Source organism: Arthrobacter sp. 10N43 (assembly GCF_056394525.1).
The window spans coordinates 172779-228669 of the sequence record NZ_JBFTIA010000003.1 but is presented as its reverse complement, the minus strand read 5'-3'; the positions used below and the strand labels follow the sequence as shown (position 1 = coordinate 228669).

55 protein-coding genes (2 of these 55 only partly in view) are annotated in these 55891 nt (G+C 67.4%); 20 read left to right on the top strand and 35 right to left on the bottom strand.

Going from position 1 to position 55891, the window contains the following annotated elements:
- Positions 1-294, bottom strand: the beginning of a protein-coding gene (locus AC1DDO_RS05880) for a hypothetical protein (RefSeq protein ID WP_476869598.1). Its footprint begins 621 nt before the window's first position; the window shows 294 of its 915 coding nt (coding positions 1-294); its start codon is at positions 292-294; its stop codon lies beyond the left edge, outside the window.
- A 175-nt stretch (positions 295-469) separates the two neighbouring features.
- Here AC1DDO_RS05880 and AC1DDO_RS05875 point away from each other — a divergent pair, with 175 nt between their 5' ends.
- Positions 470-769 (top strand): type II toxin-antitoxin system VapB family antitoxin, encoded by a 300-nt coding sequence (locus AC1DDO_RS05875; protein WP_476869612.1) that lies wholly within the window; start codon positions 470-472, stop codon positions 767-769.
- Positions 762-1439 (top strand): LytR C-terminal domain-containing protein, encoded by a 678-nt coding sequence (locus AC1DDO_RS05870; protein ID WP_476971615.1) that lies wholly within the window; start codon positions 762-764, stop codon positions 1437-1439. The genes AC1DDO_RS05875 and AC1DDO_RS05870 overlap by 8 nt, the downstream gene beginning before the upstream one ends.
- Positions 1440-1501: 62 nt before the next feature.
- Here the strand turns inward: AC1DDO_RS05870 and AC1DDO_RS05865 are convergent, their stop codons facing one another.
- Both AC1DDO_RS05865 and AC1DDO_RS05860 read right to left on the bottom strand, forming a co-directional pair.
- Positions 1502-2146, bottom strand: coding sequence for a TetR/AcrR family transcriptional regulator (locus AC1DDO_RS05865; RefSeq protein WP_441408033.1), 645 nt, complete (start codon positions 2144-2146; stop codon positions 1502-1504).
- Between the two features lie 72 nt (positions 2147-2218).
- Positions 2219-2650, bottom strand: a complete 432-nt coding sequence (locus AC1DDO_RS05860; protein WP_476869596.1) for a hypothetical protein — start codon at positions 2648-2650, stop codon at positions 2219-2221.
- A gap of 132 nt (positions 2651-2782) precedes the next feature.
- Here AC1DDO_RS05860 and AC1DDO_RS05855 point away from each other — a divergent pair, with 132 nt between their 5' ends.
- Both AC1DDO_RS05855 and AC1DDO_RS05850 read left to right on the top strand, forming a co-directional pair.
- The gene (locus AC1DDO_RS05855) at positions 2783-3466 is read left to right on the top strand and encodes a response regulator transcription factor (protein ID WP_441408031.1); all 684 of its coding nucleotides are present in this window, start codon (positions 2783-2785) and stop codon (positions 3464-3466) included.
- 23 nt (positions 3467-3489) lie between these two features.
- The gene (locus AC1DDO_RS05850; RefSeq protein WP_476971614.1) at positions 3490-4893 is read left to right on the top strand and encodes a sensor histidine kinase; all 1404 of its coding nucleotides are present in this window, start codon (positions 3490-3492) and stop codon (positions 4891-4893) included.
- Between the two features lie 68 nt (positions 4894-4961).
- Here the strand turns inward: AC1DDO_RS05850 and AC1DDO_RS05845 are convergent, their stop codons facing one another.
- Positions 4962-5378 (bottom strand): SRPBCC family protein, encoded by a 417-nt coding sequence (locus AC1DDO_RS05845; RefSeq protein ID WP_476971613.1) that lies wholly within the window; start codon positions 5376-5378, stop codon positions 4962-4964.
- A 157-nt stretch (positions 5379-5535) separates the two neighbouring features.
- On the opposite strand from AC1DDO_RS05845, the gene AC1DDO_RS05840 reads away from it, so the two are divergent.
- Positions 5536-6219, top strand: a complete 684-nt coding sequence (locus AC1DDO_RS05840) for a DNA alkylation repair protein (RefSeq protein WP_476971612.1) — start codon at positions 5536-5538, stop codon at positions 6217-6219.
- Between the two features lie 6 nt (positions 6220-6225).
- On the opposite strand, the gene AC1DDO_RS05835 is transcribed toward AC1DDO_RS05840, so the two are convergent.
- A complete protein-coding gene (locus AC1DDO_RS05835) occupies positions 6226-6894 on the bottom strand; it encodes an alpha/beta fold hydrolase (RefSeq protein ID WP_476971611.1) in 669 nt (222 codons plus the stop codon).
- Positions 6895-7133: 239 nt separating this feature from the next.
- On the opposite strand from AC1DDO_RS05835, the gene AC1DDO_RS05830 reads away from it, so the two are divergent.
- From AC1DDO_RS05830 to AC1DDO_RS05815, 4 genes are all read left to right on the top strand, one after another.
- Positions 7134-7622 (top strand): histidine kinase, encoded by a 489-nt coding sequence (locus AC1DDO_RS05830; protein WP_476971610.1) that lies wholly within the window; start codon positions 7134-7136, stop codon positions 7620-7622.
- Between the two features lie 86 nt (positions 7623-7708).
- Positions 7709-8554 (top strand): DUF4097 family beta strand repeat-containing protein, encoded by an 846-nt coding sequence (locus tag AC1DDO_RS05825; protein WP_476971609.1) that lies wholly within the window; start codon positions 7709-7711, stop codon positions 8552-8554.
- Positions 8555-8586: 32 nt separating this feature from the next.
- Entirely contained in the window at positions 8587-9531 is a 945-nt protein-coding gene (locus AC1DDO_RS05820) for an ATP-binding cassette domain-containing protein (protein WP_476869655.1), read from the top strand.
- Complete coding sequence (locus AC1DDO_RS05815) at positions 9528-10364, top strand: ABC transporter permease (protein ID WP_476971608.1); 837 nt, start codon at positions 9528-9530, stop codon at positions 10362-10364. The genes AC1DDO_RS05820 and AC1DDO_RS05815 overlap by 4 nt, the downstream gene beginning before the upstream one ends.
- Positions 10365-10466: 102 nt before the next feature.
- On the opposite strand, the gene AC1DDO_RS05810 is transcribed toward AC1DDO_RS05815, so the two are convergent.
- The 16 genes from AC1DDO_RS05810 to AC1DDO_RS05735 all read right to left on the bottom strand — a co-directional run bounded on the left by AC1DDO_RS05810 (position 10467) and on the right by AC1DDO_RS05735 (position 26059).
- Positions 10467-11789, bottom strand: a complete 1323-nt coding sequence (locus AC1DDO_RS05810) for a nicotinate phosphoribosyltransferase (RefSeq protein WP_476971607.1) — start codon at positions 11787-11789, stop codon at positions 10467-10469.
- Between the two features lie 166 nt (positions 11790-11955).
- Positions 11956-12672 (bottom strand): DsbA family oxidoreductase, encoded by a 717-nt coding sequence (locus AC1DDO_RS05805; protein ID WP_476971606.1) that lies wholly within the window; start codon positions 12670-12672, stop codon positions 11956-11958.
- Positions 12673-12760: 88 nt separating this feature from the next.
- Complete coding sequence (locus tag AC1DDO_RS05800) at positions 12761-13297, bottom strand: N-acetyltransferase family protein (RefSeq protein WP_476971605.1); 537 nt, start codon at positions 13295-13297, stop codon at positions 12761-12763.
- Positions 13298-13326: 29 nt separating this feature from the next.
- Entirely contained in the window at positions 13327-13809 is a 483-nt protein-coding gene (locus tag AC1DDO_RS05795; RefSeq protein WP_476971604.1) for a heme-degrading domain-containing protein, read from the bottom strand.
- A complete protein-coding gene (locus AC1DDO_RS05790; RefSeq protein WP_476971603.1) occupies positions 13802-14836 on the bottom strand; it encodes a Gfo/Idh/MocA family protein in 1035 nt (344 codons plus the stop codon). Before AC1DDO_RS05790 ends, AC1DDO_RS05795 begins: the two co-directional genes overlap by 8 nt.
- Positions 14829-15731 carry a TolB family protein gene (locus AC1DDO_RS05785; protein WP_476971602.1) on the bottom strand — a complete coding sequence of 301 codons (903 nt, stop codon included), beginning with the start codon at positions 15729-15731 and terminating at the stop codon, positions 14829-14831. The genes AC1DDO_RS05790 and AC1DDO_RS05785 overlap by 8 nt, the downstream gene beginning before the upstream one ends.
- A 2-nt stretch (positions 15732-15733) precedes the next feature.
- Positions 15734-16597: a 3-keto-disaccharide hydrolase gene (locus tag AC1DDO_RS05780; RefSeq protein WP_476869648.1), complete on the bottom strand. Its 864-nt coding sequence runs from the start codon at positions 16595-16597 to the stop codon at positions 15734-15736.
- Between the two features lie 10 nt (positions 16598-16607).
- Positions 16608-17603 (bottom strand): sugar phosphate isomerase/epimerase family protein, encoded by a 996-nt coding sequence (locus AC1DDO_RS05775; RefSeq protein ID WP_476971601.1) that lies wholly within the window; start codon positions 17601-17603, stop codon positions 16608-16610.
- Between the two features lies 1 nt (position 17604).
- The gene (locus AC1DDO_RS05770) at positions 17605-18822 is read right to left on the bottom strand and encodes a Gfo/Idh/MocA family protein (protein WP_476971600.1); all 1218 of its coding nucleotides are present in this window, start codon (positions 18820-18822) and stop codon (positions 17605-17607) included.
- Between the two features lie 9 nt (positions 18823-18831).
- A complete protein-coding gene (locus AC1DDO_RS05765; RefSeq protein WP_476971599.1) occupies positions 18832-19950 on the bottom strand; it encodes a Gfo/Idh/MocA family protein in 1119 nt (372 codons plus the stop codon).
- On the bottom strand, positions 19947-20696 hold the full coding sequence (locus tag AC1DDO_RS05760; RefSeq protein WP_441408012.1) for a sugar phosphate isomerase/epimerase family protein: 750 nt from the start codon (positions 20694-20696) through the stop codon (positions 19947-19949). Before AC1DDO_RS05760 ends, AC1DDO_RS05765 begins: the two co-directional genes overlap by 4 nt.
- A gap of 88 nt (positions 20697-20784) precedes the next feature.
- The gene (locus AC1DDO_RS05755) at positions 20785-21678 is read right to left on the bottom strand and encodes a carbohydrate ABC transporter permease (protein ID WP_441408011.1); all 894 of its coding nucleotides are present in this window, start codon (positions 21676-21678) and stop codon (positions 20785-20787) included.
- Complete coding sequence (locus AC1DDO_RS05750; protein ID WP_476869643.1) at positions 21678-22637, bottom strand: carbohydrate ABC transporter permease; 960 nt, start codon at positions 22635-22637, stop codon at positions 21678-21680. Before AC1DDO_RS05750 ends, AC1DDO_RS05755 begins: the two co-directional genes overlap by 1 nt.
- A gap of 11 nt (positions 22638-22648) precedes the next feature.
- Entirely contained in the window at positions 22649-23974 is a 1326-nt protein-coding gene (locus AC1DDO_RS05745; RefSeq protein ID WP_441408009.1) for an ABC transporter substrate-binding protein, read from the bottom strand.
- Positions 23975-24146: 172 nt separating this feature from the next.
- A complete protein-coding gene (locus AC1DDO_RS05740; RefSeq protein WP_476971598.1) occupies positions 24147-24956 on the bottom strand; it encodes a hypothetical protein in 810 nt (269 codons plus the stop codon).
- Positions 24953-26059 (bottom strand): Gfo/Idh/MocA family protein, encoded by a 1107-nt coding sequence (locus AC1DDO_RS05735; protein ID WP_476971597.1) that lies wholly within the window; start codon positions 26057-26059, stop codon positions 24953-24955. Before AC1DDO_RS05735 ends, AC1DDO_RS05740 begins: the two co-directional genes overlap by 4 nt.
- Before the next feature lie 178 nt (positions 26060-26237).
- Here AC1DDO_RS05735 and AC1DDO_RS05730 point away from each other — a divergent pair, with 178 nt between their 5' ends.
- Together AC1DDO_RS05730 and AC1DDO_RS05725 are read left to right on the top strand one after the other, a co-directional pair.
- Positions 26238-27449: an ROK family transcriptional regulator gene (locus AC1DDO_RS05730; RefSeq protein ID WP_441408006.1), complete on the top strand. Its 1212-nt coding sequence runs from the start codon at positions 26238-26240 to the stop codon at positions 27447-27449.
- 134 nt (positions 27450-27583) lie between these two features.
- On the top strand, positions 27584-28774 hold the full coding sequence (locus AC1DDO_RS05725; protein WP_476971596.1) for an MFS transporter: 1191 nt from the start codon (positions 27584-27586) through the stop codon (positions 28772-28774).
- Positions 28775-29101: 327 nt separating this feature from the next.
- On the opposite strand, the gene aceB is transcribed toward AC1DDO_RS05725, so the two are convergent.
- Together aceB and aceA are read right to left on the bottom strand one after the other, a co-directional pair.
- Positions 29102-30766: a malate synthase A gene (gene aceB, locus AC1DDO_RS05720; RefSeq protein WP_476971595.1), complete on the bottom strand. Its 1665-nt coding sequence runs from the start codon at positions 30764-30766 to the stop codon at positions 29102-29104.
- A gap of 158 nt (positions 30767-30924) precedes the next feature.
- On the bottom strand, positions 30925-32268 hold the full coding sequence (aceA, locus tag AC1DDO_RS05715) for an isocitrate lyase (protein ID WP_476971594.1): 1344 nt from the start codon (positions 32266-32268) through the stop codon (positions 30925-30927).
- A 182-nt stretch (positions 32269-32450) separates the two neighbouring features.
- On the opposite strand from aceA, the gene AC1DDO_RS05710 reads away from it, so the two are divergent.
- From AC1DDO_RS05710 to AC1DDO_RS05700, 3 genes are all read left to right on the top strand, one after another.
- Positions 32451-33935: a helix-turn-helix domain-containing protein gene (locus tag AC1DDO_RS05710; protein ID WP_476869752.1), complete on the top strand. Its 1485-nt coding sequence runs from the start codon at positions 32451-32453 to the stop codon at positions 33933-33935.
- A 168-nt stretch (positions 33936-34103) separates the two neighbouring features.
- Complete coding sequence (locus tag AC1DDO_RS05705; protein ID WP_476971593.1) at positions 34104-35852, top strand: pyruvate dehydrogenase; 1749 nt, start codon at positions 34104-34106, stop codon at positions 35850-35852.
- A 136-nt stretch (positions 35853-35988) separates the two neighbouring features.
- A complete protein-coding gene (locus AC1DDO_RS05700; protein WP_476971592.1) occupies positions 35989-37245 on the top strand; it encodes a serpin family protein in 1257 nt (418 codons plus the stop codon).
- 314 nt (positions 37246-37559) lie between these two features.
- On the opposite strand, the gene AC1DDO_RS05695 is transcribed toward AC1DDO_RS05700, so the two are convergent.
- A complete protein-coding gene (locus tag AC1DDO_RS05695) occupies positions 37560-37916 on the bottom strand; it encodes an iron chaperone (RefSeq protein WP_476971591.1) in 357 nt (118 codons plus the stop codon).
- 57 nt (positions 37917-37973) lie between these two features.
- Positions 37974-38858, bottom strand: a complete 885-nt coding sequence (locus tag AC1DDO_RS05690; RefSeq protein ID WP_476971590.1) for a hydroxymethylpyrimidine/phosphomethylpyrimidine kinase — start codon at positions 38856-38858, stop codon at positions 37974-37976.
- A 157-nt stretch (positions 38859-39015) separates the two neighbouring features.
- Between AC1DDO_RS05690 and AC1DDO_RS05685 the strand changes: the two genes are divergently transcribed.
- Together AC1DDO_RS05685 and AC1DDO_RS05680 are read left to right on the top strand one after the other, a co-directional pair.
- Positions 39016-40428, top strand: a complete 1413-nt coding sequence (locus AC1DDO_RS05685; RefSeq protein ID WP_476971589.1) for an MFS transporter — start codon at positions 39016-39018, stop codon at positions 40426-40428.
- A gap of 376 nt (positions 40429-40804) precedes the next feature.
- Positions 40805-41500 (top strand): queuosine precursor transporter, encoded by a 696-nt coding sequence (locus AC1DDO_RS05680; protein WP_476971588.1) that lies wholly within the window; start codon positions 40805-40807, stop codon positions 41498-41500.
- Positions 41501-41742: 242 nt separating this feature from the next.
- Here AC1DDO_RS05680 and AC1DDO_RS05675 read toward each other — a convergent pair whose 3' ends face one another.
- Together AC1DDO_RS05675 and AC1DDO_RS05670 are read right to left on the bottom strand one after the other, a co-directional pair.
- Positions 41743-42684 carry a type IV toxin-antitoxin system AbiEi family antitoxin domain-containing protein gene (locus tag AC1DDO_RS05675; protein ID WP_476971587.1) on the bottom strand — a complete coding sequence of 314 codons (942 nt, stop codon included), beginning with the start codon at positions 42682-42684 and terminating at the stop codon, positions 41743-41745.
- A gap of 276 nt (positions 42685-42960) precedes the next feature.
- Positions 42961-43974 (bottom strand): LacI family DNA-binding transcriptional regulator, encoded by a 1014-nt coding sequence (locus AC1DDO_RS05670; RefSeq protein ID WP_476971586.1) that lies wholly within the window; start codon positions 43972-43974, stop codon positions 42961-42963.
- A gap of 153 nt (positions 43975-44127) precedes the next feature.
- On the opposite strand from AC1DDO_RS05670, the gene AC1DDO_RS05665 reads away from it, so the two are divergent.
- Together AC1DDO_RS05665 and AC1DDO_RS05660 are read left to right on the top strand one after the other, a co-directional pair.
- Positions 44128-45306 carry a Gfo/Idh/MocA family protein gene (locus AC1DDO_RS05665; RefSeq protein WP_476869744.1) on the top strand — a complete coding sequence of 393 codons (1179 nt, stop codon included), beginning with the start codon at positions 44128-44130 and terminating at the stop codon, positions 45304-45306.
- Positions 45303-46322 carry a sugar phosphate isomerase/epimerase family protein gene (locus tag AC1DDO_RS05660; RefSeq protein ID WP_476869743.1) on the top strand — a complete coding sequence of 340 codons (1020 nt, stop codon included), beginning with the start codon at positions 45303-45305 and terminating at the stop codon, positions 46320-46322. The genes AC1DDO_RS05665 and AC1DDO_RS05660 overlap by 4 nt, the downstream gene beginning before the upstream one ends.
- 161 nt (positions 46323-46483) lie before the next feature.
- On the opposite strand, the gene tgt is transcribed toward AC1DDO_RS05660, so the two are convergent.
- The 8 genes from tgt to AC1DDO_RS05620 form a co-directional block, all read right to left on the bottom strand.
- Positions 46484-47788, bottom strand: coding sequence for a tRNA guanosine(34) transglycosylase Tgt (gene tgt / locus AC1DDO_RS05655; protein WP_476971730.1), 1305 nt, complete (start codon positions 47786-47788; stop codon positions 46484-46486).
- 84 nt (positions 47789-47872) lie between these two features.
- Positions 47873-48598 carry an SRPBCC family protein gene (locus tag AC1DDO_RS05650; protein ID WP_476869446.1) on the bottom strand — a complete coding sequence of 242 codons (726 nt, stop codon included), beginning with the start codon at positions 48596-48598 and terminating at the stop codon, positions 47873-47875.
- Positions 48599-48674: 76 nt separating this feature from the next.
- Entirely contained in the window at positions 48675-49691 is a 1017-nt protein-coding gene (locus tag AC1DDO_RS05645; RefSeq protein ID WP_476869447.1) for a DUF6707 family protein, read from the bottom strand.
- 119 nt (positions 49692-49810) lie between these two features.
- Positions 49811-50350, bottom strand: a complete 540-nt coding sequence (locus AC1DDO_RS05640; protein ID WP_441407989.1) for an NUDIX hydrolase family protein — start codon at positions 50348-50350, stop codon at positions 49811-49813.
- Positions 50351-50394: 44 nt separating this feature from the next.
- Positions 50395-51021: an RraA family protein gene (locus tag AC1DDO_RS05635; protein WP_476869448.1), complete on the bottom strand. Its 627-nt coding sequence runs from the start codon at positions 51019-51021 to the stop codon at positions 50395-50397.
- On the bottom strand, positions 51018-51476 hold the full coding sequence (locus AC1DDO_RS05630) for a RidA family protein (RefSeq protein ID WP_476869449.1): 459 nt from the start codon (positions 51474-51476) through the stop codon (positions 51018-51020). The genes AC1DDO_RS05635 and AC1DDO_RS05630 overlap by 4 nt, the downstream gene beginning before the upstream one ends.
- Positions 51473-52861, bottom strand: coding sequence for an MFS transporter (locus AC1DDO_RS05625; protein ID WP_476869450.1), 1389 nt, complete (start codon positions 52859-52861; stop codon positions 51473-51475). Before AC1DDO_RS05625 ends, AC1DDO_RS05630 begins: the two co-directional genes overlap by 4 nt.
- Positions 52862-52994: 133 nt before the next feature.
- A complete protein-coding gene (locus tag AC1DDO_RS05620) occupies positions 52995-54188 on the bottom strand; it encodes a PucR family transcriptional regulator (protein ID WP_476869451.1) in 1194 nt (397 codons plus the stop codon).
- Between the two features lie 207 nt (positions 54189-54395).
- On the opposite strand from AC1DDO_RS05620, the gene AC1DDO_RS05615 reads away from it, so the two are divergent.
- Together AC1DDO_RS05615 and AC1DDO_RS05610 are read left to right on the top strand one after the other, a co-directional pair.
- Positions 54396-55733, top strand: coding sequence for an MFS transporter (locus AC1DDO_RS05615; RefSeq protein ID WP_476869452.1), 1338 nt, complete (start codon positions 54396-54398; stop codon positions 55731-55733).
- A protein-coding gene (locus tag AC1DDO_RS05610) for a thiamine pyrophosphate-dependent enzyme (protein ID WP_476869453.1) crosses the window boundary here: on the top strand, positions 55730-55891 show its 5' end (the start). It continues 1464 nt past the right edge of the window; the window shows 162 of its 1626 coding nt (coding positions 1-162); the start codon lies at positions 55730-55732; the stop codon falls past the right edge of the window. Before AC1DDO_RS05615 ends, AC1DDO_RS05610 begins: the two co-directional genes overlap by 4 nt.

The window sequence follows — 55891 nt, the reverse complement described above, 5'->3', positions numbered from 1 at the left end:
CGCGGTGTAGCTGAACCAGACGGCACCCTTCTCGCAGATGGCGTGGATGAGCGTGCCGGCGGGCATGCCGGCGGCGATCATCGGGTCCATGACCTGCTCGCGGATGAACGCATCCGACCGGCCCGTGTTGAAGATGACCGGCACCCCGGCGGCGGCCAGGGCCAGGAGGTCCGCGATGATTCCGGGCTGCACATCGCGGGTGACCGGGCTCGCGATCGGACCGTCGACGTCGAGCAGCAGCGCCAGCAGAGGGGCCGACGGCGACAGAACAGGGGCAGTCTCGGGTGAAGTCATATGGCTATTCTGACAGTCGCCCGGGGCCTTTGCGTGAACTGTGCAGAAGATCGCCGGCCTGGCGCCGGATGCGAGCGGTGGCGGCCGTGTGACAAATGGTTACCGTTTGGCCACAACCTCACGCCGCCCGTGGACAGTGATTCCTTCGGGCGGCCAAGTTCCATAGGCTGGCATGGTGATATTCAAAGCTGTGGGCGAGGGACGCCCGTACCCCGACCATGGTTACACCACGCCCAAGGACTGGGCCTCCCTGCCGCCGCGCCCTGTCCGGCTCGATGAACTGGTGACCACGAAACGCACGCTGGACCTTGAGGCCCTGCTGGCCGAGGACTCCACGTTCTTCGGTGACCTGTTTCCGCACGTCGTGGAATACCGCGGCGTCCTCTACCTTGAAGACGGCCTGCACCGGGCGGTCCGCACCGCGCTGCACCAGCGCACCGCAATCCACGCTCGGGTCCTCGTGATAAATGGCTAGGAAGCCGCGAGACATCACCGTCCTGCACGGGCACCGCGTGGTCAGTGGCTCCGAGCTGCGGGCCACGTTCGTAGAGCAGGAAAATACGGAGGACAACCCGGTCCGGCTGCGCCGCAGGATCGTGCATGGCGTTGTCCTGGTGATGCTTGTGGGCCTGCTTGCGGCGGCGATAATCGTGGCCGTTGCCATCATGAACGGCCAGATCAAGCTTCCCGTGGCGGAGCGGAGCAAGGCTGCGGTCTCGGTATGCCCGGCGGCCACGTACGACTACACCCCGCCGGAGAAGGTCAACGTCAACGTCTACAACTCCACGAGCCGTCCGGGCCTGGCGCGGAGCGTCGCCGACCAGCTCGCCGCCCGGAAATTCATTGTCGGCGCCATCTCGAACACGACGTCGAGCTACCGCGGCGTGGCGCTGGTCGTCTCCGGTGCCGCCGGACAGTCGGCTGCCTTCAGCGTCCAGCGCAATGTGCCGGGTTCGGACTATTTCCAGGACGGCCGCACGGACCCGAGCGTGGACGTCATCATTACTGCCGACTTCAAGGAACTGGCCAAACCGGAACTCGTGGACCAGACGCCGGGCCGGCTCAGCTGCCCTCGCGAGGAGCGGCGGATCGTCGATGACTCCACGGTGCCCCTCTCGCCGACGGCGACACCCACCGCGGGCTAGCCGCGCTCGTCCGGCGCTCCGCAGGTAGTGGGGGGCCGGTACCGCAACCCAGCTGTCGGCGGCTAGCTGCTGGCTGCCCCGCGGACGGGGCGGCCGGCGTCGTCGAACCTGGCCCCGGCTCCCAGCTGGATGAACCGCACTGTCCGGGCGACCCGCGCCTCCGCCTCGGCATCTTGGCCGGCCCCGTCGCCCCGGGCAGCACTCGAGGAGAGCGTGCCGTGGATGAGCTGGGCGAGCTGGGCGATGTCCGACTCGGGAAGGTAGCCCTGGGCCATGCCGTCGCGCAGGATCCCCCGCAGGAGCACACTGAGCTCGCCCACGTGGTCGGCGAGCTTGGCGAACGACGACGGCGAAAGCACTGCCGCCATGGCCGGCCCCGGCGGCAGGTGGCGCCGGCTCAGGTCCTCCACTTGGGCCCGGACGTAGACGGCCAGCCGTTCCACCGGGTTCTCCAGTGCCTCGAGCGATTCGCGCAGATCTAGCAGGAACCGCTCCGTCTCGTCCAGTGCGTAGGCGATAAGGAGCTCTTCGATGTCTGCGTAGTAGTTGTAGACGGCGGTACGGCCGATCCGGGCGTGGCGCGCGACGTCCGTCATGGTCAGGCCGGGCAGCCCGTGGGTGAAGAGGAGTTCCCCGAAAGCGGTCAGGATGCGGCGCTGGGTCTCGGCACGTTGGGCGGCGTTGCTCGCGGCCGAAATCCTAGGCATACGGACACTTTAGCGCGATCTGTCACTAAATCAGGCGGGTGGTGGACTGTGACACGGCCTTCGCGGCTCGTCTCAGTCATCGCTCCCTGAATGCTTGTCGTCACCGGGCTCGGATTTGCCGTGGCCGCCGTGGTCATCCCCTGGTTCGCTGGCCCGGGGGGGAGCCGGTACCGGGACGGGGGAGCGGGCGGTGGTCCGGTCGTCGGGCGCGGGAGGGCTGGTGGGGACGGAAGTGTGGCGGGACCGGTCATCGCTGGCCGAAGGGCTCGGCGAAGGTGCCGGGCTTCGGTCTTCGACGGTGGTCGAAGGGCTGGGCGTCGACGCGGGGGACGCGGACGTGGCGCTGGTGGCGCTGGTGGAGTTCTGCGGCAGAAGCACGGTATTGGCAGGGGAAGTCGACCCGGGCTGCGGGCCGTTCAGGGTCTGAACGTTGACTGCGAGGGCCGCTGATCCGGTGAGGAGGATCCCCGCGGTGGTGAGGACGATGATTGTTTTTGTTTTCATGACTCAACCCTAGGAATTCAACGGAAAGGACAGGTCTTCGGGAAATCCAAGATCTGTCCAAGTTTGCGCACACGGTCGGCCAAACCGCGTGGATTGCCCCGCGAATTGCAGTGGGCAGGAACATAATCAGGTATGCAGATCCTGGTAGTGGAGGATGACGAATCGGTGGCCGCCGGAGTCCTTGAAGGGCTGGGCCGCGCCGGCTTCGGGGCCAGCCACGTCGGAACGGGCGGCCAGGCCCTGGACGTGGTCCGTACGGCCAGCCCGGATTTTGTGCTCCTGGATCTGGGATTGCCGGACATGGACGGAACCGATGTGTGCCGTGGAATTCGTGCATTGACCGCCATCCCGATCATCGTGGTCAGTGCACGGGACGAGGAGATCGACCGGGTGCTGGCGTTGGAACTGGGCGCCGATGACTATCTGGTCAAGCCGTTCGGGATGCGGGAACTTATCGCCAGGATCCGGGCAGTGGCCCGCCGCTCCGACGAGCGGCTCCCGGACGGCCGGACCGGGTCGGTACTGAGTAGGAACATCGGCGGCCTGAGCATTGACCAGCGGTCCCGCCGCGTGGTCCTCGACGGCGCCGAGGTTTATCTGACGGCAAAGGAGTTTGACCTCCTGTACTTCCTTGCGGCGGAGCCGGGCGCGGTGTTCGAGCGGCGTGAAATCCTTCGCGCCGTGTGGGACGGGGACTGGTACGGGACCACGAAGACGGTGGATGCCCACATAGCGGGGATCCGCAAGAAGCTCGGTGATCCCGGCTGGATCGAGGCGGTCCGGGGCGTCGGGTTCAGGCTTGGGGTGCCTGGATGAGATGGAGGCTGATTGGTGCGTTCATGCTCACCACTTTGCTGGTGGTCCTGGTGCAGGACATTCCGCTGGGGAACTATCTGGTCCGCGTTGAGCGTGAGCGACTGACCACCTCCCTGGAACGCGATGCGTTCCTGCTGGCCGGAAGGGCCGGCGATGCGTTGAGGGCCGGCGGCCCCGTGTCTCCGGAGGTGGCCGCCGACGTGCGCCGGTACGGCGAGGCGGGCGGCGCCCGGGTGGTGATTGTCGACGCCGCCGGGACGGCCGTGGCGACCTCGGATGACGACCAGGCCGCCACCGGATCGCCATACAGTTCACGGCCCGAAATTGCCGCCGCACTGGCCGGGCAGATCAACGCCGGGCAACGGTATTCCCAGACACTCGGCCTGGATCTGCTCTACGTCGCGGTCCCCGTCCTCAGCGGTGAGAAGATTTCCGGCGTCGTCCGCCTGACCTACCCTGCCTCAGTGGTGGCCGAGCAGGTGAACGGGCAGCTGCGGACCATCTGGACCGTCGCCGGAACCACGGTTTTGCTCGCCGGCATCCTGGCCTACGTCATGGCCGGTGCCGTGACCAGGCGACTCCAGCGGCTGCGGACCGCCACGGAGCTCCTCGCCGGCGGGAACCTGGACACCCGCACCGATGAAGGGGGAGCGCCCGAACTCAAGGCCTTGGCGGGATCCTTCAACCGCATGGCAGACCGGCTCAAGGACCTGCTCGAGCAGCAACGCGGCTTCGCCTCCGATGCCTCCCACCAGCTCCGCACCCCATTGACGGGGCTGCGGCTGAGGCTCGAGAACGCGGTCGACACAATCCCGACCGACCCTGAAGCCGGCCGAAGCATGGTGGCAGCCTCCCTGGAGGAGACCTACCGCCTGCAGCGCATCATCGATGGCCTGCTGTTGCTCAGCAAGGCTGAAGGCAACTCCGCTGTCCCTGTTACCACGGATCTCGTCGCCGTGGCGAAGGCCCGCAAGGAACAATGGGAAGCGCTCGCGGAGGAGACAGGCGTGCGCCTGAGCCTGGACGGCCCGCCGGCAGCGGACGTCCTGGTCCTGCCCGGGGCCGCTGAACAGATCATCGACAATTTGATCGATAACGCCCTTGCCGTCGCCCCGCCGGGGTCGCTGATCCAGCTCGTGGTTTCCCACGGTGAACAGCCAGGCATCATCGAACTGCACATCCTGGACGAGGGGCCGGGCCTGTCCCTGGAGGACTGCCACCGGGCCTTCAGCCGGTTCTGGCGTGGGTCTCAAAGCGGCGAGGGCAGCGGCCTCGGATTGTCCATCGTGCACCAGCTGGCCCGGGCCAGCGGCGCCGACGCTTCGCTGTCGCCCAGAACGCCCGGAACGCCCGGAACACCCAGAACACCCGGAACCGGAACAGGAACCGCCGGCCTGGACGCCTGTGTGACGTTCAGATCAGCCTAAGGTCACCGGCGGGTCCACCCTGATGTCGGAGCGGCCGGGCGGAAGCCGGCCGCCCGCCGTCGGACGCGTTATCCGAGGATTTCGGCACGCTGTTTGACGGCCGCCACGAACCCGGCCAGGTCTTCCTCGGCGCCGAAGGGGGAGAGGATGAAGGGCCGCAGCGGACCGCTGATTTCATCCCTGACTGCCAGGAGCGTCATGGCGTCCAGGGGCGTCAAGACAAAAGTGCGCCTGAACGCCCCGAGCCGTGGCAGGATGCCCCACGTCCAGGTCATGACCTCGCCGGGGATCTGTTCAACCCGGAGGCGGACGCTCGTGCTGCCAGCATGCCGGGTGCGGACCCGGATGGTTCCTCCGTTCCGGAGCTCGCCCGTCACTTCCGCGATGCCGGATGGCCACACCGCGAAGTTGCCCGAATCGGTGATGATCTCCCAGACGGTGGAGCCCCGGGCATTGATCAGGCTTTGGGCCTCAAGGGGTGCCATGGGCCACAGGGTACCGGGCGCCGGTGAACAGCTGGGGGCAAGGGCGGGCACCGGCCACTCTGCGATGGCGGACGGCTCGATGGTAGGCGTGACGGTGGCGTCAGGAGGCCGAGGTCCGTCGTAGGCTGAATCCACACGTGACGGACAGGAGGCTGAGATGGCGGAGACGCTGACGGAGACGACGGTGGCCGGGGTAATGGCCGAGCTGGCCGCGCTCGAGGACCCGCGGGCACGCGCGGTGAACGAGAGACACGGGGACGACCACGGTGTGAACCTCAGCAAACTGCGCGCGGTCGCGAAGCGGCTGAAGACCCAGCAGGAACTCGCCCGGCAGCTCTGGAAGACCGATGACACGGCGGCGAGACTCCTGGCCATCCTGGTCTGCCGCCCGAAGGCCTTCGAGCGTGACGAACTGGACGCCATGGTGCGCGAGGCGCGCATCCCCAAGGTCCACGACTGGCTCGTGAACTACGTGGTGAAGAAGAACCCGCACGCCGAAGCGCTGCGCGTCGCCTGGTCCGCGGATCCGGATCCTGTGGTCGCGAGTGCCGGCTGGGCGCTGACCACCGAACGCGTGGCGAAGGAGCCCGGGGACCTCGACCTCGCAGGACTGCTGGATGTCATCGAGGCGGAGATGAAAGACGCCCCGGATCGCCTGCAGTGGGCGATGAACCACTGCCTGGCCCAGATCGGGATCGAGCACGCCGGGCACCGCGCCCGTGCGCTCGACATCGGTGAGCGCCTGGAGGTGCTCAAGGACTACCCGACACCGCCGAACTGCACCTCTCCCTTCGCGCCTATCTGGATCACCGAGATGGTGCGCCGCCAGCAGGACACGTAAGAAGGTTCAACGCCGCAGCAGGTAGTTGGCCACGCCGTCGGGGTTTGCCAGGGCGATGAGGTGCCCGCCGGGCACGACGTCAGGCTCCACGTGGAGGCGTTCGCGGGCGATCCGTCGCTGGAAATCCACTGGAAAGAACCGGTCTGCCTCCCCGGCAAGTACACTCGTGGGGATATCGGGCCAGCCCGTAAAGTCGCATACCGATTCGAAGACAGCGTTTGCTTCCGGGCGCTGATACGGTGCCCCTTCGGCCGCGACCTCCGGCGGGACATCGTGCAGGAAGTAGGTGTCTGCGTCGAACTCGGTGCTGTACCCGTGGGCCTTCGCAGCGTCTTGCTGCGCTGCGGCCCAGCCGGTGTCGTCCCACCAGGAGCCGGGGGTCTCGCCCGGTACGGGGATCATCGCATTCACCAGGACGAGGCCTCTGACAGAAGCCCTTTCGCACACGAGCGGGGCGGTGAAGCCACCCAGCGACTGGGCAACGAGGACCACGTCGCGGCGCCCGCCGATGGCTTCGAGAACCAGCCGGGCGTACTCAGGGAGCCCCGCGCCTTCATCGTCGCCGGGCAGATCGACCGCCAGGGCTTCGTGGCCGGCCTGCTGAAGCAAAGGAACGACGCGGCTCCAGTACCAGGCTGAGCCGCCCGCTCCCGGTACCAGCACGAACGCGCTCACTGAAGTACCAGCCAAACGCCGAGCCAAACGCCGACGGCGGGACCCAGGTCCCGGACTAGCATGCGGCGGCCATTGGACCGATTTCGTTTCAACGCCGATCTCATCTCCCCATTCTTACCCCGTCCGCAGGGACACGGCACCCCTGCAAGCGACCCTCACCGCAGCGGGGACGCACATCCCGCAACGAGTGACACCACAAATGCTTGACGTGACACCACTCTGGTGTCACCATGGTGTTCATGGAACTCGGACAGTACGTCATCGACCTTCAACGCCAGCTAGTGGATGCCGCGGAGAACGGCACGGAGGACACCCGCGCCGTCGCCGAGCGGCTCGTCGGCGGACTCGTTGCCGCGGCGCGGCTGGTGCTGCTGGACGTTCTGTCGGCCGCCGCGGGCGAGATTACGCGAGACCTCGCACCCGGATCGGTTGACATTCGGCTGCGCGGACGCGAGGTCGAGTTTGTAGTTACCCAGCCAAACACCGAAGCTGACAACGATGAGCGGCCCGCTGCGACTGTCGACCTCGACGACGTGAGCACCTCGCGCACCACGCTCCGCCTGCCGGACGCGCTCAAGGCGCGGGTGGACGAAGCGGCAGCGGCCGACGGCATGTCCGTCAACACCTGGCTGGTCCGTGCGATCGCAGCCGCAATCCAGCCCAAGCAACGACGATCCGCGCAGCGCACGCTGCGCACCGGTGACAACTTCGCCGGCTGGGCCCGCTAACCCGCCCAGCCCACCACACTCACCACCCACCAACCACGCGAACCCGCGGGGTAGTACGAACACGCGCAGAGAAAGGTAACTTCAGCATGCCCACTTACAACACCACCGCCCCAATCGACCTGGCCATCAACCTGCAGGTCGGCGGGATCGAAGTCTTCGCCAGTGACCGCGCCGACACGGTCGTGACCGTATCGGCGACCAACCCTGAGAAGACGGTCGACCGCCGAGGCGCGGAGGAGACCACGGTCGACTTCGACGGCCAGCGGCTCACCATTGTGGGCCCGCGGCCCCGCCTCAGCTGGTTCGGCCCCACCGAGTCGGTCGACGTGAAAGTCGAACTGCCGGCGGGGTCGCGGCTCACTGCCGAGATCGCCGTCGGCGGCGTGCGCACGGTGGGACGCCTCGGCGCAACCCGCATCAAGAGCTCCATGGGCCGTGTGGATGTCGACACCACCGGCGACCTGTGGCTGCGTGCCTCGCACGGCAACGCGACCCTCGGTACCGCCGAGGGTGGGATCGAGATCACGGCCGACCACGGTCAGATACGGGTCGGCACCGTCACCGGAGACGCGATCCTCAAGGCCTCGCATGGCACCATCATGGTCGGCCAGTCCGGCGGCGACCTCGACGCCAAGCTCTCGTACGGCGACCTTGAAATCACGAAGGCGCTCGCCTCCGTTGCGGCGAAGACCGCGTACGGCAGCATCCAGCTGGAAGAGGTCTCAAGCGGTTCCATCCAGGTCGAGAGCGGCTTCGGCCAGGTCACCATCGGCGTGCGGCCCGGCGTCCCCGCCTGGCTAGACCTGTCCTCGAAAGAGGGGCACGTGCGCAACGAGCTCGCTGGCGACAGCGCTCCCGACGCGTCCGTGCAGACGGTCGAAGTGCGTGCGCGCACCCAGCACGGCAACATCCACATCCAGCGCGCCCGGTGACCCCGGGCATCCAACGGAAGGGAACGAATCACATGAACACCCCAGCAATCGAAGTCCATGGACTGCGGAAGTCCTACGGCGGAAAGACCGTACTCGACGACGTCGACCTCACCGTCAACGCGGGCACCGTCACAGCGCTGCTCGGCCCGAACGGCGCAGGCAAAACCACCACCGTGCACATCCTGTCCACGCTCGTGCGGCCCGATGGCGGCACGGCGTTCGTCAACGGGCACGACGTCGTTCACAACCACGACGGCGTGCGCGCCGCGATCGGCCTCACCGGCCAGTTCTCCGCAGTGGACAAGCTCCTCACCGGCGAGGAAAACCTGCTGCTGATGGCACGCCTGCGCCACCTCGGGGCGAAACGCTCCAAGGCCCGGGTGGCAGAGCTGCTCGAGCAGTTCGACCTCGTCGAGGCTGCGCGCAAGCCCCTCGCCACCTACTCCGGCGGAATGCAGCGCCGCCTCGACCTCGCGATGACCCTCGTCGCCACACCGAGCGTGATCTTCCTCGACGAGCCCACCACGGGCCTGGACCCGCGCAGCCGCCACACCATGTGGGACATTGTCCGCAGCCTTGTCGCGGACGGCACCACCGTCCTGCTGACCACCCAGTACCTCGACGAAGCGGACGAACTCGCGGACCGCATCGCCGTGCTCGACGGCGGCCGGATCGTCGCCGAGGGGACGCCCGACGAACTTAAGCGCCTGGTGCCCGGCGGGCACATCCGGCTCCGGTTCGCGGACGCCGCGGCGCTCGAGACCGCCTCGCGGCTCCTCGAAGGGTCTGCCCGCGACGACGCCGGGCTCGCGCTCGCCGTACCGAGCGACGGCGGGGTGGGCACGCTGCGCACCGTGCTGGACCGCCTCGATGCGGCCGACGTCGACGTCGATGACCTCAGCATCCACACCCCGGACCTCGATGACGTGTTCTTCGCGCTCACCGGCCGGATCGACACGAAGGGAACCGAGTCATGACCACCATCACCGCCCAGCGCCAGGCCGCCCCCGGCACCCGCCGGCAGTCGCACGTCGTCGCCGACTTTGCGACCATGCTGCACCGCAACCTGCTGCACATGGTGCGCTACCCCGGCCTGTCCGTGTTCACCATCATGGGGCCGGTGGTGCTCCTGCTGTTCTTCGTCTTCGTGTTCGGCGGCACGCTCGGGGCCGGACTGCCCGGTGCCGATCCGGCCGGCGGGCGGGACGCGTACGTCGCCTACATCATGCCGGGCATCCTGCTGTTGACCATCGCAGGCAGCGCCGGCGGCACCGCGACGACGGTCGCGATGGACATGACCGAGGGCATCACGGCGCGGTTCCGCACCATGGCCATCTCGCGGGCCGCGGTGCTCGCCGGGCACGTGCTTGGCAACACCATCCAGGCGATCATCGCCGTCGCGCTGGTGCTCGGCGTCGGCTTGCTGATCGGCTTCCGCCCGACGGCGGGACCGATCGAGTGGCTCGCCGCCGCCGGCCTGCTCGTGCTCATCGCGTACGCGATCAGCTGGCTCGGGGTCGCCATGGGCATGCAGGCGAAGTCGGTGGAGACAGCCAGCAACTGGCCCCTCCTGCTGACCTTCCTGCCCTTCCTCGGCAGCGGCTTCGTGCCCACCGAGTCGATGCCGGAGTGGCTGCAGTGGTTCGCGCAGTACCAGCCGTTCACGCCGTTCGTCGAGACCATCCGCGGGCTGCTGCTCGGCACCCCGCTCGGCTGGAGCCCGGTGCTCGCGATCGGATGGTGCGTCGTGATCGCGGTCGGCGGCTACGCCTGGTCGACGGCGATCTACGAGCGGAAGTCTGTGCGCTAAGCCCAGGTCCCACGAGATACAGGTCCCACCCGATAACACCAGGCCCCACCCGATAACAGCGGGCGGTCGCGAGTCATCGCGGCCGCCCGTTGTGTTGTGGCCTTACTCGTAGATGGTGGGGATGGCCGGCTCGCCCGGTTGCAGCCGGTCCACTATCCGGGGCAGCTCGGCCATGGACGCCGTGTGCCGCTCCCGGGCCCGGTCCACGGCGGCCGGCCCGGTCCAGCCGGGCAGGATTTCACCGTCCTTCATGAACTGCTGCAGGAGGGGGCGCCCCGTCCGTCCGTCGGCCGGGGGGTGGCCCACGCCGAGGACCTCGTGGGTGGCGACGCCGCTGTCATCCAGGCGGCGCACCGCGAACTTGCGGCCGCCCATGTTGATCTTGTCCGGGGACGTCTTCGCCACGGCCACGAGCTCACCGGAGTCATCGGCGCGGCCCACCAGTTTGTACACCATGCCGGCCGTCGGCGCCCCGGACCCGGTGACCAGCGAGGTGCCGATGCCGTAGGAATCGGCCGGCGCGGCCCGGAGCGCGGCGACGGAGAATTCGTCCAGGTCCGAGGTGACCACAATCTTGGTGTGCACATTGCCCAGACTGTCCAGGAGTTCGCGGACCCACCGCGCCTGGGCCACGAGGTCTCCGGAGTCCAGCCGGACGGCCCCGAGGCCATTTCCGGCGAGGCCGACGGCGGTACGGACCGCCGCCTCGACGTCGTACGTGTCCACGAGCAGCGTGGTTCCGGGCCCCAGTGAGGCCAGCTGAGCCGCGAAGGCGTCCCGCTCGGAGTCATGGAGCAGCGTGAAGGAGTGGGCCGCGGTGCCCACCGTCCGGAGGCCGTAACGCCGCCCGGCGGCCAGGTTGGACGTGCCGGCGAAGCCGGCGATCACGGCCGCGCGGGCCGCGGCGGCGGCCGCTTCCTCGTGCGTACGGCGGGAGCCCATCTCCAGGCAGGGCCTGCCGCCGGCGGCACTGGTCATCCGGGATGCGGCCGACGCGACGGCGCTGTCATGGTTCAGCACCGACAGGACGTAGGTCTCCAGGACGCAGGCCTCCGCGAAGGTCGATTCGACGATCAGGACGGGGGAGTGCGGGAAATAGGCCTCACCCTCCGGATATCCCCAGATGTCGCCGGAGAACCGGAAGGCGGCCAGCTGCTCCAGCGTGGCATCCTGGACCACGCCGGTGCTGGCGATGAAATCGAGGTCGTCCTGGTCGAAGCGGAAATCCGTGATTCCCTCCAGGAGCCGGCCGGTGCCGGCAACGATCCCGTACCGGCGCCCGGCCGGCAGCCCGCGGGCAAAGGCCTGGAACACGGACCGGCGGTGTGCCGTCCCGGAGTGCAGAGCCGCCTGGAACATCGTCAGCTCATAGTGGTCGGTAAACAGGGAGGTCCGGCGTCCGCCCGGGCCGGCCGATGTGTCCATGATTCACTCTAGGCCGGGGACCGCCGTGAGGGCCGCGAGTTCGCCGGAAAGCTGCGGGGTCGCCGGAAACTTCCGGCGTACTCGCACGCTTCCGGCGAGTTCGACGGCGGCGGCGGGGAGAGCGCGGGGTTCAGACGGCGGCTAGAGGGCCGGGTTCAGGCTGGGCTCAGACGGGGCAGCCGTCGGGGCCGCACTCGCCGGCCGCCTCCGCGGCCGCGTCCTCGGCAGCACCCACCATGACCAGCGGGTGGCTGTCCTGCCAGGCCTGCTCCAGGGCCGCGGTGAACGTCTCCGCAGGCTGGGCGCCGGAGAGGCCGAACTTCCGGTCGATCACGAAGAACGGGACGCCGCTGATGCCCAGGGCGCGGGCCTCGGCGATGTCGTGCCGGACGGCGTCGGCGTAGGTGTCCGTGCTGAACAGTTCCGCCAGCTCGCCGGCGTCGAGCCCGAGATCCAGGCCGAGGGCGGTCAGGTAGTCCTGGCTGCCGATGTCCTTGCCGTGTTCGAAGTGGTCGCTGAGCAGGCGTTCCTTCGCGGCGTCCTGCTGGCCGTGGGCGGCGGCGAGGTGGATCAGCCGGTGGGCCGTGAAGCTGTTGGCCACCACGACGGCGTCGAACCGGTAGTTCAGCCCCTCGCCCTTGGCCTGGGCCGCGACGTGCTCGAACATCTGCGAGACCTGCGCCGGTGCCATGCCCTTGCGCGTGCTCAGGTAGTCCAGTTCTGTGCCGTCGTAGTGATCGGGGAGCGTGGGGTCCAGCTGGTAGCTGCGCCACTGCACGTCCACCGAATCGCGGTGCGGGAAGGCCGCGAGGGCGGTTTCGAAACGGCGTTTGCCGATGTAGCACCAGGGGCAGGCGACGTCGGACCAGATCTCAATCTTCATGTGGGCGATAACTCCGGCGGCACAGGGTCCATTCCCCGGCGGGCGTGTCGGCTTCGTCACGGCCTCTCACAGACTCCAAGGCCCGCGCTCACGGCGCGACCCGGCGCTCCATCACGAAGTCGTGCTCCACGGTGGTGCCCAGCTGGAAGGACTTGGTGCCGACCTTGCGGAAGCCGGACTTCTCATAGAACCGGATGGCCCGGGTGTTCTGGCTGTTCACGCCGAGCCAGAGTCCGCGGGCCCCGGCCTCCGCGGCCGAGCCGATGCTGGCGTGCATCAGTTCGGCCGCGGCGCCGAGCCCGTGGTGGTCCGGGTGGACGTAGCACTTGCTGAGCTCGGTGCACGGCAGCTCGCTCAGGACCGCGGCCACATCCGGGTCCCGGGTGGGGCGGGCCACCAGCAGGCTGTAGCCGCGGAGGTCGCCGTCGGCGTCGATCACCAGCACCGTTACGTCGGGATCGGCCAGGTAGGCCCGGAAGTGGGTCTCGCTGAGGGTGTTGGCCATGTGCGCGGCGATGTCCTCGGGCCGGGATTCGGGCGGGCACGCCAGCGGGAAGGTGATGGCCGCGAGGGCGGCCAGCCTGCCGGCGTCGTCCGCGGTTGCTGTCCTGATCTGGTGCGTCATGGCTAAAACCCTAGTCCGTGCCCACAGACCTAAACGGTGACTGTCGTGAGGTAGTCCCTGATGGCCTCGATCACGAGCCGGTGGTCGTCGTCGGAGGACAGCCCGGATGCCGTCACGGCGGCGACGACGCCCGTGCCCCGGACGCGGATGGGGAACGAGCCCCCAGCCAGCGTGTAGTCCTCGGGGGCGAGCCACCCGCCCTGCGTGGGGTCGAAGTCCTTGAACGCGAACTCCTCGGCGAGCAGGGCCGTGCTGCGTTCAAAACGCAGGGTGCTCGCCGCCTTGCGGCGGATCCATTCCTCCTGGTCGGCGGTGGCTCCGGGCAGGACACAGCGGAAGAGGACCAGGTTGTGGCGCCGGATGTCGATAGCCACGGGATGGGCCGCGGCCACGGCCCGGGAGGCGATGAGTGAGCCGAGGCGCCAGGCGTCGTTGTGGTCGAAGCCGGGGAAGACGAGTTCTTCCTCGTGCTGCTGCAGTTCGGCGAGCCGGGATGTGGCCGTGTCAGTCACGGGCGCTCCGCCCCGTTGCGGCGTCGGCGTTGTAGCTGAGGCCGATCTGGCGGCGGATCTCGTCCATTGCTGCCATGATGGCCACTGATTCGCGGGGCGGAAGGATGGTGCCGGCGGTTACGCCTTCGCTGACCAGTCCTTCCAGTTCGGCGGCCTGGTACTGCATGCCGCGGCTGGTGACAGGCTGCTCATAGCGTTCAACAACGCTGCCATCCACGGCATGAACGGTGAAGGGCGTGGGGTTGTACCAAGTGGATTCGATATCGATCCACCCTTCGGTCCCGATGACCATGGCCCGGTTGGAGCTGGCGGCGTCCAGTTCGCAGTCCACAATGGCCTGCTGACCGCCAACATATTCAAAGATGGCTGCAGTCTGCCGGTCTACCCCGGTAGCGGTCATGGACGCACTGGCGCGAATGGTCTCCGGGGTGCCCAGGATGTCGAACGCAAAGGAGACCGGGTAGATGCCGAGGTCCAGCAGCGCTCCGCCGCCCAGCACAGGATCGTTCAGCCGGTGGGCAGGGTCCTTGGGCAGGCTCTGGTTGTGGCTGGCGACCACCTTCCGGACCTCGCCGATAGTGCCTTCCGCGATGATTTCGCGGATGCGGATCATGTGCGGGAGGAATCGCGACCACATGGCTTCCAGCGCCACGAGCCCCTTGGATTCCGCCAAGTCAACAATGTCCTGGGCTTCGCGGGCGTTCATGGTGAACGACTTCTCCACCAGCACATGCTTGCCGGCATTCAAGGCCAACAAGGCATTGGCGTGATGGAACGGGTGCGGCGTGGCGATGTAAACCACGTCAACCAGCGGGTCGGCCACCAAGTCCTCGTAGCTGCCGTGCGCGGTTGCCACACCGTACTCTTCAGCGAACGCCTTGCTCGAATCCAGGGTCCGGGAGCCGACGGCCTGGACGGTGAAGCCGTTCTCGTTCAGGTCCTGTGTTTGCAGCCCCGCGATGAATCCGGTGCCGAGGATTCCCCAGCGGATGCGGCCGTCAGAGGTGCCGGTGGGTTGATTAGTCACGTGCTTGGTCCTTTGGTGTGTCGGTGTTGGCGAGAGGGTAGGCGACGTACGCGAAGCGCGCGGAATCCGGCGACCAGCTGTTGACGTTCATTGTCCCCTGCCCGCCGAACAGCGGCCAGGTGTGGACGGGGGCGGTCCAGCCGCCGGTGGAGATCAGCACGACGTCGACCGGCAGGTCCGCGGGGTGGCCCTCCGTGCCGGCGGGGAAGCGGACGTAGCTGGCCAGCTGTCCGTCAGGAGAGAGATGGGGGAACCAGTCGACGGTTTCGCTCTCAAGGAGGCGTCCGAATCCGCTTCCGTCTACCTGCACGCGGGCAAGCTGGGCGTGGCCGGGGAGCGAGCTGAAGGACTCCGTGTTCAGGTAGAGCCACTTTCCGTCGGGCGAGTATTCCGGCCCGTCGCAATGGCCGGGGCCGACATCGACGCCGGCGGTAGCGCCGCCGTCGGACGGAATGGTCCTGAGGCGGCCCGGCTGCGTAAAGTCGCCGGCCTCGATGCCGACGTATGCCAGCTCGGATCCATCCGGGCTGACGCCGTGCAGGAAGTGGAAGGAGCCGTCGTCGTCGGTTATCCGCTCCGCCGCACCCCCACTCAAAGCGGCCCGGTAGATGTGGCCGTCGTTCGCCGAGAGGAAGATGCCGGTGCCGTCGGGCGCCAGGACATGGTCGTTGTTGAGGTCGGGGATGCCGGTCAGCGGGACCTGGCTGATGCTCCGGCCGGGCAACTCAAACCGCCACAGCTTCCCGTCCCCGTTGAGGATGAGGGCCGAACCGTCAAGGGTCCAGTTGGGCGCTTCGAGGAGGATCTCGTCCGTGCTGTAGACAAGTTCGGATTCGCCTGTGACGGACGCTATCCAGATCTCGCAGCGCTGGCCGGGCTGAAGGGTACGCAGCATGGTCAGAGCTCCTTGATCCGGATGTTCCGCCAGCGGCACTGCGCGCCCTTGCCCCAGCGGGCCTCGCCGAACATGGAGTCGTTGTCGTGGACTTCGAGGGCGATGTGTCCGCGCTCTCCGAGAACTCCCAGGACATCCGCCGGGTTGTAGTTCGGCGAGTCCAGCGTAGCGGTGTCCAGTTCGGCGATCTTGAGGCCGTTGACCCAGGTGGTGATGACCGGCAGGGCGCCGACGCAGCGGATGCGCAGTTCGTTCCAGCCGTCCCAGCGCCAGACGTTGAGGAAGTCCTCGACGTCGGCCGCGTGGCTCAGCCGGGCACGCTTTTCTTCCGTGACAGGCTCCACCGACGTGGCCGGGTTGTCCGCAATCAAACCCGTGGGCCGCCCGTCAGCGTCCATGGCCACGTTGACGGCGAAGGGGACGGCGGAGAAGCTCGCCAGCCCGTTGCCGAAGAACCCGCCGATACCGCCGGAGGGACGGTGGTCCACCAAGACCTGGAAGCCTTCCCAGGTATCTGGCCGACGCCGGATCATCACGCCGGTGTCTGCGGGCCAGTCGGGGCGCATTTCGAGCACGAGTTCCAAGTCGCCGAATGCCTGCTCGCTCACCAGGTAGCCGCCGTAGCCGCTGCCCGGGGAGTCCTGCTCGCCGACCAGGACGCCGTCTTCGACGAACCAGCGGGCCGGGTGCTTCTCGGGTTCCACGGGCGGGGTCAGACCCAGGGCGGCGAAGCGGTCCGAGAGGGCCGGACCGCCCGGATACTCGGTGCCATAGACGCGGGGTACCGATCGCCAGCCAGCCAGGCTGGTGCCGTCGAACAGCGGGACAAAGCCGTCGCCGCCGTCGGGCGTTTCAATGCCTGACATGAACTGATCCCTACTGCTTGAAGGCGGCGTCGAAGGAGGTGCTCGAGGCAGGGAAGTCGAACTTCTTGAGCGCGGCGAGGGCCTCGGGGGCGCCGTGGAGCCGGTCCATGCCGGCGTCCTCCCACTCGATGGAGATGGGGCCGTCGTAGCCGATCGCGGTCAGGGCGCGGAAGGACGATTCCCAGGGCACGTCCCCGCGGCCGGCGGAGACGAAGTCCCAGCCGCGGCGCGGGTCGCCCCAGGGCAGGTGCGAGCCCAGGACGGTGTTGCGGCCGGTGGGACGGAGCTTGGTGTCCTTGCAGTCCACGTGGTAGATCCGGTCCTTGAAGTCCCAGATGAAGGAGACGGGGTCGATGCCCTGCCACATGAAGTGGGACGGGTCCCAGTTCAGGCCGAACGCCTCCCGGTGCCCGATCGCCTCGAGGGTCCGGACGGTGGTCCAGTAGTCGTAGGCAATCTCGGAGGGGTGGACCTCGTGGGCGAAGCGGACCCCGCATTCGTCAAAGACGTCCAGGATGGGGTTCCAGCGGTCGGCGAAGTCCTGGTAGCCGGCCTCGATGACCTTCTCCGGGACGGGCGGGAACATCGCGACGTACTGCCAGATGGAGGAGCCGGTGAACCCGACCACGGTGTCCACGCCGAGGGCCTTGGCGAGCCGGGCGGTGTGTTTCATTTCCTCGGCGGCGCGCTGGCGGACGCCTTCGGGGTCCCCGTCGCCCCACACCTTGGCCCCGACGATCGCCTCGTGCCGGAAGTCGATCGGGTCGTCGCACACGGCCTGGCCCTTGAGGTGGTTGGAGATGGCCCAGACCTTGAGGTTGTACTTCTCAAGCACGGCGAGCTTGGACTCGACGTAGCCGGGTTCGTCCCAGCGCCAGGCGTCCAGGTGGTCGCCGGAGACGGCGATCTCCAGGCCGTCGTAACCCCAGCCGGAGGCCAACTTGGCGACTTCCTCGAAGGGCAGGTCGGCCCACTGGCCGGTGAACAGGGTGTAGGGGCGGGGCATGTCAGGCTCTTTCGGCAGGGGTCTGGATGGCAGGGGTCTGGGGGGCAGGGATGGACGGGGTGAGCTGGATGAGCGAGCTCTTGGCCGCGGCGCTCTCTTCGACGGCGGCCAGGATCCGCTGGACGGTCAGGCCGTCCTCGAACGACGGCGAGGGCTGGGTTCCGTTGCCCACCGCCAGGAGGAAGTCGCGGATCTCGTGCGTGAACGTGTGTTCCCAGCCGATCACGTGGCCCTGCGGCCACCACGCGTCAACGTAGGGGTGCTCGGGTTCGTTGACCAGGATCCTGCGGAAGCCCTGCTCGCGGACCGGCAGCGTGGCGTCGAGGAAGCCGAGCTCGTTCAGGTCCTCCAGATCGAACAGCAGGGCTCCCTTGTCGCCGTAGATCTCCAGCTTGAGCGAGTTCTTCTGCCCGGTGGCCACCCGGGAGACCTCCACCGAGGCGATGGCCCCGGAGGCGAGGCTCAGCGTGGCCCAGGCGGCGTCGTCGACCGTCACGTCCTCCAGCCCGGCAGCGCCGGGGCGCTGCGAGGTGAAAGTGTGGAGTCGGCCGGAGACCTCGGTGACCTGGTCACCGAGGAGGAACAGCACCTGGTCGATCGCGTGGGAGGCGATGTCGCCCAGCGCCCCGGACCCGGCGGTTTCCTTGTTCAGCCGCCAGGTCATGGGCGAGTCCGGGTCCACGAGCCAGTCCTGCAGGTACGCGGCACGGACGTGCCGGACCGTGCCGAGGCGGCCTTCGGAGATCAGTTCCCGGGCCAGCGCCAGGGCCGGGACCCGGCGGTAGTTGAAGCCGATCATGGACTGCACACCCCGGCTCCTTGCGGCACAGGCCGCGTCCGCCATGGCTTCGGCCTCGGCGAGGGTGTTGGCCAGCGGCTTTTCGACCAGGACGTGCTTGCCGGCGGCGAGGGCGGCGATGGCGATCTCTGCGTGCATCCAGCCCGGCGCGCAGATATCGATGATGTGGATGTCATCGCGGGCGATCACCGCGCGCCAGTCCGTGGCGGACTCGGCCCAGCCGTACTTGGCTGCGGCCTCGGCCACCCCGTCGGGGTCGCGTCCGACCAGCACGCGCTGTTCGAAGGCCGGGACGTCGAAGTAGCTGGCAACGTTGCGCCAGGCATTCGAGTGGGCCTTGCCCATGAACGCGTACCCGATCATGGCCACACCCAAGCGTGAACCGGCGGGCTGGCCGGGGGTGGTTTCGTGGGGGTTCATTGCGGGTTCCTAGAGTGTTGAGGCGGTCGGGTCCCAGTCCTCGGGGAGGGCTGCGGAGGCGGGCGCGGAGCTTTCGACGTCCACAAATGTTCCCGATTCCACGGACTCCGAGATCGAGACCATGGTGTCCAGGACGTGGTACGCGAGGTTGCCGGTGGCGCGGTGCGGGACGCCGGCGCGGATGGAGCGTGCCATGTCCAGTACGCCCATGCCGCGGCCCTGGCTGGGGCCGGTGGCCGGGATGATGGTCCAGTCCTCGTCTCCGGCGCGCCAGAGCTTGATGTCCCCGTCGAAGTAGTTCGGGTCCGGCAGCGAGAGGGTGGCCTCGGTGCCGGTGATCTCCACGAAGCCCATCCGCAGCCGCGGCGACTCGAACGAGAAGACGCTGTGGGAGGACGCGCCGGACTCGAACTGGGCTATGGCGGAGACGTGGGTGGGGACCTCGACCGTGAATTCCTCGCCGGCCTTGGGGCCGGAGCCGATGACCCGGACCTCTTTGGCTTTGGACCCGACGGCGGCGACCTTGCGGATGGAGCCGAAGGTCTGCACCAGGGCGGTGAGGTAGTAGGGGCCCATGTCGAACAGGGGGCCGGCGCCGTACTGGAACAGGAACGCCGGGTTGGGGTGCCAGGATTCCGGGCCGGGGGTCTGGAACGTGGTCATGGCGGTCAGCGGGGTGCCGATGTCGCCGCGCTCGATCAGCCGCCGCGCGGTCTGCAGCCCGGCGCCCAGGAACGTGTCCGGGGCGCAGCCGAGCCGCAGCCCGGCGGCGTCGGCCGCTTTCAGCAGGCCCAGGCCCGATTCGCGGTCCAGGGAGAATGGCTTTTCCGTCCAGACGTGCTTGCCGGCGTTGACGGCGGCCGTGGCGACCTCCACGTGGGCAGCGGGGATGGTCAGGTTCACGATGATCTCGACGTCGGGGTGGTTCAGGGCGGCGTCCACGCCGCCCCATTCGGCAATGCCGTATTCCTTGGCCCGCGCCTCGGCGGCGTCTTCGAAGAGGTCGGCGATGACGTGGACCTTGAGGTCGGGGAAGACGGTCAGGTTGTCCAGGTACTGCTTGCTGATGTTGCCGGCGCCGATGACGGCGACGCCCACCGGGCCTTTCCGCGTGGAAGGGGTGCTCATGCCCGTGCTCCTTCGCTTGCCCCGGCGTTCAGGTAGTCCAGGCTCTGGGTGATGCCGTCGAAGATGTCGCCGGAGTAGTCGTCAAATTCCACGACGCCGACTTCGAGGGACTGTGCGGCGTTGATGACATCCCAGACGGCGATCTTGCCCTGGCCGGCCGGCTGCTGAGCCTTGGTGTCCGTGGAGACGGGGCCGTCCTTGATGTGGATGAACTTGACGCGGTCACCGAGGCGCTTCAGCAGCGCCACCGGGTCCTGGCCGCCGACGGCGGACCAGTAGGTGTCCACTTCCAGGACCAGTTCGGGGTCCAAGAGTCCTTCGAAGTATTCCAGGGCGGTCTGGCCCTCGATGCTGGACTCCAGTTCCCAGGCATGGTTGTGGTAGCCGACGCGGATGCCGTATTCGGCGCCCTTCTTGGCGGCGGCGTTGAGCTTTGCGGCGGTGGCCTGGATGTCCTCGGCGGACTGCCAGTGCTCGGCCGGGAGGTAGGGATCGATGACCGTGGAGATGCCCAGCTCCTTGGCGGCGGCGAAGATCTCGTCCTGGTCCTGGCTCAGCAGCGGGGCGTGGCCGGACGGGGCGGTCAGGCCGTTTTCCTTCAGGGCGGCGCCGAGCACGGCGGCCGTCGCCACGAAGTTGTAGGGCTCAACCTGGGTGAAACCGAGCTCGGCCACTTTCTTAATGGTGCCGGGCAGGTCTTCGGCGATGGCGTTGCGGAGGGTGTACAGCTGCAATGAATAAGACACGGGAATCCTTTACTGGGAGTCTGTTTCGGAAGTCTGGGGCCGGCCTTGGCGTCCGGCGTCGGACGTGAAGCTGATGTGGGTATGGGGCCTAGCGGCCGGCGAGGGAGCCGCCGATGCCGCCGACGCTGAAGTATTTGTTCAGGGTAGCGAAGACGATGATGGGCGGGAGCATCATGATCACGGCCAGGGCCATGACCCCGGACCAGTCGGTCTGGTTCTGCTGGAAGAAGGACTGGACGCCCATGGGCAGGGTGAAGATTTCGTTGGAGCGCAGGAACACGATGGCCACGAGGTAGTCATTCCAGGCAAGCAGGAAGGCGAAGATCGCGGTGGAGAGCACGCCCGGGAGGGAGTTGCGAAGCACTACCTTGGTGAAGCTGCCAAAGACGGAGCAGCCGTCGATCCAGGAGGCCTCCTCGAGGCTGATCGGGATGGAATCGAAGTAGGCGGCCATCATCCAGGTGGCAACGGTCATGGTGGAACCGACGTAGATGATGGTCAGGCCCATCAGGTTGTCCACCAGGCCCATGCCGGCGAACAAAATGAACAGCGGCACCACCGAGGTGATGATGGGCAGGGACTGCATGACGAACAAGAGCAGGGAATAGCCGGAGACTGCTTTGGACCGGCCGCGGGAGAGGACATATCCGGCCGGTGCGGCGACGGCCACCGATACCACCACGGTGGAAAGGGTGGTGATGAGGCTGTTCTGCAGCCAGGTCGCGGCGAGGGTCTTGGAGAACACGTTGCTGATGTTCTCAAACGTCAGCCCGGTGGCGGTGCTGTTCGGTCCGGGCGTGAATGCGAGGAGGACGGTCACCATGATCGGGACGAGCATGATCGCGGTGATGGCCAGGATGGCGGTGAACCGCCACCAGCGGCCGCGCAGGCCTGCCTCGGAGAGAGTGCGGCGGGGCTTGCCGGTGTCGGCGACGCCGAGGGCGGGGCCGGACTCGGGGTGGGCGTGGAGGACTGCGCTCATTATTCGACGCTCGACTTTCGGATCTGGCGGTACAGGATGACCGAGACCACTACCAGGGTGATGGTCATGAGGAAGGCGATCGCGACGCCGGGTCCGGTCTGGAAGTCCTGGAAGACGGTCCGGTAGGCCAGGACCACCAGGGAGGTGGTGGCGTCCACGGGTCCGCCGCCGGTGAGCAGGTAGATGGTGGGGAAGTCGTTGACGCAGAAGATCGTCATGAGGATCCAACTGATGTAGGTGGACCGGGCGATCAGCGGCAGGGTGATCTGGCTGAACTGCTGCCAGCGGGTGGCGCCGTCCATGCTGGCGGCCTCGTACACGGTGGAGTCCACGGAGGCCAGGGCTGCCGAGGTCATCATCATCATGAAGGGGAAGCTGACCCAGACCTTGAAGACCATGACCGTGATCGCGGCGAGGGTCGGGTCGGCGAGGAAAAGCGGGGTGCCCAGTCCGAGGTTCCGGAAGATGCTCGGGACGAGGCTGTCCGGGGTGCCCACCAGCCAGTTCCAGGCGGTGGAGGAGACCACGATCGGCACCACCCACGGGAGCAGCAGCAGGACCTTGAAGGTGCCGCCGGCGGGGATTTTGGTGCGCAGCAGCAGGGCCAGGCCAAGGCCCAGGAGCCAGGAGCCGAAGACGCCCACGATCGTGAAGAGCAGCGTGAAGCGCGCGGCCTTCCAGAAGGCCTCGGAGGCCAGGACGGTGGCGAAGTTTTCCAGTCCGACGAACTGGCCGGTCTCCAGGAGGGAGCCGTCGTGCGTGGCCTGGATGCCGGCGTAGATGAGGGGGTAGCCGTGGATCAGGATCAGCAGGACGACCGAGGGCAGCAGCAGCCAGAAGAAAGTCTTGCGGGTCTGCGAACTGAGCTTGCTCTTGCGGTTGACGGGCTTCCCCGGCCCGCCGGGGGCAACGCCCCGGCGGGCCCGGCTCAGGCCGGTTTGGGCTGTGGTCAATGCCATTGGAGCGCCGCTTACTTCTTCAGCACGGATTGCAGCCCGGACTGGAAGGTCTGCAGTGCCGACTTCGCGTCGGTCTTGCCCGTGAGGATGGTCTGCGTGAACTGGTTGAGGGCCTGGCCGCCGTCGAGGACGGCAAGGTTGGCGTTGAGCGTCGTGCCCTGGGCGGCGAACGTCTTCGCGATGGGCACGTACTCCTTGACGATCTTGACGTTGTTGGGATCGGACGTGAACTCGGGAAGCTCGGTGATGGACTTGAACACCGGGAGCGCGTTCATGAGCTTCTGCTGCCAGAGCGTCTTGAGCTGGCCCATGTAGGCCACCAGGAAGGCCTCGGACGACGCCTGGGAGGGGGTGTTGGTGTACATCATGATGTTGTTCGGGAAGATCAGGGCGGCCTTGTCCCCGTGCGGGCCGGCAATGGGGCTGGCGACCACAAGGTCGCCGGAGGTGTCGCCAACACGCTCGGGAACTCCCAGCGTCAACATGCCGTACGCGGCCTTCTTGTTCTTCCACTGGGCGTTCAGGTTGTCCGAGGTGTAACTGACCGCGGCGGGGTCGATGATGCCGTTCGAGACCAGTTCCAGCAGGAATTCGACGGCCTCGACGTTGCGGTCGTTCATGACATCGAGCTCACCGGAGGGGGTGAACACGCCGCCGCCGTTGTTGAGCATCATCATGATCATCAGGTGGTTGCCGATGTTGTTGCCGGCGCCGGAGCCCGTGGCAAAGCCGACGGCGCCCATGCTCTTGAACTTCTTGCCGGCCTCAAGCAGGGACGCCCAGTCGGTGGGAACCGCGACGCCGGCCTGGTCGAACAGCGACTTGCGGTACCAGAGCGGACGGATGTCGAGCTGCCACGGAACGGCAACATAGCCCTTGTCTGCCTTGAATGGCTCCAGGACGCCCGGCAGGAAGTCATCGAACTGGCCGTTCTTCTTCAGTTCCTCCACCACCTTGTCCGCGTAGGCGATCTGGCCCTGCTGCTCGAACTGGAAGGCCTGGAAGCCGCCGCCGGTGGACACCGCCGGTCCGGTCTTGGAGGCGATGGCCGAGGAGAACGTCTGGTAGAAGTTCGCCCACTGGATGGTCTGGTAGCTGGCCTTGAGGTTGCCCGAGGCCGGTGCGTAGCCCTCTGCGATCTTCTTAGCGGCGTCGTTGTAGGCCGGCGTGGCCCACGGCATGTCCCAGAACTTGATGACGCCGCTGCCGCCCCCGGACTGGGATGCGGAGCCGCCGCCGCACGCTGCGAGGAGGGGGGCGCTGGCCGCGGCTGCGGCAAAGCCCAGGAATCCCCGGCGGGAGAAAGCGGTGGAGGTAACAGAGGACTTGATCGTCACGATGATTTCCTTTCGTGACCGGTCCGCGACGTCGCGGGCCGGTCTTCTCGACAGTGAGTTGATGCGGAAGGTGTTGCTGGCGGTGCAGTTAGTGCCGGTGCAGTAATTGAAGCGGTGCAGTGATTGAAGTAGTGCAGTTGTTGAAGTGGTGCAGTGGTAGAAGTAGTGCGGGTTAGTCGTGGAGCTGCCCGACGAGTGCGGTCAGGGCGGCGAACTGGTCCAGATCGGCTTCCGGGGCGCCGGAGTCGACGGCGGCGCGGAGCCGCCTCCAGCTGTGGCGGTGGGCCGATTCGTAGATGGTGGGGAAGGTGGCGGCCCCGTCGGAGGTGACCGAGCGGACCTCCGCCGGCCAGCCCGCTGAGGCGTCGGGCAGGGTGATGTCCGCCCGTCCGGTGGAGGTCAGGATGGAAACGGCGGCCGTCGCCGGGACCGAGGAAGTGGTGATCCCCTGCAGGGCTGCCGGTGCGCCGCCGGGGAGGCTGCCGATCACGGTGTAGCCGTTGGCGTTGCGCTGGATGACGCGCAGGCCGGCCAGTTCGACGCCGCAGGCCAGGACTGCCGCCAGGTGCCGGGTGAGCAGGAGCTCCGGGTCGGTCCCCGGGGCGCCCCACGCCACGGAGTCCAGCAGCACGGCGTCGGCCAGGGCATCGGCGATGGCGGTCCGGACCGCGGCCCGGGACTGGGCGAGGGCGGGGTTTCCGGCCCAGACCTGGTCAAGGACAACGGTGGTGCCCGCCTCGGCTGCAGCCGCGGCCAGTGCCGCGGTGTCTTCGGCCACGGGATCAACGACGACGACGCCGCGGACGCCGCTGCGGACTGCTGCGGTGGCGCTGGTGGTCCAGCCGGGGACGCCGGCGACCGCGACGACGTCGGGCCGGCCATCCGCCGGGGCGAAGGAAACAGGCAGGGAAGCGACGACGGCGCCGACGGTACCGGCTTGTTCGGCGCCGGGCCCGGCCTGGACGAGAAGCGGGGTTGTCATGAGCGGGCCTCCTCGAAAGCGGCGTCGCCGGCATCGACGCGGGCGGCGGCGGCGTCGGCGATCGCGAGGGCGAATTCCAGGTCGTGGATCAGCGTCTCCGGGTCCGGGGCCGTTCCGGTGCCGCGGGCGATGTCGGCGAGTTTGCGCCATTCTCCCTCGTAACCGTTGTGGCCGAACGGCCCGAGGACAGTGGTGCCGGCAGCGGTCCGGATCCGGGCCGTTGCCGAGCCTGCGTGGACGTAGGACGGTGTGAAATCAATGGACAGTGACGCGTCATCACCGATGGCCTCGAAGGTCCAGGACGGCTCCCAGGTGCCGTTCATGGCGGCGCGCAGTTCAATGACCACGTTTCCCGCCCGTAGGGAGATGACGTAGCCGAACGGCAGGACGGTTTGGGCGTGCAGCACCTCGACGGACGCGAACTCCGGGACAAACCGGCGGACCAGCGGGAGGTCGTGGATGGCCAGGCCCATGACGCCGCCGATCAGTTTGGCCTTCTCGGCGGCAATGTTAGCGGCGTGATCGTCAGCGAGTGCGCCAGCGCTCGCCGGCGGCGGGGGAGTGCGGCCCACGATCTCGGTCGCGAAGTCCTCGAACCGGGGGTTGGGCGGCAGGACGATCGAGGACCGGACGGTGTGGACCTGGTCCGGCAGGCCGCCCCAGGCGGCCTCCGCGGCCAGCCAGCCCGGGTCGAAGGTGTGCATGGCCCCGACGATGATCGGCACACCTGTTTCGGCGGACACGGCGGCGATGGCTGCGGCTTCCTCGCCGTTCATGGCGAAAGGCTTTTCGCACAGGATGGCTTTCTTTCCGGCCCGGCAGGCAGCGATCACCTGGACGGCGTGGAACTGGTGGGGGCTGCAGATCGCGACGATCTCGACCCCGGGATCGGCCAGCAGTTCGTCCATGCTGGTGCTGAAGCGCGCCCCGACCCTTGCGGCGACGGATTCCGCTACCGCCGGGTCGACGTCCATGATGTGCCGGACTTCCAGGATGTCCCGGAGTCGTGCGAGGGATGGCAGGTGGATCGCCTGCGTTACGGGCCCTGCTCCCAGGATCCCCACCCCCAGCGGCGCCAGTGCCGCTTTTTCTTGGCTAGACAACTTCCACACCCTTCGTAGTCCCTGCAGTGACCGGTGGAGGCCGGACTGCCCGGCCCGGTGATCCGGCTCACACCCAAAGCTAGAGATACTTTTGACGAGCGTCAAGCAAAAGTTGCAAACTTCGTTCCAAACTTTCTGTGGCGTGACATGCAGAAGGCCTTCGTGCTATCACTTACTCATGAGTTCGACGACGGGTACCGAGTCCGCAGCCCTAGAGGCCGGCGGCAGTCTGTCCCGCGCCGGTGACCTCTTCCAACTCCTGCGCGACGGCAGGGCACGGACCCGCGCGGAACTTGCGCTGACCACCGGGCTGGCACGCTCCACCGTCGCATCCCGCATCGACGCGCTGATGGTTTCAGGCCTCGTGGGACCCGCCGGGGAGGCGAGCTCCAGCGGCGGCAGGCCGCCGTCGCGCTTTGCCTTCAATCCCGCCGCCCGGGTAGTCCTGGCGGTCGACGTCGGGGCCACGCACGTGATCATCGCCGTCACGGATCTCGGCGGGACGGTCCTCGCGGAGCGCCGGCTGGCGCAGGACGTCGCGGACGGCCCGGTTGTTGTCCTGGACCGTGTGATCGAGGAAGGGCTGCGGCTGCTTGGTGAGGCCGGCCGGAGCACCGCAGAGCTGGCCGGCGCAGGGATCGGACTCCCGGGTCCCGTGGAGCACGCCACCGGCATGCCGGTGAAGCCGCCGATCATGCCCGGCTGGGACGGGTTCGACGTCGTTCGCCATGTCCAGCGGTCCCTTCCGGTTCCGGTACTGGTGGACAACGACGTGAACATCATGGCGCTCGGCGAACGCACGGCGCACTGGCCCGGGGACGAGAACCTCCTGTTCATCAAGGTCGCCACCGGCATCGGCGCCGGCATCATCAGCAGCGGCGAGCTCCAGCGCGGGGCCAACGGAACCGCCGGCGACCTCGGCCACGTCCGGGTTCCGCGCGGCGATGACGTGCTGTGCCGCTGCGGAAACTACGGGTGCCTCGAAGCCCTGGCGTCCGGACCCGCCGTCGCCAAGGCGCTGACGCAGCAGGGCCTGCCGGCGCACGACGGCGGCGATGTGCTGCGCCTCGTCGCGGAGGGAAACCTGCAGGCCATCCAGGCGCTGCGGCAGGCCGGCAGGGACCTCGGCGACGTACTCTCCACGGTAGTGAACCTGCTGAACCCCTCGGTGATTGTGATCGGCGGAAGCCTCGGCCAGGCCGGGGAACACCTGATGGCCGGGGTCCGCGAGGTGGTCTACCGGCGCTCGCTGCCCCTGGCCACGACGCATCTGCGGATCGGCCTGTCCCGGGCCGGAGACAAGGCCGCCATCCTCGGCGCCAGCCAGATGGTCACCCAGCACGTGCTCTCACCCGCCGTCATCGAGGCGACCCTGCAGGCCACGGGCTAGGGGTGTCCCGGGGAGCGTCATTTTCGGCACGTGCGGCGGGCGCGTCACATTCGGCCGGTGCGGCGGACGCCCGTGATAGCAATGGGACTGATGAAATCATATTTCTGCCTGCCGGCCGGGGAACGGCCCACTCCATGAGCGACGTGGGCCGGGCACCGCGCGGCTGGCTCCTCATGCTGGCGATCGGGCTCATCGCCCTGAATATGCGCGGACCCTTAGTGGCCGTGGCCCCGGTGGTCGCCCAACTCGAGGCCGATCTCGGATTCACCCCGGTGGAACTGGGATTCCTGACCGGGATCCCGGTCCTGTGCTTTGCCCTGGCCGCGCCGCTGGCCTCGCTGGCCGGGCGCAGGCTGGGCCCCGAGTTCGCCATCACCCTGACCCTGCTCGGCGTGCTTTTGGGCGTCGTGGTCCGCTCGGCCGGCGGCGGCGCCCTGGTCATGCTGGGCACCGTGATCCTCGGCGTGGCCATCACGATCGGCAACATCGTGGTCCCGCTGATCATCCGGCGGGACTTCACCCCGGCCCGGCAGGGTGCGGCGATGGGCACATACACCGCGGCGCTGAACATCGGCTCGTTCCTGACCTCCATGGTGTCGGCGCCACTGGCTGAGCTGCTGGGCTGGCGGCCCGCGATCGCCGCGAGCGGCCTCTTCGCGCTGTCGGCACTCGCGGTCTGGATGATCGCCGTGGGCGGCCGGCGGGCCTTCACTCCTGCCGCCGTCCCCACGGCCGACCCTGGGCGTCCGGCCGGCAAGCTCACGTCCCGGTGGATCACGGCAGCCCTGACCTTCGGGTTCGCCGGGCAGGCCTTCTCCTACTACGGGGTGACGGCCTGGCTGCCGAGCCTGCTGGCGGACGAGCTCAGTATGGCGCCCGCGGCCGCCGGGGCAGGGTCCTCGCTCTTCCAGATCCTGGCCATTGTTGGCGGGCTGGGCGTGCCGCTCGCGGCCCGTTTCGCCAGCACGACGGCGGTGGGCCTCACCCTGGGACTGCTGTGGCTCACCGTTCCGCTGGGCCTGCTGCTCGCGCCGGAGCTGTGGTGGCTCTGGTGTTCCTTCGGCGGTGTGGCCCAGGGCGGCGGCATCACACTGATCTTCCTCGCCATCATCCGGTTGGCCCGGGACCAGGCCTCGGCGGCCCGGATGTCCGCCATAGTCCAGGGGACGGGATACTCCTTCGGCGCGGTGGCACCGACCCTCCTGGGCTACGTGCACGGGGTATCCGGGGCCTGGACCGGCCCGCTGCTGATGATCCTGTGCTCCGTGGCCGCGTTCATCCTGGGCACCGCGCTGTCCCTGCGCAAGGTGCCGAAGCCGCACTAGATCTCTTGCCGCACTAGATCTCGCCGCACTAGATCTCACCGCCCGGGCCCGCCGTGCCGAGACTATAGATGTCGAGACCACAGATAAGGCCCATGTTCGCGAAGAACATGGGCCTTATCTGCCATATCAAATCTGGCATCCCGACGCCGTTGTCGAGTGCACGGGATCTTCCGTTGCTGGGCTGCCACCCGGATCTCGGGGTGCCTGTTGCGAAGGGCATGGCAGCCCAGCTAACGGAAATCGTTGCGGACCCGGTCGCCCGGGGCCATTGGGTCCTGCGCCAGGGTCCTGGGCCGGGGTCTTGCGCCCGGGTCCTGGGCGAGGGTCCTACGCCGGGATGAGGGCGGCCGCCGCGCGGACGGGATCGGCGCCGTCGCGCGCTTCATGCAGGAACCGGTCGTAGGCCGGGAGCGTCAGGAACGCCGGGAACTCGGTGCTGAGCGTGACTTCCTCGAAGATGTCCCGCGCGTCGGCGAAACGGTCCCCTTCGAAGCGTTCCAGCCTGGCGAATTCCTCGTCCAGCATGTCCTCCACCCACTCGCGGGTGATCACATCGCCGTGGTCCGTGATGGCCCGGGAGAAGATCCACTGCCACAGCTGGGAGCGGGAGATCTCCGCGGTGGCGGCGTCCTCCATCAGGTTGTGGATGGCCACCGCGCCGTTGCCGCGCAGCCACGACTCGATGTAGCGGATCCCTACTTCGATGTTGTTCCGGATGCCCTGTTCGGTGATGGTTCCGGTGGTCGTGGAGATGTCCAGGAGGGCGCGGTCATCCGGGGTGACGTCCTCGCGGAGGCGCTCGAGCTGGTTCGGCCGGTCGCCGAGGACGCCGTCGAACACCTCGCGGCAGACCGGCACCAGGTCCGGGTGCGCCACCCACGAACCGTCGAAGCCGTCACCGGCCTCACGGGTCTTGTCGGCACGGACCTTCTCGAAGGCGATCGCGTTGGCGTCCTGGTCCTTGCGGTTGGGGACAGCCGCGGCCATGCCGCCGATCGCCATGGCGCCGCGCTTGTGGCAGGCCCGGACCAGCTGTTCGGTGTAGGCCCGCATGAACGGCTGGGTCATGGTGACCTGGCCGCGGTCCGGCAGCACGAAGCGGGGGCCCCGGGTGCGGAAGTTCTTGATCAGGGAGAAGATGTAGTCCCAGCGGCCGGCGTTCAGGCCCGCGGCGTGGTCCCGCAGTTCGTAGAGGATTTCCTCCATCTCGAACGCCGCCGTGATGGTCTCGATCAGCACCGTGGCGCGGATGGTGCCCTGCGGGATGCCCAGCAGGTCCTGGGCCAGGATGAAGATGTCGTTCCACAGCCGGGCCTCGAGGTGGCTCTCGATCTTCGGCAGGTAGAAGTAGGGCCCCTTGCCCTGGGCGATCAGGCGGCGGGCGTTGTGGAAGAAGTACAGGCCGAAGTCCACAATGCCGCCGGCAATCGGGGTGCCGTCGATGAGCATGTGCTTTTCCGGCAGGTGCCAGCCGCGGGGCCGTACCACGATGGTGGGCAGTTCCCCGGCCGGGCGCAGCTTGTACTCCTTGCCCTCGGGCGAGGTGAAGTCGATCCGGCGTTCCAGCGCGTCCGTGAGGTTGAGCTGGCCCTGGATCACGTTGCGCCAGGACGGGGTGGAGGAGTCTTCCATGTCCGCGAGCCAGACTTTGGCGCCGGAGTTCAGCGCGTTGATGGTCATCTTCTTGTCCACCGGCCCGGTGATTTCCACCCGGCGGTCCTCCAGGCCTGGGGCCGGGGGAGCGACGCGCCAGTTCGGATCGTTGCGGACGGACTCGGTCTCACGCAGGAACCGCGGATCCTGGCCTTTGGAGATCTGGTGGCGGCGTTCCTGGCGTGCCTGCAGCAGCTCCTGCCGGCGCCCCGCGGTGGCCCGGTGCAGCTTGGCAACAAAGGCCAAGGCGTCTGGAGTAAGAACCTCGCTCTGCCGGCAAATCGGCTGCGCGGTCAGCGTGATCCCGTTGATGGTGAAGTTGTCAGTGAAGCTGTTCATGGGAGTTGCTCCTTGAAAGTCCGCTGTTGCCCTATCACTTTTGGTCCCCAAAGGCGGCCGATGAGGACCAAAAGTGATAGAGCAACTGGCGGGAAGAGTGTGGGGCCACGGCCGCCGGGTTCCCTCGCGAGCTTGCGAGCGGAGGGGGCGGCTGGGGATTAGTGGAACTGGCCTTCTTCGGTGGATCCCACCAGGGCCAGGGTGGATGCGTTCGGGTTGAGCGCGGTGGCGATGTCGTCGAAGTAGCCGGTGCCGACTTCGCGCTGGTGCTTGGTCGCGGTGTAGCCGCGGGACTCGGAGGCGAATTCCTTCTCCTGCAGCTCGACGTAGGCGCTCATGCCTTCCCGGGCGTAGCCGTGGGCGAGGTCGAACATCGAGTAGTTCAGGGCGTGGAAGCCGGCCAGGGTGATGAACTGGAAGGTGAAGCCCATGGCGCCGAGTTCGCGCTGGAACTTCGCGATCGTGGCGTCGTCGAGGTGCTTGCGCCAGTTGAACGACGGCGAGCAGTTGTAGGAGAGCATCTGGTCCGGGAACTCGGCCTTGACGGATTCGGCGAACTTGCGGGCCAGCTCCAGGTCCGGGGTGCCGGTCTCCATCCAGATGAGATCCGAGTACGGGGCGTAGGCCTTGGCACGGGCGATGCAGGGTTCGATCCCGTTGCGGACCTTGTAGAAGCCTTCCGGGGTCCGGACCGGCTGTCCGCCTTCGCGGAGGATGAATTCCTGGTCGCGCTCGTCGACGTCGGAGGTGATCAGGGTGGCCGCCTCGGCGTCGGTGCGGGCGATGATGACCGACGGCGTGCCGGCGACGTCGGCGGCGAGGCGGGCCGCGTTCAGCGTCCGGACGTGCTGCTGGGTGGGGATCAGGACCTTGCCGCCGAGGTGGCCGCACTTCTTTTCCGAGGCGAGCTGGTCTTCCCAGTGCACGCCTGCGGCGCCGGCCTGGATCATGGATTTCATGAGCTCGTAGGCGTTCAGCGGGCCGCCGAAGCCGGCCTCGGCGTCGGCGACGATCGGGACCATCCAGTCCTCGACCGTCTGGATGCCCTCGGAGAACTCGATCTGGTCGGCCCGGAGCAGCGCGTTGTTGATGCGGCGGACCACCGTCGGGACCGAGTTCGCCGGGTAGAGCGACTGGTCCGGATAGGTGTGGCCGGAGTTGTTGGCGTCGGCGGCGACCTGCCAGCCGGAGAGGTAGATGGCGCGGAGCCCGGCCTTGACCTGCTGCACGGCCTGGTTGCCGGTCAGGGCGCCCAGGGCGTTGGTGTACTTGCCTTCCTTGTGCTCCTGCGTGAGCTGCTTCCACAGCTTTTCGGAGCCGCGGCGGGCCAGGGTGTGTTCTTCGGAGACGCGGCCGCGGAGGCGGACGACGTCGGAGGCTGAGTAGTCCCGAGCGACACCTTCCCAGCGCGGGTTGGCGGCCCACTCGAGCTCCAGTGCGGCGGCCTGCTGTGTTGTGTCCTGGCCGGACGGCTGCTGGGTGGGCTCAAATGCTGCAGTCATCTTTGTCTCCTTGGTGGGTCCGGGATTGGTGGTTCCGGGAGCGGTTCCTGCGTCTCTGCAGGTCCCGGCCGGTTGTTCCCGGATGGTGAATCTTTCCGTGAGATCTACTTTTCTGCACTTTCAAGAGGCTTTCTAGATGAAAAGCATGGAAAGAAACGCACTTCTTAACGTATTCTTCAGAAATGTCGCTTACGAGCTGGAACAGCAAAGCCGCAACCCCGCCGTCGTCCGCCGCGCCCGAGGTGGACGTCATCAGCCTGGGCCGCCGCGTCCGTCATTTGCGCAAGGCTGCCGGCCTCACGCTGGACGACCTGAGTGCCGCCGTCGGGACGGCCCCGAGCCAGCTGAGCCTGATCGAAAACGGCAAGCGCGAGCCCAAACTCGGCCTGCTCCAGCAGCTCGCCGCGGCCCTCGGCGTCAGCATCGACGAGCTCCTGGGGGCCGAGCCGCCCAACCGCCGCGCCGCGCTGGAAATTGAGCTGGAACGCTACCAGCGCAGCCCCCTCTATGAGTCCCTGAACCTGCCGAAAATCCGCATCAGTTCGCGGCTTCCGATGGATGTGCTGGAGTCAATGGTGGGCCTGCAGCACGAGCTGGAACGCCGGCTCAACGAGCAGGTGGCGACGCCGGAGGAGGCCCGCCGCGCGAACGGTGAACTGCGGGCGATGATGCGCGAACGGAACAACTATTTCCCGGAGTATGAGGCGGAGGCGCAGAAGGTCCTGGCCTCGGTGGGCCACACGAGCGGTCCGCTGTCCCACCACGTCATCGCGGACATCGCCGGCCACCTTGGATTCAGCCTCCACCACGTGGCCGATCTGCCGCATTCCACCCGGTCCGTGACCGATCTGAAGAACCGCAGAATTTACCTCACACAGAACCAGCGCACCGATCACGACCCCCGTTCGGTGCTGCTGCAGGCCCTGGGCCACTACGTCCTGGGCCACCAGACGCCGTCGAACTACGGGGATTTCCTGATGCAGCGCGTGGCCACCAACTACTTTGCCGCAGCGCTCCTCCTGCCCGAACAGGCGACCGTGGAATTTCTGCAGCGCGCCAAACAGGCGAAGGAAATCGCCGTCGAGGACATCCGGGACGCCTTCGCCGTTTCCTACGAGACCGCCGCCCACCGGTTCACCAATCTCGCCACCCAGCACCTGGACATCCGCACCCACTTCCAGAAGACGCACAAGAGCGGCATCATCTACAAGGCCTACGAAAACGACGGCGTGACGTTCCCGCAGGACCACACCGGCGCCATCGAGGGCCAGCCCTCGTGCAAGAACTGGACGTCCCGGGTGGTGTTCGACGTGCCGGACAAGTTCAGCGCCTACAACCAGTACACCGACACCCCGGCCGGGACCTACTGGTGTACGGCCCGGACGGAACGCTCCGCCAACGGCGAGTTCTCGCTCTCCGTCGGCGTCCCCTATGCGCACGTGAAGTGGTTCCGCGGCCGCGAAACAACGGAGCGGTCCAAATCCACGTGCCCGGACGAAAGCTGCTGCCGCCGCCCGCCGGCGTCGCTGACCGCCGAATGGGCCGGCAACGCCTGGCCCTCGGCCCGGGCCCACTCCCACCTGCTGGCAGCGATGCCGCCGGGCGCGTTCCCCGGCGTGGACGAAACCGAGGTCTACGCCTTCCTGAAGGCGCACTCCGGGAACTGACGCCGGGGCTCGCGTTCACAGGCCAGTGGACGGGCACTTCCGCATCCCTCCCGGCGCCCCGGGGCGCCGCGGGAGCACGGACGCGGGGTTCCTGGGCGTGGCTGACAGCGGTGCGGACTATATTGGCCTGTGTCAGCTCATCGATCCTTCTTCCGGGAGCGTGCACCCATGGCCAAGGAACTTGCCACCCAGCTCATCGAACAACTCCAGGCTGCCGGCGTGCAGCGGATCTACGGGATCGTGGGGGACAGCCTCAACCCGATCGTCGACGCCGTCCGCAAGACCGGCGGCTCGCAGCAGGGCGGCATCGACTGGATCCACGTCCGGCACGAGGAGGCGGCCGCCTTCGCCGCCGCGGCCGAAGCCCAGCTGACCGGCCGGCTCGCCGTGTGCGCCGGCTCCTGCGGGCCCGGCAACCTGCACCTGATCAACGGACTCTACGACGCCAACCGCTCTGGCGCGCCCGTCCTGGCCATCGCCTCGCACATCCCCAGCGCGCAGATCGGCAGCAGCTTCTTCCAGGAGACCCATCCGGACCGGCTCTTTAACGAGTGCTCGGTCTACTCCGAGCTGATCAGCACCGCGGAGCAGGCGCCCCGCGTCATGCACAGCGCCATCCAGCACGCGATCGGGCTCCGGGGTGTCGCCGTCGTGACCCTGCCCGGTGATATCGCTGCGCTGGAGGCGACGGCCGAAACCCCGGCCCCGGCAGCGTTCAGGCCGGCGACGCTGACCCCGGACCCCACCAGTGTGCGGGAACTGGCGGAGGCCATCAACGCCGCCGGGAAGGTCGCCATCTTTGCCGGCGCCGGCGTGGAAGGCGCGCATGACGAGGTGATTGCCCTGGCCGAACTGCTCGCTGCGCCGATCGGCCACAGCCTCCGCGGCAAGGACTTCATGCAGTACGCGAACCCCTACGACATCGGCATGACCGGGCTGTTGGGCTACGGTGCCGCGGCCGAAGGCATCGAGGACGCGGACCTGCTGATCCTGCTGGGCACCGACTTCCCGTACAACCAGTTCCTCCCCGGAACCCGGACGGCGCAGGTGGACCGGGCCGCGCACAAGCTGGGCCGGCGGACCGACGTCGACGTTGCCGTCCATGGGGACGTGCTGCCCACCCTGGCCGCCCTGATGCCGCAGCTGCAGCCGAAGAAGAACCGCCGCTTCCTGAACCAGATGCTCAAAAAGCACGACCGGCTCATGAACAAGGCCGTGGGGGCATACACCCGCAACGTCGGGAAAAAGCAGCCGATCCACCCGGAATACGCGGCCTCTCTGCTGGACCAGGTGGCGGCCGAGGACGCGATCTTCACTGCCGACACCGGCATGTGCAACGTCTGGACCGCCCGGTACATCAACCCGCTGGGCACCCGCCGGCTGATCGGCTCGTACCTGCACGGGTCCATGGCCAACGCCCTGCCGCACGCGATCGGCGCCCAGCTGGCCTACCCCGGCCGGCAGGTGGTCTCCGTTTCGGGCGACGGCGGCCTGTCCATGCTGCTGGGCGAGCTCATCACCGTGGCCGCGCACCGGCTGCCCGTCAACGTGGTGGTCTTCAACAACTCCACCCTGGGCATGGTGAAACTCGAAATGCTGGTGGACGGGCTCCCCGACTTCGGCGTGGACGTCCCGGACGCCAACTACGCGGACGTTGCCCGGGCCCTGGGCTTCCACGCCGTCCGCGTCACGGACCCGTCCCGCATCGAGGCAGCGTACCGGGCCGCTTTCGCCCACCCCGGTCCGTCGCTCGTGGAGCTCATCACGGACCCCAAGGCGCTCTCCCTCCCGCCGAAGATCAAGGGCGCGCAGGTCCTGGGCTTCGCCACGGCCATGTCCAAGGTGGTCCTCAACCGGGGCGCCGGCGAGGCCGTCAGCATGGCCCGGAGCAACCTGCGGAACATACCCCGGCGCTGAGGGGTCCTTCGAGTTCGCCGGAACCTTGCCAGTTCGCCGGAACCTCGCCAGTTCGCCGGAATTTTCCGGCGAGCCCGCAGCTTTCCGGCGACCTCGCACCAACGAAACGACGGGAGTGGCAATGAAAAATCACCGCATGGGGACAATGGTGGCGGCGGGGACCATCGTGGCGCTCACGGCGTGTTCGCCACCGGTGCCCGGGCTCCGGATGGCCGACGGCGTTGAGCGGGTTACGGTGAACCGCACCTTGTACGCTGCCGAACTGAAGGCATTCCGGGCTTCCGCCCTGACATTGGGAGCCGCTCTGCTGGCAGACGGCGGTGAAGGGTCCGAAGGAAACGTGGTGTCGTCCCCGGGTAGCCTGCTGATAGCGCTCGCAATGCTGCGGGCAGGGGCTTCCGGGGCGACCGCCCTCGAAATGGACAAGGTGCTGGGGTTGCCGGACGGCAACCGGGATGAGGCCATGAACGCCCTGCTCGCGTCCTTGGCGGCGTACGACGGCGATCCCGGCTCGGTCGACGAAAAGAACCCGCCCCGGAAGCCGGTCATGCACGCGGCCAATGGCTTGTTCGTGGACAAGAACGTAGCCACCGGACAGAACTACCTGGAAACCCTGGCCCGGCACTACGGCACCGGGGTGTACCCGGTGGACTTCCGGGATGAGGCCGCCACCCGGCCCGCCCTGGATGCCTGGGTGGACCGGAACACCGGCGGCCGGATCAAGAAGGCCCCCACGGCGTACGATCGCGACAACACCTTCAGCCTCCTCAATGCCCTGTACTTTGCCGCGGCATGGAAGTCGCCTTTCGACCCCAACAACACTTCTGACTACTCCTTCACCAAGGCCGACGGCGAGGAAATCAGCGTGCCCACGATGCACCAGGAGCTGCAGTTGGCCTACGCGGAAGGGGCCGGCTGGCGGGCTGCGGCCCTGCCGTACGCCGAAGGATTTGTCATGCGGCTGGTGCTGCCCGGTCCCGGGGTTGGGCCGGAGACCCTCACGGCCGCCAAGCTGGCGGAGATTGCGGCGGCCCTGGACACGGCCCCGGAGGTCTCCGTACTGATTTCCCTGCCCCGGTGGGACCACAAGAGCAGCTTCGACCTCCGGAAAGTACTCGCGTCGCTGGGGCTGACCCAGACATTGGTCACCACAGAAGACTTCGATGCCATACAGCGCAGGCTCACCATCGCCAAGGCCGCCCAGGCTGCCAACATCACCGTTGCGGAGAAAGGAACGGTGGCCGCGGCAGTGACGCAGATTGACGGCGCCGTGACCGGTGTGCCGCCCGTCCCGGACCAGACCATCGACTTCGACCGGCCGTTCCACTACCAGATCGTGCACAGCGAGACCGGACTCCCGCTCTTCATGGGCAAGGTCTCGGACCCGCGCTGACCGGGTCGGCCGGGATCCAAGTCGCCCGAAGCTCTCCAGACCGCCGGAATTTTCCGGCGGTCTCGGACCCGCTGACCGGGTTCCCGCTTTCACCCGGGCGGTCTCGGACCCGCTGACCGGGTTCCCGCTTTCACCCGGGCGGTCTCGGACCCGCTGACCGGGTTCCCGCTTTCACCCGGGCGGTCTCGGACCCGCGCTGACCGATGGCCGGCCGGGACCCAGATCGCCGGAAGCTCTCGAGACCGCCGGAATTTTCCGGCGGTCTCGGGGCTTTCCGGCGATCCCGGCGACCTCAGGGGCTATGTGGGGCCCGGTCAGGAACCCCGGCGTTCCCGGGCGACGGCCGCGGCCACCTTTCCGATCAGCTCGTACGGGACGGGCTTCTGCAGCGGGAACTTCAACGTGCCCTTCGTGGCGCGGTACGGCGCGAGTTCCGCGCTCAATGACTCGTCGCCGTCGGGCACGGGGTAGACGGAGATATGGTGTGCCCAGCCCGCGAAATACACCACGTATTTGCCGTCGAGCGTGATTGTGGGGATGCCGTAACTGATCGCCTCCCCTGATCCGGGTACCGCGGCATGGCACCGCCGCCGGATCTCCTGCAGGATCTCCTGCACGCCGGCAGGAAACGAGGCGATGTACTCCTCCACGGACTCAAAGTGCTGTGCCATTGCCGCCTCTCCACCCATCCCCTTCAAGGTTCACGTCTGACGATCTCATGCAACGGGCTAGCGCGGGCCGCCCTGCCACAACGCATCGAACGGGGCACCCGACGCCACCCGGTTGCGGATTCCGGCGGTCACAAACGCCTTCGCGGTCCGGGCGGCCGCCAGCGGTGTCGCGCCCTTGGCGAGTTCGGCCGTCACGGCGGCGGCCAGCGAGCATCCGGCGCCGGACACGGCCACCTCGCCCACCTTCGGGGCGGACAGGACTTCCAGGGTTTGCCCGTCGTAGTACACGTCGACGGCGTCAGGGCCGTCCAGCCGCACGCCGCCCTTCGCAAGGACAGCAGCCCCGCTGAGCTCATGGATGCGGACCGCCGCGGCCTTGAGAGACTCGACGTCGGTGATTTCCAGCCCGGAGAGCGATTCGGCCTCGAAGTGGTTCGGCGTGACGAAGGTAGCCAGCGGCAGAATGTGGGACTTGAGCGCCTGGTCGGTGTCGAGGGCGTGGCCCGGCTCCTGGCCCTTGCAGATCAGAACCGGATCCAGCACCACGTTGGCGAACTGCCCGCCGGCCAGCGCAGACGCCACGGTCGAAATCGTCGCGGGGCTGCCCAGCATGCCGATCTTGACGGTGTCCAATACGGCCGGTGCGCCGGATTCGGCACCGTAGGCCGCCGTCGTCGCCTCCAGCTGGTCCGCGATGACCTGTTGGTCCACCGGAACGAAGCGGTGGTTCCAGTTGTCCTTCGGGTCGAAGGACACGATGCAGGTCAGGTTGGCGATCCCGAACACGCCGAGTTCCTGGAAGGTCTTCAGGTCAGCCTGCGCACCGGCGCCGCCGGTCGCTTCGGAGCCTGCGATTGTCAGCGCGACGGCGGGGGAGGAACCGGTGTCGGAGGCGGCAGCGGAAACAGCCAAAGCAGCGGAATCGAATGCGGTAGAAGTCATGGTCCCATCCTGCCATCCCGCCAAAACCACCCGCATTGTGCTCCTGAACAAGCATTCCGTGAACAGTATGAACAAAACCCGAGTGTTCCGGATCACTCGGACTAGGGTGGCGGGCGGTGTTGCTTACAGGCGGCGCCGGATCCAGGAAGGTTCATTGATGAGCACTCAACTGTCCGAAGCGGCCCAGACCCGGAAAGCCGTTGGCAACATCCTCAAAGGCTCGGCCGGCAACCTTGTCGAGTGGTACGACCTCTACGTCTACACCGTCTTCGCAGCCTACTTTCAGGCCCACTTCTTCAACTCCAATGACGACCTCCAGGCCGGCCTTGAGGCGATGGCCGTATTCTCGACGTCTTTCCTGATGCGCCCGATCGGCGCCTGGTTCTTTGGCCGCTACGCCGACCGCAAGGGCCGCAAGGCCGCCCTGACCCTGAGCGTGACCATGATGTCCGCCGGTTCCTTCGCCATCGCGGTGCTGCCCACCCAGGACGTGATCGGCCTGTGGGCAATGATCCTGCTGGTGCTCATCCGGGTAATCCAGGGCTTCTCGGTGGGCGGCGAGTATGGCACCAGCGCCACCTACATGTCCGAGGCCGCCACCACCAAGCGCCGCGGGTTCTTCTCCAGCTTCCAGTACGTCACCCTGATCGGCGGCCAGATGCTGGCACTGCTGGTCCTGGTCATTCTGCAGAACGTGATGCCCAAGGCCGACCTCGGCGAGTGGGGCTGGCGGATCCCGTTCGCGATCGGCGGCGTCGCGGCCCTTGTGGTCCTGTGGCTGCGGCGCTCCATGGAGGAGACCGTCTCCGCCGAACAGATCGAGGCTGCCAAGGCCCCCGCGGTGGCCGGCCAAGCGCAGCCGGGCACCATGAAGCTCCTGTTCACCAGCTACTGGAAGCCGCTGATGATCTGCATCGGCATCACTCTCGGCGGCACCGTGGCGTTCTACACGTACACCAACTTCATCCTGAAGTTCATGAATGACACCTCGGGTATCGCCAAGACCGACACCTCGGTGATCAACTTCTGGGCGCTGTTCATCTTCATGCTGCTCCAGCCGGTCTACGGCATCATCTCGGACAAGGTGGGCCGCAAGCCGCTCCTGCTCTGGTTCGGCATCACCGGCGTCCTGTTCACCTGGCCGCTGCTCTCCACCCTGGCCGGCACCAAGGACCCGTTCACTGCATTCCTGCTGATGATGGGCGGCCTGTTGATCGTCGGCGGCTACACCTCGATCAACGCCCTGGTGAAAGCCGAGCTGTTCCCGGCCTCCATCCGCGCCCTCGGCGTCGGCCTGGGCTACGCGATCGCCAACTCCCTGTTCGGCGGCACCGTGCCGCTGATCGGCGCGGCCCTGCAGAAGGCCGGCAAGGAGGAACTGTTCTTCACCTACGTCACGGTTTCGATCGGCATCTCGCTGCTGGTCTACATCTTCGCGCTGAAGAACAAGAAGTCCACGCACCTGGATCACGAGCAGGGCCACGCCTGGGAGCCTGCCGCCGGCGCCGTTGTGCCGGGCGACGGACGCAGGGACGACGGTAAGGACCTCATCGACGCCTCGCGCCGCTAGGTCCGCCCGCCTGCCCGTGCCGCCGCCCGCGCGCCCGCCGGCTGCCCGCCGCATGCCCGCCCGCCGCCCGCGAATTCGCGGGAAGCGTGCCAAGGCGCCGTTAATTTCCGGCGACCTCGAGAGCCTCCGGCGAACTCGTGGCACCTCGCCATGGCAGGTTTGCTATCCCAGGGAGGGCAACCCAAGAGGCCATGCAGATTTCCAATCCTGGTGGGTTTCGGTCCGCCACGCCTTGCCCGGACCGCCGGGTGCGAGAATGGGGGCGGTTCCGGAGTCGTGTGTCACCGGGGCCGTCCAGTGCTAATACAGCCGGCGTCCCTGGGTCTTCCCCTTGCGGGTACGGGCCGCCGAGCGAACCACTACGAATGGATTGCCCATGACATCCGCCAAGACCTTCCCGGCGTCAGCCCCACCGAAATTCGCCTCGATCGGATCCCCGTATTTCGGCATCATGCTGGCCGTCATGGCCGTGGTGCTGATCCTGTCCAACATCGGGGCGTCAAAGGGCGTGGCAATTGGCCCCATCATCACGGACGGCGGGTTCTTCCTCTTCCCGCTGGCCTACATCCTGGGCGACGTCATCAGCGAGGTCTATGGTTTCAAGGTGGCGCGCAAGACCATCGTCACCGCCTTCGCGCTCTCCGTCTTTGCGTCCTTCTGCTACTGGGTCATCATCGCCCTCCCGGGGTTCGACGACGAGTACGGCGCCTCGAAGCAGGCAGCCTTGGAAGGCGCCTTGGGTCCGGTCCCGCAGATTGTGCTGGCATCGCTGCTGGCCTTCCTCGCCGGCCAGACCATCAACTCCTGGATCCTCGTGAAGATGAAGGCACGCACGGGGGAACGGTCCCTGTGGGCCCGCATCATGGGATCCTCCGTGGTGGGCGAGTTCGTGGACACCCTGATCTTCTGCAGCATTGCCGCGTCCGTGATCGGGATTTCCGACGCCGGTATGTTCATGAACTACGTCCTCGTGGGATTCCTGTACAAGACCCTCGTCGAATTCGCCTTCGTGCCGCTGACCACGCTCGCCATCGGCTGGGTCAAGAAGCGCGAACCGAGCTACGGGGCCTAAGACTCAGGCGGAGGCGCCCGGCCCGATCCCGACGCCGGCACACGCACCCCGTGGGCTTCCGGCGGTGGCGCGGATCCCCGACGCCGCCCGCCTATTCCGCTGGCCACGGCCAACCAGTTCGCCGGAAACCTCTGGGCTCGCCGTAAGTTTCCGGCGGCATCGTGGGCTTCCCGCGAATTCGACACTCGGGGGTGCGACTGGCCGGCCAGCCAACGAACCAGACAGCTCCGCGACCTCGACGCTCAGGGGTGCGGCCGACCGGCCAGCGCACGAAGCAGGCGGTTCTTGAATTCCTGCTCGCGGAAGAGGTCCTTCCACTCAACGCGGACGAACAGCCAACCTTCTTCCGTGAGAGCCTTCTCCCGGCGTCGTTCCCCGAACAGCACCTCGGCTGTGGGACTGTAATCGAAGTACTTGATCTTCCCGTCGAACTCGAGAGCGACCTTCTCCTCCTTCCACGCAAAGTCCAGGCGGTGGCGCCCGGCGCGGCTAGAAACCTCCAGCTGAAGCTCAGGCGGCCTGATCCGGCACCGCAGAATCAGTTCGCGGGTCAGGGTTTCGCCTGGAGATTCGGACCGCGGATCGGCCGAGGCGAGGACCCGGCGGAATGTCCGGATCCCCCGCCGGCCGTCCAGTGCATCCGCCATGGCCTGCAGGGTGGCTCGGTCCGCGCCCAGCCGAAGCGCATGATCGGTGAGGATCAGCGCCTGCTTGTAGCCCAGCATCATGGCGCAGTCGGCCGTCGTCCGCTCCAGGGAAGTCGTCCGGAGTCCGTTCACCATGGCGACGTCGTGTTCGGCGAACGGGCGCGTGTGGCAGCGGACGTCCTTGCCGTGCCGCTCGTTCGAAGGGTGCACCTTCTGGAGAAGATGGATCCTGTCATCGACGTCCCAGAGGTAGAGGTGGCGCAGGCGCGCTCCGGAGGTGTGGCTGTAGAGGAAGGCGCCTGTCGACGTCGTACGCGTTCCGTGGGCATGAGCGTAGATGAGCTGCCTGCTCCGGGCGGCCGAAGACTGGGCCCGCCAAAGGCTGGCGCGGATATAGCAGCCGTGCCTGAGCCGGACGAGGGTACCTGCATCCAGGAACGAGCGGCTGGCCCGCGATCCGTATCCCAGATCGAGCAGTTGTTCAGTGCGCCAGAGATTGCCCGATGGTGGCAACTCCAGCAAGGCGGTGGATGGCATGCCTCCAGTGTCGGATGCCCCGAAAGTGGCCGGGAGGCTCCGCCGCGGCTATGTGGAAAACGCACTACTCGGTACGCGGGGACGCAGCCCGCGGCCGCCGGAGCCGGAATCGCCCAGTTCGCCGGATCGCTGCCGAGACGCCGTAAATTTCCGGCGGGCTCGGGAGCTTCCGGCGACTTCGGCAGCGAGGGGGAGGCCGTGCGGACGGCGGGCGGAGGCCGGGCGGACGGCGCGGGGAGTGCGTGGCAGGCGGGGGAGGCGCCCGGGCGGCCCGGGTCAGCCCGGAAAGCGGGCCGTGGTGCCGCGGAGAATGAGGGCCGGCTCGATCAGCTTGCGCCGCGGTTCGAGCGTGGGGTCCTGGATCCGTGCCAGCAGGGTGCTTGCGACATCGGACCCGACGACGTCGCTGCGGTTATCCACCGAGGTCAGGTCCAGATACCGCGACTTGGCCAGCTGGGAGTTGTCGTAGCCGATCACGGAGAGCTCTGAGGGGACGGACAGGCCGCGGGCCTTGGCAGCGGCGAGGGCACCGAGGGCCATGGTGTCATTGGCCGCGAACAGGGCGGTCGTGTCGGGGTGATTATCCAGCAGCCAGCAGGCTGCCTCATATCCGTCTTCCTCGGAGGTGCCCTGGGATTCGCCGGCAATCCGGACCTCGAGACCGGCCTCCACGATGCCGCTGCGGAAACCGTCGCGCCGGTGCGCGGCGGCGCCGCCGGAGCCCGAAAGATGTCCGATCCGTGTGTGGCCAAGCCCCAGCAGGTGTTCCGCCGCCATGCGGCCGCCGCCGTCGTCGTCGTTCGTAATGAGGTCGGCGCCGGCGGGAACGCCGTTTCGCCAGCCGGCGACGACGGCGGGAACCCAGGTCCCGGCCATCATCGAATCGCTGGGCTCCGCGGCAATGACGAGGCCCTCCACATGCATGGACAGCAGCCCGTCTACGGCTTCGGTGATGCGGTTTTCGCCGGGGCGGGAATCCGCGAGGGTGACCTGGTAGCCGTGCGGGGAGAGGGCGGACTCCATACCGCGCAGGAGGTCCACGAACCAGAGGTTCCGGAAGTCGTCGATGACCAGTCCGATGCTTTTGGTCTGGCTGCTGGCGAGCGTGGTCGCCGCACGGCTGGGGCGGTATCCCAGCTCCGACATGGCGGCCTGGACGGCCTGCCGCCGCTTCTCGCTGACCTTGGACGGGTTTTGCAGCACCAGTGAGACCAGCGACGGGGAAACTCCGGCGCTCTTGGCGACGTCGTAAATCGTCGGGCGGCGGGTTCGAGGGGTGTTCAGCGACATCTGCAGGGCCTTTCAAGTCTCATCCGAGGATAACCGTTCAAACATTGACAGGACATATGCACATAGCTACGCTCTTATCAGCGCTAGTTTTTGTAGCGCTCCAATTTTAGAGGACCGGGCCTGTGGCCCGGCCGAATTTCAAAGGAGAAATCGATGGCTGACAGCTTAGGAGTCGCCGTAATCGGCGCAGGCATGGCAGGGAAGGCGCACGCCGCCGCGTACCGGACGGCCTCTGCGCTGTACAGCCCGGTTCTTCCTCCCATCCGGCTGGTCTCGATCGGCGACGTCAACGCCGAGTTCGGTTCCCTGGCCGCAAAGCGTTTTGGTTACGAGCGCAATGACACGTCGTGGCAGGCGATCGCCGAGGCCGATGACATCGACGTCGTGAGCGTCGTGATCGCGAACTCCCTGCACCGCGAAGTCGTGGAGGGCCTGCTGGCCGCCGGCAAGCACGTGCTGTGCGAGAAGCCGCTGAGTGACACCATCGAAGACGCCCGCGCCATGGCGGACGCGGCCCGCAACGCCAGCTCGATTGCCCGCATCGGGTTCACCTTCCGCCGCACGCCGGGCATCGCGTACATCCGCGACCTCATCCGAAACGGTGTCCTGGGCAACGTCCTCCATTTCAGCGGCCGCTACTGGACCGACTACGGCTTCAGCCCCTCGGCGCCGATGAGCTGGCGCTACAAGGGCGGCCCCGGCTCCGGTGCGCTGGCCGACGTCGGCAGCCACCTGACGTACGTCTCCGAGTTCCTCTGCGGCGACATCAAGTCCATCACCGGCGGCCGCCTCAGCACCGTGATCGGCAAGCGCCCGCTGCCGCTCGGCGCCGTCATGGGACATGACCATGCAGCGGTGAGCGACACGTTCGAGCCGGTCGAGAACGACGACTACGCGGCCTTCTCCGCAGAGTTCGAAAACGGCGCAGGCAGCTTTGAAGTCTCCCGCGTCGCGGCCGGCCACGCCAACAGCCTCAACTTCGAAGTGTTCTGCGAGAACGGTGCGGCCAAATTTGACCAGCGCCGCCCCTCCGAAATCCAGCTGTTCCTCAACGACGGTTCCGGTAACGAGAACGGGTACCGCCAGGTCATCCTCGGTCCGGGCCACCCCTACATCGCCGGCGGCCTGGCCATGGACGCCCCCGAGGTCGGCTTCGGCCAGAACGACGCCTTCGGCTACCAGGCCCGGGCGTTCCTGGAAGAGGTTGCCGGCCTGAGTGAAGAAGAGTCCCTGCCCCGTTGCGCCACGTTCGACGAGGGCGTTCGCAACATGGAACTCCTCGGCGCGGTCACCGAATCCGCTCTCAACAACGGAAAGAAGATCACGCTATGAAACTCGGGGTCTACAACGCAATCCTGCACGACCGGCCGCTTCCCGCGGCGCTGAAGGTCATCGCCGACCTGGGCCTTACCGGCATCGAAATCAATACCGGCGGATTCCTGCCGGCGGTCCACGTCCCCACCATGGACCAGATTCTCGAATCCGATGCGGCCCGCGATGACTACCTCGCGATTTTCGAGGGGACCGGTGTCTCGATCGCCGGGCTAAACTGCAACGGCAACCCGCTGCACCCCAAGCGTGAAATCGGCGAGAAGCATGCCGAGGACATCCGCCGCTCCATCCGGCTGGCGCAGCGGCTGGGACAGGACCGCGTGGTGACCATGTCCGGCCTGCCCGGCGGCGAGCCCGGGGCCACCACGGTCAACTGGGTGGTCAACGCCTGGAACTCGGCCGCCCTGGACGTGCTGGACTACCAGTGGGGCATCGCGGCGGACTTCTGGAAGGAAACCGACCTCCTCGCCGCCGACCACGGCGTGAAGGTGGCCCTTGAGCTGCACCCGCAGAACATCGTGTTCAACACCGCCGATGTTCACAGGCTCATCGAGCTCACCGGCGCGACCCATGTGGGCGTCGAGCTGGACGCCTCGCACCTGTTCTGGCAGCAGATGGATCCGGTGGCGGTGGTCCGCGAACTCGGTCCGCTGGTGTTCCAGGCCGCGGCGAAGGACGTCCGCGTGAACACGGACAATGCCGCACTCTACGGTGTCCTGGACAACAGCTTCCGCCGACTCTCCCCGGAGGAAAACCGCACCAACCTCGGCGGCGACGAGTGGGCCAACGAGTGGCCCAAGGCCTCGGCGTGGGACTTCGTGGCGCTGGGGCGCGGGCACGACACCGCCTACTGGACCGAGTTCCTGCGCGCCCTGTACGAGGTGGATCCCAACATGCTCGTCAACATCGAGCACGAGGACGTCTCCCTGGGCCGGATCGAGGGCCTCCAGGTGGCGGCCAAGGTGCTGCGGGACGCTGACGCTGCGCTCTCGGCGTCGCTGCACCTCACGAACTGACAGCCCGCGGCCTGGCTGCCCTCGCAACCACGAGGTCGCCGGAACGCTGCGGGGTCGCCGGAAACTTCCGGCGATCTGGCACGTTTCCGGCGACCTCGACGGCGGGACGAGGCGGGACGGGTCGACGGCGGGACGCGGGACGGCCCGACGGCGGGACGACCCTACGAGTAGTAGCGGCCCAGGGTTTCGGCCTTGAACTCGAAGAAGTCGCCGGCCTCGATGGCGAGCCGGGCGTCGTCGACCATCTTCACCACGAAGCGCTCGTTGTGGATCGAGATCAGGGTGGCCGAGACCATCTCCTTGGCCTTGAACAGGTGGTGGATGTAGGCCCGCGAGTAGTTCAGGCAGGCGTAGCAGTCGCAGCCTTCCTGCAGCGGGCCGAAGTCGCGCTTGTACTTGGCACCGGAGAGGTTGTACCGGCCGGTGGGGTGGTAGAACGCCGAGTTGCGGGCCACCCGGGTGGGGGAGACGCAGTCGAACGTGTCCGCGCCGTTCTCGATGGCGGTGAAAATGTCGTCCGGTTCGGAGATGCCCAGAAGGTGCCGCGGCTTGTTCTCCGGCAGCTCCTCGTTGCACCAGCGCACGATCGTGCCGAGGTTCTCTTTCTCCAGTGCCCCGCCGATGCCGAAGCCGTCGAAGTTCATGGCGCCGAGATCGCGGCACGCCTTGCGGCGCAGATCCTCGTACTGGGCACCCTGGATCACCCCGAACAGGGCCTGGTAGGGCTTTCCGGCGCGCTCGTCCGTGAGCCGGAAGTGCTCGGTGATGCAGCGTTCGGCCCAGCGCCTGGTCCGTTCCAGGGACTCCTCCTGGTAGCCGCGGGAGTTCTGCAGCGTGGTCAGCTCATCGAACGCGAACATGATGTCCGCGCCGATCTGGTGCTGGACATTCATGGAGATCTCGGGGCTGAAGCGGTGCCGGTCGCCGTTGAGGTGGCTCTTGAACCACACGCCTTCCTCGTCCACGTGGGCCAGGCGTTCCTTGCCGGGGGCTACGGCGTCGTCGGGTCCTGAGCTGTCTACCGATTTCATGTCGATGACTTTTTTGAACCCCGAGCCCAGGCTCATCACCTGGAAACCGCCGGAATCCGTGAACGTGGGCCCGCGCCAGTTCATGAACGCGCCCAGCCCGCCGGCCTCGTCCAGGATGTCCGCGCCCGGCTGCAGGTACAGGTGGTAGGCGTTGGCCAGCACGGCCTGCGCGCCGAGATCGGCGATGGATTCCGGCAGCACGGATTTGACCGTCGCCTTGGTGCCGACCGCGATGAACGCCGGGGTCTGGATCTCCCCGTGCGGGGTGGCGATGGTGCCGGTCCGGCCCAGGAATTCACCGCCGTTTCCGGCTACCTGCGCGGACGACGGCGGGCACGTCTCGCTCAGGCGCTTGCCCACGCGGAAGGAAAACTCGGACTGCCGGGCAGGCGCGGGCGAAGACCCGGGCAGAGACCCGGGCAGAGACCCGGGCAGAGACGCGGGCAAGGACTCGGGCAGAGACGAAGAGTCAGGATTGGCTGGCACGGTTCAAGTGTGCCAGCTAACGCTGCCCTTGCCTTAGTGGACGGGATCCGATGTGGGGTAGTTCTCAGCCCGCCACTTGTCCCAGTAATTGCGGACCGCCTCCAGCTGGTGGGCCCCGAGGTCGTAGGTGGAGACGATCGCGAGGGATCCGCCGTCGGGCCGGACATCAGCGATGGCGGGCTGGTCCGCCACGATCAGCAGCCCCTCTCCGTGCTCGGCGTAGTGGTGCACCGTCAGGCCGACCTGGTGGTTGCTGCGGAACCACACCTTGCCGGAGAGCTCCTCGCCCGTGGGCAGGGTGAGCGAATACGCGTCCCCGGGCGCCGGGACGTCGCTGAGCCCGAGTTTTTCTATTGCGGAACCGCCGGTGCCGGGCACGGAGAAGAAAAAGGTCCGGCGCTTGCTGTGCGGGTGCCGTTCCAGGGCAAAGCGCAACTGGTGCAGGAAGGTCAGCCAGCCCTGGGTGATGTCCTCATCCCAGGCCGCCCACTCGGAATTGTGGTCGATCGCCGCCCGGGTGACGCTGACTTCCGTGCCCGTGGGGACGGGTTTCAAGGTAAAGACGTCTCCGCCGTCGACCACCAGGGAGGTGTGGTCTGCGCCTTCGACCACATTGGGGCCGAAGTAGATTTCCTTGATTTCGGCCTCTTGGTCATCGGCCACCCAGCCGTGCCATTGGGCGATCAGGGCGGGTTCGCGCAGCATGGTCCAAACTTGCTGCGCGTCAGAATTAATTACAACGCTCAGATTGTTCGTCATGGGGTGAATCTACAACGCCCGGGCCCCGAACGGGTAGGGCCATCCACGGAGGGCCCCAACGGGCGGGGGACCGGCTTCAGGCGCGGACCGACTCGAGTTCGTTGCCGATCCGGCGGTCCAGCTCGGTGGCGCCGATGGTTTCGGAGCCGCCATGCGCGCGCAGGAACAGGAGTGCCTCAAGCCGCAGCAGCCGCCATTCGCGTTCCGCGTCCGGGTTCGCGTTGTCGATCGAGCGGAAGATTTCCTTGTCGTACAGGTTGGGCTCGTTGAGCGAGCGCTGCCGGACCTTGGCGTTGATCCTGGCCTTGAACGGGTCCATTTCCATGTCCTCGGGCGCGCGGAGGAGTTTCTCGTAGATCCCGGCGCGCTGGTCCTGCCCGAGCTGGCCGCAGATGTAGCTGGACAGCGCCAGGGTTGACTCCACCGAGGCCCAGCGGTCGGGGTTGCCGTCGAACGGCAGGACGTTGAGGAGGTCGGCTACCGCCAGGGCGTTCTCGGCGTCCTTGAGGATGATGAAGAGCTCGTGCGCGAGGTCGCTGAGGTCCTTCAGGCAGCTTCCGGACTTGGTGTTGATGCCCTTGGCGAGCCGTTCGCCGAGCAGCTGGACACCGACGGAGCCGGGATGGGCCTCGGCCACGGCCTCCACCACAGACTCCGGCGTGCCCTCCGGGGCCGGGATGAGCGCCAGGTCCGCCTCGCTGGGCTGGCTCACCGCGGGCGGTGCAACCGGCAGCGGAGGAACGACGACGGCGGCCGCGTCAAGTGCCTCACCTTCCGGCTCGGAGGACTGCCCGGACGCCCGATCGTCGCCGCCGTCAGAAGCACCGCCGTCGGAAGCGCCGTCGGATATAACTGCGATGCCCGGCTCGGCATCCGCCGCGAGCCGGATCGTGGACCCTGCCGCGATCCGCAGCATGCCGCCGCCGCTGAGGGTCGCCAGGACCATTGCGGGAGTGCCGAAATCGTCGGCTTCGACGTCCACGCGCTGGACCTCGGCGGAGCGGTCTCCGTCGGGCAGGATCAGGTGGTCGCCGGCCTGCAGAGAGCCAGCCTGCTGTTCACTGTAGTTCCGGGAGGCTGGGGGGTGGGTCATCGGGAGTCCTTAAAGTTCTCTTGCGGTCCGCCCAACAGTCTACAAAATCGGGTGCGTGAAGTCGGGGACGCAGCGGAGCCCCCGAGCGTCCCGGCCGTCGCCGGACCCAAAGGAGCCGGCTAGTTGCCGACGCCCGCGAAGGCCAGCGCCTGCCGGATCAGGGCCCCGCGGCCGCCGCTGAATTCGAGCTGCACGTCCGAGCTCATGACCTCCTGTGGGGTCATCCACGTCAGCTCGAGGGCGTCCTGCCGCGGGGAGCAATCACCCGTGACGGGAATGACGTACGCCAGGGAGACGGCGTGCTGGCGGTCGTCCGTGAAGCCGGTATGGGACGGCGACGGGAAGTACTCGGCCACCGTAAACGGCACCGGGCTGACCGGCAGCTGCGGGAAGGCCAGCGGGCCCAGGTCCTTCTCCATGTGGCGGAGGAGCGCGGCGCGGATGGTCTCGCGGTAGAGAACGCGGCCGGACACCAGGGAACGGACCATGGTGCCGTCCTCGTCGGCCTGCAGGAGGGTGCCGACCTCGTTCACGAACCCGAGCGGGTCCAGCCGGACCGGAACAGCCTCGACATAGACCATCGGCAGCCGGCCACGGGCTTCGAACAGGTCGTCGTCGGAGAGCCAGCCGGGATTCGGGTCAGGGGTGCGCACGTTCATGGTTAAGTTCTACCCCATCCCCGACCCGAACCCGGTTCCGTCACTCAGATCGCCAGCACCGATTCCAGCGGCTCGCCGGCCGCGATCCGTGCCAGCAGCGCCGGTTCGGCGGCATCGGAGGCCAGTGCCTGGCCCAGGACCGCGGCCGCGGCGTCGGGGGACAGGACGATCACGCCGTTGTCGTCCCCGAGCACCCAGTCGCCCGGATTGACTTCGACGCCGCCGCACTGCACCGGGACGTTCACGGCGGAGCCGCCGCTGCGGACCCTTTTGGTGGTCAGGCACGAGGTTCCGCGGGCGAAGACCGGCAGGCCGGTGGCGCGGAGCTCCAGGATGTCGGTGGCCACGCCGTCGACGACGACGCCGGCCGCGCCTTGCGCGCTGGCCGCTGCCGCGGTGACCGCGCCCACCGGTGCGTGCCGGTGGTCACCGGACATGTCCACCACCAGCACGGCGCCCGGGTACAGCTCAAGGAGGGCGCGGTTCATCGCGTAGGCGTCGTTATCCGCGATCCGCACCGTGACCGCGGGGCCTGCCACCTTGACGCCCTCGAGCAGCGACCGGATGGCCGGATCCGCGAATCCTTCCTCCAGGAAGTGCCCGATTGTCGGGTAGCTGACGGCGGCGAGCCCCTCGGCTAGCGCCCCGCTCACTGTGCTGACGGCGCTCACTCAGCCTCCCGCGTCGTCGTGCGGGCAATCACGGCCACGCATTCGATTTCCAGCGCGACGCCCCACAGGCTGACGCAGACGGTGGTCCGCGCCGGCTTGGCGGTGCCGAAGAACTCGGAGTAGACCCGGTTGTAGGGCTCGAGCTGGTCGGGATCCGTGAGGTAGCCGTTGACCTTGACCACGTGTTCCAGGCCGGATCCGGCCTCCTCAAGCACGGACCGGAGGTTGATGATGGTCTGGCGCACCTGGTCCTCGAACGTGTCCGGCTGGTCATCCAGGCCGCTGATCGCGGGAATCTGGCCGGCGGTGAACACGAAACCGTTGGCGGCCACAGCCTGGGAGAACGGCCCGACGGCGGCCGCGCCGCCCGGGATCTGGGCGATCCGGCGGACGGCCCCGTCTACCGGAAGATCAGCGGACAGATCAGCGGGAAGAACTTCCTGCGGAACGCTCATTTGGCGGCCACTGCGTCGGCGGAGGAGTGAGTGGCTGCGTCGGTGGCTGTGTCCGTGGGGGCGGAGTCGACGGCGTCGATGTTGCCGTGCCGGGTTTCGGTCAGGACAAACAAGGCTCCCAGCGAGACGAGGGCGGCGGCCATGATGTACCAGGCGATGGAGGAACTCTGGTGGGTCATGCCGAGCAGCCAGGTGGTGATGAACGGAGTGGCGGCGCTGCCGAGGAGCCCGGAGAGCATGTAGGCCACGGACAGCCCGGAGTAGCGGACCTTGGAACCGAAGAGCTCGGCGAGGAACGTGGCGATGGGCCCGTAGTTGGCGGCGAAGGCCGTCATCATGGCGAGGTAGGCGACGAACAGCAGCGGCACGGACTTGGTGTCCATGAGCCAGAACATCGGGAACGCCAGGGCAGCCTCGGCGGCCACGCCGGCGTAGATGATCGGCTTGCGGCCATGCTTGTCAGAGAGCCGGCCGAAGAAGGGGATCAGGACAAAGCACAGGGCGCAGGCGGCCAGGACCACCCACAGCATGAGGGCCTCCGAGTGGCCCAGTTCCTTCTTGCCGTAGGAGACACCGGAGGCGACCAGCAGGGTGAAGGTGCTGCCGGTGGACAGGGTGGCGACGCCGCCGAGGATGACCTGCTTCCAGTACTTGGCCATGAGGGCTGCGAAGGGCAGCTTGGCCTTGGCGCCTGCGTCCTTGACCGCCTGGAAGGACGGGGTTTCCTCGATGTGCAGCCGGATGTAGATGCCCACGGCCACAAGCAGGGCGGAGGCCAGGAACGGGATGCGCCAGCCCCAGCTGAGGAGGGCTTCGCTGCTGACGCTCGAGGCGACAATGAGGAACGCGACGTTGGCGATCAGGGTTCCGGCGGGCACACCCACCTGGACCAGTGAGCCGTAGAACCCGCGCTTGGAGGCCGGAGCATGCTCCACCGTCATCAGCACGGCGCCGCCCCATTCGCCGCCGAGGGCCAGGCCCTGGATGACGCGCAGGAAGAGCAGCAGCAGCGGAGCCATGATCCCAATGCTGTTGTAGTCCGGCAGCAGGCCGATGGCGAAGGTGGCGGCGCCCATGGTCAGCAGGGAAATCAGGAGCATGGATTTGCGGCCCAGCCGGTCCCCGAAGTGACCGAAGATGATGGCGCCGACCATGCGTGCGATGTAGGCGGAGGCGAAGGTTCCGAAGGCGAGCATGGTGCCCACGATGGGGTCGAAGCTGGGGAAGAAGATCTTATTGAACACCAGGGCGGAGGCGGTGCCGAATACAAAGAGGTCGTACCACTCGACGGTGGTGCCGATGACGCTGGCGAGGGCGATTTTGCGCATTTTGGCCAGGTCCAGGCGGGCAGCCGCGAGGGAGGTGGTTTCTACCGATTGAGCCATCAATATCTCCTGATGGGGGTGCGGGGACGAATGTCCAGTGCAAGGTAGTAGCCAACTATTCTGTGTTGGTGATCACAGCTCAATGGCGAAAACCCCACCAATAAAGGCCCCGAAGTGTGTGTTCACACAACCCTTACGCCCAGGCGACCACCAGCCGTGCTGCCTGGGCCGGGATGGTCAGGTCGATTCCTGTCAGTTCCTGGAAGCGGTTGAGCCGGTTCAGGATGGTGTTCCGGTGGCAGAACAGCTGCTCCGCCGTGGCGGTGATGTTCCCGGTGGAGAGGTAGTGCTGCACCGTTTCCCTGAGCCGTTCCCGTTCCCCGCCGCGGCATTCCTCCAGCGATTCCTCCAGCTGGGCGGCGAGGTCCAGCCCGGCGTCCTGGAGGTTTTGCTGGGCCAGCCGGCTCCACGCGGCGTCGGCGGAAAGGGGTCCGGCGTCGCCCGGGCGAAGCAGCGCAGCGAGGCTCTCCGCGGTGCGGGCCGCGGCGGGGAGGCCGCGCAGTCCGTGCACCTGGGGGACGTAGCCGCAGGGAATATCGGCCACGAGCGGCGGCAGTTGCGGCGCGCTTCGCGCATCCCGGGACCTGCCCGCGGCCGGCGGCCCCGACAGCAGCGGCCAAAAGAGGTAGGTGTTTCCGCCGGATTCGTGCAGGAAGATCTTTTGGCGGCGCTGGGCGGCGCCGAACTGGGTCGCGGCCGCATGAAGGCGGGCCCCGGCCTCGCCGCTGGCCGCCACCAGGCCGCAGCGGACCTCGGGCCCGATGCCCAGGGCGGCGCCCACCTGCGACGACGTTTCGGCGGACGGCGTGCTCTGGTTGAACAGCCGGGCGATGAATTCGTGCTGGATGCTGGACTCTTCCTGGGCCATGCGCACGCGCTCGGTCAGGTAACTCATGTGGGTCCGGGTGGCGAATTCGTCGACGACCCGCCACACCAGGTCCACCCGGGAGGCGAGCAGGCCTGCGTCCTGGGGCGCGGCGATCTCCAGGAGGTCGGCCCAGAGGATGCTGAAATCCAGCCGCACCGCCGAGGTCAGGGATTCCGGCGGGATCCCGGCCCGGGCCCGCTTGGACCCGAGGTCCGAGGCAAAGTCGAGCAGCCCGTCCCGCGCCGTTTCCGCCGGTCCCCGGAGGCCGTGGATCAGCCGGCGGAACGTTTCCCGTGCCGTGTCCCGGATTTCCAGGACGGTCACCTGGCTTTCGCCGTACTCCGGGATTTGCCGGACCCGGGCCGTGAAAGCCTGGGCCAGGATGTCCAGCCGTCCTTCCAGCTGGTCCACGAGTTCACTCCAGCGGAACGCATCCCCCGGCGATTCAAAATTGTGCATTCTCACATTCTAGAGGCTGTAATGCGTGGCGCACTGCTAGTCATTTTGGGAAAATCTACTGGCAGAATGGAATGACGCACCAGGGGTGAGCCCAATCACACCCGCCGGAGGCGTCCCGCCCGCATCGTCTCGGCCGGAATCGTCGCTGGCCAAGGGGATGACCGCACGGGACCGCCGCCGACCAGTCACATTTATTTGGAGTAAATCATGGCAAGCAGCGCAAGCAACGCCACCACCATCGCCAGCCCGCAGTTACCCGGGGTTGTCGATGAGAGCGTGGCCAAGAAAGTCGCCCTCGCGGCCCTCGTCGGGACGGCGCTGGAGTGGTACGACTTCTTCCTGTTCACCACCGCCGCGGCGCTGGTGTTCAACGCGCAGTACTTCGTGTCGCAGGACCCGTTCGTCGCGGCCATGAGCTCCTTCGCCACTCTGGCCGTGGGCTTCGTGGCCCGCCCGATCGGCGGCTTCATCTTCGGAGCCCTGGGCGACAAGGTGGGCCGGAAGAAGATCCTCATGGTCACCATCGTGGGCATCGGCCTCGTGACCGGGCTCATCGGCCTGCTGCCGAACTACATGGCGATCGGCGTCGCAGCCCCCATCCTGCTGGTCGCGCTGCGCATCCTGCAGGGCCTCGCCGTCGGCGGCGAGTGGAGCGGCGCGGTAATCATCGCCGTCGAAAACGCCCCGGTCGCCAAGCGCGCCCGCTACGCCGCCCTCCCGCAGCTCGGCTCGCCGATCGGCACCATCCTGTCCTCGGGCGGGTTCTTCGGAATGCTTTACCTGGTGGGCCAGGCCAACTTCGACGCCTGGGGCTGGCGCATCCCGTTCATCGCGGCGATCCCGCTGCTGGCCGTCTCGATGTGGATCCGCAGCAAGCTCAGCGAGTCCCCGGAATTCGAAGCCCTCATGGAGTCCGGCGAGACCGAGCACGCCCCCATCCGCGGCGTCCTGACCAAGAGCTGGCGCCAGATCCTGGTAGGCATGTGCTCCGCGTTGCTGGGCATCGGCGGTTTCTACCTCATCACCAGCTTCGTGGTGTTCTACGGCACCAAGGTGCTCAAGATGCCCTCCGAAACGCTGCTGCTCGGCTCGCTGCTGGCCGCCGTCGTGGAAATCTTCGCCCTGATCTGGGCCGGGCGCATGGGCGAGAAGTTCGGCGCCAGCAAGGTCATCCTCTGGGGCGGCATCGCCTCGGCCGTCATCGCCATACCCGTCTTCCTCGCCATCGACACCGCCAACCCCGTCCTGGTCGTCCTGGCCATGATCGTTGGCGTGTCCACCCTGTCCATCCCGTACGCGGTGTCCGGAACGGCCCTGACCGCACTCTTCGCCACCAAGGTCCGCTACACCGGCGTCGCCATCACCTCCAACAGCGCCGGCGTCATCTCCGGCTTCGTGCCGCTGATCGCCACGGCCCTCGTCGCCGCCAACGGCAACTCGTTCTGGCCCGGCGCCATCATCTTGCTGGTGGTGTCCGTGCTGACCGCACTGTCCGGCATTTTCCTCCCCGCGCTGAGCATTGAAGAAAAGGGAATGAAGCATTGAGCACCACAACAACCGCAGGGCACCTGATTGTTGCCCAGCTGGAACGGGCCGGCATCCAGCGCGTCTACGGCGTCCCCGGCGAGAGCTTCCTGGATGTGCTGGACGGCCTGCACGGCTCCTCGATCGAAACCGTGGTGACCCGCCACGAAGGCGGCGCC

Bases quoted from the DNA above. Each gene is read 5' to 3' on its own strand.
- AC1DDO_RS05650 (WP_476869446.1), bottom strand. From the start codon at position 48,598: ATGACGAACAATCTGAGCGTTGTAATTAATTCTGACGCGCAGCAAGTT.
- AC1DDO_RS05750 (WP_476869643.1), bottom strand. From the start codon at position 22,637: ATGGCATTGACCACAGCCCAAACCGGCCTGAGCCGGGCCCGCCGGGGC.
- AC1DDO_RS05845 (WP_476971613.1), bottom strand. From the start codon at position 5,378: ATGGCACCCCTTGAGGCCCAAAGCCTGATCAATGCCCGGGGCTCCACC.
- AC1DDO_RS05770 (WP_476971600.1), bottom strand. From the start codon at position 18,822: ATGAACCCCCACGAAACCACCCCCGGCCAGCCCGCCGGTTCACGCTTG.
- AC1DDO_RS05850 (WP_476971614.1), top strand. From the start codon at position 3,490: ATGCTCACCACTTTGCTGGTGGTCCTGGTGCAGGACATTCCGCTGGGG.
- AC1DDO_RS05705 (WP_476971593.1), top strand. From the start codon at position 34,104: ATGGCCAAGGAACTTGCCACCCAGCTCATCGAACAACTCCAGGCTGCC.
- AC1DDO_RS05840 (WP_476971612.1), top strand. From the start codon at position 5,536: ATGGCGGAGACGCTGACGGAGACGACGGTGGCCGGGGTAATGGCCGAG.
- AC1DDO_RS05755 (WP_441408011.1), bottom strand. From the start codon at position 21,678: ATGAGCGCAGTCCTCCACGCCCACCCCGAGTCCGGCCCCGCCCTCGGC.
- AC1DDO_RS05665 (WP_476869744.1), top strand. From the start codon at position 44,128: ATGGCTGACAGCTTAGGAGTCGCCGTAATCGGCGCAGGCATGGCAGGG.
- AC1DDO_RS05780 (WP_476869648.1), bottom strand. From the start codon at position 16,597: ATGTCAGGCATTGAAACGCCCGACGGCGGCGACGGCTTTGTCCCGCTG.
- AC1DDO_RS05675 (WP_476971587.1), bottom strand. From the start codon at position 42,684: ATGCCATCCACCGCCTTGCTGGAGTTGCCACCATCGGGCAATCTCTGG.
- AC1DDO_RS05695 (WP_476971591.1), bottom strand. From the start codon at position 37,916: ATGGCACAGCACTTTGAGTCCGTGGAGGAGTACATCGCCTCGTTTCCT.
- aceA (WP_476971594.1), bottom strand. From the start codon at position 32,268: ATGACTGCAGCATTTGAGCCCACCCAGCAGCCGTCCGGCCAGGACACA.
- AC1DDO_RS05865 (WP_441408033.1), bottom strand. From the start codon at position 2,146: ATGCCTAGGATTTCGGCCGCGAGCAACGCCGCCCAACGTGCCGAGACC.
- AC1DDO_RS05645 (WP_476869447.1), bottom strand. From the start codon at position 49,691: ATGACCCACCCCCCAGCCTCCCGGAACTACAGTGAACAGCAGGCTGGC.
- AC1DDO_RS05860 (WP_476869596.1), bottom strand. From the start codon at position 2,650: ATGAAAACAAAAACAATCATCGTCCTCACCACCGCGGGGATCCTCCTC.
- aceB (WP_476971595.1), bottom strand. From the start codon at position 30,766: ATGAACAGCTTCACTGACAACTTCACCATCAACGGGATCACGCTGACC.
- AC1DDO_RS05805 (WP_476971606.1), bottom strand. From the start codon at position 12,672: ATGAAGATTGAGATCTGGTCCGACGTCGCCTGCCCCTGGTGCTACATC.
- AC1DDO_RS05815 (WP_476971608.1), top strand. From the start codon at position 9,528: ATGACCACCATCACCGCCCAGCGCCAGGCCGCCCCCGGCACCCGCCGG.
- AC1DDO_RS05670 (WP_476971586.1), bottom strand. From the start codon at position 43,974: ATGTCGCTGAACACCCCTCGAACCCGCCGCCCGACGATTTACGACGTC.
- AC1DDO_RS05685 (WP_476971589.1), top strand. From the start codon at position 39,016: ATGAGCACTCAACTGTCCGAAGCGGCCCAGACCCGGAAAGCCGTTGGC.
- AC1DDO_RS05725 (WP_476971596.1), top strand. From the start codon at position 27,584: ATGAGCGACGTGGGCCGGGCACCGCGCGGCTGGCTCCTCATGCTGGCG.
- AC1DDO_RS05870 (WP_476971615.1), top strand. From the start codon at position 762: ATGGCTAGGAAGCCGCGAGACATCACCGTCCTGCACGGGCACCGCGTG.
- AC1DDO_RS05700 (WP_476971592.1), top strand. From the start codon at position 35,989: ATGGGGACAATGGTGGCGGCGGGGACCATCGTGGCGCTCACGGCGTGT.
- AC1DDO_RS05630 (WP_476869449.1), bottom strand. From the start codon at position 51,476: ATGAGCGTTCCGCAGGAAGTTCTTCCCGCTGATCTGTCCGCTGATCTT.
- AC1DDO_RS05730 (WP_441408006.1), top strand. From the start codon at position 26,238: ATGAGTTCGACGACGGGTACCGAGTCCGCAGCCCTAGAGGCCGGCGGC.
- AC1DDO_RS05825 (WP_476971609.1), top strand. From the start codon at position 7,709: ATGCCCACTTACAACACCACCGCCCCAATCGACCTGGCCATCAACCTG.
- AC1DDO_RS05680 (WP_476971588.1), top strand. From the start codon at position 40,805: ATGACATCCGCCAAGACCTTCCCGGCGTCAGCCCCACCGAAATTCGCC.
- AC1DDO_RS05855 (WP_441408031.1), top strand. From the start codon at position 2,783: ATGCAGATCCTGGTAGTGGAGGATGACGAATCGGTGGCCGCCGGAGTC.
- AC1DDO_RS05620 (WP_476869451.1), bottom strand. From the start codon at position 54,188: ATGCACAATTTTGAATCGCCGGGGGATGCGTTCCGCTGGAGTGAACTC.
- AC1DDO_RS05820 (WP_476869655.1), top strand. From the start codon at position 8,587: ATGAACACCCCAGCAATCGAAGTCCATGGACTGCGGAAGTCCTACGGC.
- AC1DDO_RS05740 (WP_476971598.1), bottom strand. From the start codon at position 24,956: ATGACAACCCCGCTTCTCGTCCAGGCCGGGCCCGGCGCCGAACAAGCC.
- AC1DDO_RS05765 (WP_476971599.1), bottom strand. From the start codon at position 19,950: ATGAGCACCCCTTCCACGCGGAAAGGCCCGGTGGGCGTCGCCGTCATC.
- AC1DDO_RS05785 (WP_476971602.1), bottom strand. From the start codon at position 15,731: ATGCTGCGTACCCTTCAGCCCGGCCAGCGCTGCGAGATCTGGATAGCG.
- AC1DDO_RS05710 (WP_476869752.1), top strand. From the start codon at position 32,451: ATGTCGCTTACGAGCTGGAACAGCAAAGCCGCAACCCCGCCGTCGTCC.
- AC1DDO_RS05625 (WP_476869450.1), bottom strand. From the start codon at position 52,861: ATGGCTCAATCGGTAGAAACCACCTCCCTCGCGGCTGCCCGCCTGGAC.
- AC1DDO_RS05660 (WP_476869743.1), top strand. From the start codon at position 45,303: ATGAAACTCGGGGTCTACAACGCAATCCTGCACGACCGGCCGCTTCCC.
- AC1DDO_RS05830 (WP_476971610.1), top strand. From the start codon at position 7,134: ATGGAACTCGGACAGTACGTCATCGACCTTCAACGCCAGCTAGTGGAT.
- AC1DDO_RS05800 (WP_476971605.1), bottom strand. From the start codon at position 13,297: ATGACGCACCAGATCAGGACAGCAACCGCGGACGACGCCGGCAGGCTG.
- AC1DDO_RS05640 (WP_441407989.1), bottom strand. From the start codon at position 50,350: ATGAACGTGCGCACCCCTGACCCGAATCCCGGCTGGCTCTCCGACGAC.
- AC1DDO_RS05775 (WP_476971601.1), bottom strand. From the start codon at position 17,603: ATGCCCCGCCCCTACACCCTGTTCACCGGCCAGTGGGCCGACCTGCCC.
- AC1DDO_RS05810 (WP_476971607.1), bottom strand. From the start codon at position 11,789: ATGGACACATCGGCCGGCCCGGGCGGACGCCGGACCTCCCTGTTTACC.
- AC1DDO_RS05615 (WP_476869452.1), top strand. From the start codon at position 54,396: ATGGCAAGCAGCGCAAGCAACGCCACCACCATCGCCAGCCCGCAGTTA.
- AC1DDO_RS05690 (WP_476971590.1), bottom strand. From the start codon at position 38,858: ATGACTTCTACCGCATTCGATTCCGCTGCTTTGGCTGTTTCCGCTGCC.